The sequence below is a fragment of the Rhodoferax sp. genome (assembly GCF_030653815.1).
GTDB lineage: Bacteria > Pseudomonadota > Gammaproteobacteria > Burkholderiales > Burkholderiaceae_C > Rhodoferax.
In genome coordinates, this window is sequence record NZ_JAURYQ010000036.1 from 56,171 (window position 1) to 112,324 (window position 56,154).

The following is a 56,154-nucleotide window of genomic DNA, read 5'->3' on the forward strand; positions in this document are numbered from 1 at the left end:
GCTGCTGGGCGGTGAGGACAAGGCCCAGCGTCTGGAAGCCGCCGCCCTGCTGGGCTCCAGCAACCAGTCCGGTACCAAGACCATTCTGCTGGCGCACCTGCAAACCGAGGCGGACGGCGCGGTCAAAGCGGCCCTGGGCAAGGCGCTGCGTGAGGTCGAATCCCGGCTGGCCTGGGGCGACAAGCTGGGCGCGGTGTTCAGCGGCATCAGCCTGGGGTCCATCCTGCTGCTTGTGGCGCTGGGTCTGGCCATCACCTACGGCCTCATGGGGGTCATCAACATGGCGCACGGCGAGCTGATGATGATTGGCGCCTACGCCACCTACGTGGTGCAAGGCCTGTTCCAGCGTTACCTGCCCGGCGCCTTTGACTGGTACCTGCTGGCGGCGGTGCCGGTGGCCTTCATGGCTTCTGCACTGATGGGCGTGCTGCTGGAGCGCAGCGTGATCCGCTTTTTGTACGGCCGCCCACTGGAAACGCTGCTGGCCACCTGGGGCATCAGCCTGATGTTGATGCAATTGGTCCGCACGATCTTCGGTGCGCAAAACGTGGGTGTGGAAAACCCGTCCTGGATGAGCGGCGGGGTCCAGGTGCTGGGCAACTTGTCGCTGCCCTACAACCGGCTGGTGATCATTGCGTTTGCCCTCTTTGTGCTGGGTGCCGTGGCCTGGCTGATCGGCAAAACCCGGCTCGGCCTGTTTGTGCGCGGTGTCACGCAAAACCGCCCCATTGCGTCGTGCATGGGCGTCAACACCGCGCGCATCGACACCTATGCCTTTGCGCTGGGTTCGGGCATTGCCGGGCTGGCGGGCTGTGCCCTGAGCCAGGTCGGCAATGTCGGGCCGGACCTGGGCCAGGGCTACATCGTCGATGCCTTCATGGTGGTGGTGCTGGGCGGTGTGGGGCAACTGGCCGGCACGGTCTATGCCGCTTTGGGCCTGGGCGTGCTGAACAAGTTTCTGGAAGGCTGGGCGGGTGCCGTGCTGGCCAAAATTGCGGTGCTGGTGTTCATCATCATCTTCATCCAGAAACGTCCGCAAGGCATCTTTGCCATGAAGGGCCGCAGTGCGGAGGCGTGACATGATGACCCAATCCATTCAACTCCCTGCGCCGACCCCCTTGCTCACCCGCACCGGCTGGAGCGCCTTCATCCTCGCCCTGATCGTGGTCTGCGCGGTGGCCCCAGTGCTCAATTTGCTGGTGCCGGCAGACAGTGTGTTTCATCTGAGCGACTACGCCGTGGGCCTGCTTGGCAAGATCATGTGTTACGCCATTTGTGCATTGGCGATGGACCTGATCTGGGGCTTCAGTGGCATCCTGAGCCTGGGCCACGGCTTGTTTTTTGCGCTCGGCGGCTACGTCATGGGCATGTACCTGATGCGCCAGATTGGGACCGATGGCAATTACAAAAGCAACTTGCCGGACTTCATGGTGTTCCTGGACTGGAAAGAGCTGCCCTGGCACTGGACTTTTTCAGACAGCTTTGTTGCCACCCTGATCCTGATCGTGGCGGTGCCGGGGCTGGTGGCCTTTGTCTTTGGTTACTTTGCTTTCCGTTCGCGCATCAAGGGCGTGTATTTCTCCATCATCACCCAGGCCCTGACCTTTGCCGCCATGCTGCTGTTCTTTCGCAACGAGACCGGGTTTGGCGGCAACAACGGCTTCACCGATTTCAAGCGGATTCTGGGGATTCCGGTGGCCACGCAGGAGATGCGCATGACCCTGTTTGTGCTGACTGGCGTCACGCTGCTGGCTTTCTTTCTGATGGCGCGCTGGCTCATTGGCAGCAAGTTTGGCCGCGTCCTGCAGGCCGTGCGCGACGCTGAAACCCGGGTCATGTTCAGTGGTTACAACCCGCTGGGCTACAAGCTCACCATCTGGACCATTTCGGCCATGATGTGCGGCGTGGCCGGCGCCCTGTATGTGCCGCAGGTGGGCATCATCAACCCGAGCGAAATGAGCCCGGCCAACTCCATCGAGATCGCCATCTGGGCGGCGGTGGGCGGACGCGCCACGCTGATCGGCCCGATTGTGGGCGCCTTCATCGTCAACGGCGCCAAAAGCTGGCTGACGGTGGCCTACCCAGAATTCTGGCTGTACTTTCTGGGCCTGCTGTTCATTGGGGTGACACTCTTTTTGCCCAATGGTGTGGTGGGCTTGGTCAAAAAATTGAAGGGGGGTGCGAAATGACCCCCGAATTGATGGAGCAGGGCGCGAGGCGGCTGGAAGCCTACCAAGCGGCCCAGACGGTCAGGGTCGGGCAGACCGAGTCGGGCGGGCGCCAGGCAGGCTTTTCGCGTCTTGCCACACCGGGCGAGGTGGACATCACCCATGGCCGTATTCTTTACCTTGAAGACGTGAGTGTGAGTTTTGACGGCTTCAAGGCCATCAACAAGCTGAGCCTCGATATTGCGCCAGGCGAGTTGCGCTGCATCATCGGCCCCAACGGCGCCGGCAAGACCACCATGATGGACATCATCACCGGCAAGACGCGCCCCGATGAAGGCCAGGTTTTCTTCGGCAGCACCATCGACCTGCTGCGCTACAAGGAATCCGAGATCGCCCAGATGGGCATTGGCCGCAAGTTTCAGAAACCCACGGTGTTTGAGCAATTGAGTGTGTTCGAGAACCTGGAGCTGGCGCTCAAAACCAACAAGGCGGTCACGTCATCGATGTTTTTCCGCCTCGACTCCGCGCAGAGCGACCGCCTGGCAGAGGTGTTGCACACGATCCACCTGAATGAGAGCGTGCGCGGCTTGGCCGGTAATCTGAGCCATGGCCAAAAGCAGTGGCTGGAAATCGGCATGCTGCTGATGCAGGATCCCAAATTGCTGCTGCTCGACGAACCGGTGGCGGGCATGACCGACGAGGAAACCGAACGCACCGCCGAGCTGTTCTTGAGCCTCAAGGGCAAACACTCGCTGATGGTGGTGGAGCACGACATGAGTTTCATCAACACCATCTCCGATATCGTCACGGTGCTGTGCGACGGCTCGGTGCTGGCCCAGGGCACGCTGGCGCAGGTGCAGGCCGATGAGCGCGTCATTGAAGTCTATCTGGGCCGCTGAGATGGCAACCCCCATGCTGAACGTCAAAAACATCAACCAATACTACGGCGGCTCGCACATCCTGCGCGACGTCAGCCTGCAGGCCACCTTGGGCAAAGTCACCGTGATTCTGGGCCGCAACGGCGTCGGCAAGACCACGCTGCTGAAAAGCCTGATGGGTCTGGTGCCCATCAAAAGCGGCAGCATCGAGTTTGACGGCCAACCGATTCACAACGCCACGCCGTACGAGCGTGCCCGCGCCGGCATCGGTTTTGTGCCGCAGGGGCGTGAAATTTTTGGCCGTCTCACTGTGCAGGAAAACCTGGCCATGGGCCTGGCCTACAAGCCTGCCAGCACACCGATCCCGCCCGAACTGTTCGAGTTGTTCCCGGTCTTGAAGCAGATGCTGCACCGTCGCGGTGGCGACTTGTCGGGTGGGCAGCAGCAGCAGCTGGCCATTGCCCGCGCGCTCGCGGCCGGCCCCAAGCTGCTGATCCTCGACGAGCCCACCGAGGGCATCCAGCCCAGCATCATCAAGGACATCGGCCGTGTCATTCGTATGCTGGCCGACCGCGGCGACATGGCGATTGTTCTGGTGGAGCAGTATTACGACTTTGCCCAGGAGTTGGCCGACAACTACGTGGTGATGGAGCGCGGCGCCGTGCGCGCCCAGGGGCTGGGTGCCAACATGGAGATCGACGGCGTGCGCCAGCTGGTGGCGATTTGAGACCTGAGACTTTGCGGGTCAGACCACTCGCAAAGCGACGTGCTCTGACCCCAATTGATTAGGTCGACCAGATACGCGGCACACTGGCGGTCAATTGCCATAAGTGCTGTCGCCAGACCTGCCACACCAGGCGCAGCAGGTCCGCTGCGGGTTCCACCAGCGGCGCCAGCACGCGCAGCACCATCACCTGTTCGTTCGGACAAGTGACGCCGGCCATCTGACCCAGCGGGTGCGAGTCGATTACCTGGCGGGCCATTTCCAGCCCGGCTTCACGGCGGTCACGGCTCATTTTTCTGCCGCTGACAAAAAACAGCGACGCCATGCAACGCTGCCCGGCCAAGCCCAGCGGGCCGTTCATCAGGCAGTGGTCATGGGCGTGCATCAGGCCACGCTCCAGCCAGACACCGGGCACTTCGATGTGCTGCAAAAACTGACCGGCATCGAACGGCAGGTTCGCGCTGGGCAGGCCGAAGGCAGTCAGGTCCCAGCCCATGAATTCGGCCTCGGGTCCCAGCGACACAGTCAGGTGGTTTTCTGCCAGGCAGGCGTTGTAGGCGATGGCTTCCAGGGGCAACCATTCCAGCCGCGCCTGGTCTTGCAGCGTGATGCGGGTGCGTTGCACTGCGGGTTCCCCCAGGCTGCGGTAAAAGCGGGTGGCACCCGGTGTGGTGATCAGGCCATGGGCTGTGCCGCTGGCCGTGATGGTCATGTCCAGCGTGTCGCCGCCCACCAGACCGCCGGGCGGATGCACCAGCACGTTGTGGCAGATGGCGTCACCCTCAGGGTACAAGCTTTGCAGCACGCGCAGCGGCCCGTCGTGACTGTGGCGCGCCACGCTGCGCTGCTGTTCCAGGCGGTAGGCGATGTCTAGTTGGGCGTGCCAGCTCATGACTCAGCTGGCTTAATGGTCCTGCGAACCGCGGTGCGCCCAGGCGGTGGTGTGTTTTTCAATCGCGCTGAAGAGTTCGTACATCGCCATTGCCATGGCACCCACCACGAGCAAGCCGGCAAAGGCCAGGCCCATTTGCATGCTGGAGCCCGCCGAGATCAGCAGGTAACCAATGCCTTCGTTGGCAGCCGTCATCTCACTCACTGTGGTGCCGACAAACGCCAGCGTGATGGCGACCTTGAGCGAGCCGTAAAAGTAGGGCATCGAACGCGGCAGGCCCACCTTGATCAGCACGTCCCAGCGCTTGGCACCCAGCACCCGCAGCACGTCTTCCAGTTCGGGTTCCAGCGTGGCCAGGCCGGTGGCAATGTTGACCATGATCGGGAAAAAGCTGATCAAGAACGCGGTCAGGATGGCCGGCCCGGCGCCAATGCCAAACCAGACCACCAAGATCGGTACGAAGGCCGCTTTGGGCAGCGCGTTGAACGCCGTCATCAGCGGGTACACGGCGGCATAGGCCAGGCGCGAGCTGCCAATCAAAAAGCCCAGCAGCACGCCCACCACGATCGCCAGGCCAAAGCCCACCATGGTGACCCAGTAAGTGCGCCAGGCGTGGCCGGCAATGGTGTCACGGAACTCCCAGAACTGGGTCCAGATGCGCCACGGGCTGGGAAAGATGAACTCCGACACATCGAAACCCGCACAGATGATTTGCCACAGCACCAGCACCGCCAGCAGCAGCAGCCAGGGTGACCAGATTTCCATTTGTTTTTTGTTCATGCGCTCACCTTGGGTTGGTTGACTGCACCGTTTTGGCGCACGGCACCAATGTGGCCGCGCAGCTCGTGCACGATGTCGGTAAATTCGGTGGTGTAGGTGATCTCCAGGTCGCGCGGGCGCGGTAGCGCAATCTCGCGCTTGACGACAAAACGGCCCGGACTCTTGCTCATTACATACACGGTGTCGGCCAGAAACACCGACTCGCGCAGGTCGTGGGTGACCAGGATCACATTGAACTGCTGCTCGGTCCAGAGGTCACGCAGGATGCACCAAAGCTCCTCGCGGGTGAAGGCGTCGAGCGCGCCAAAGGGCTCGTCAAGCAGCAGCATCTTGGGCTCATGAATCAAGGCGCGGCAAATGCTGGCGCGCTGCTGCATGCCGCCTGACAGCTGCCAGGGGAACTTGTCCTCATAGCCGCCCAGGCCGACTTTTTGCAGCAGCCTGCGCGCGCGTTCTTCGTACTCTTTGCGTTTGGCCTTGAAGTGGCTGCGGTAGGGCTCGACAATTTCCAGCGGCAACAGCACGTTGTCCACGGTGGTGCGCCAGGGCAGCAGCGACGGTGCCTGAAACGCCATGCCGGAAATCTTGAGCGGTCCGGTCACCGGCTGCTGGTCGATGTGAATCTTGCCCATCGATGGCATTTTCAAACCGGTGGCCAACTTCATGAAGGTGGACTTGCCGCACCCTGACGGGCCGACAATGGCGATGAACTCGCCCTGGCGCACCTTCATGTCGATGGCTTCAACGGCAAACTGGTTTTGTTCCAGCAGTTCGTCGTTGTAGGCCAGCCAGACGTCGGAGAAATCGACAAACCAGGGGCTGGGTTCGTGATGCATCATGGCTTATTTCTTCGGCAACACATCCAGCACTGCCTTGGTTGGCAAAAAGCTGCCATTCCAGACCGCATCCGGGTTGACCCGGGTTTTGGTGCCGAAGGCGTCTGATACTTGCGACGCCATCAGCGCCAGACGCGGGCCGTTGACCTGGCCAAAGCCCTCGGCGCGGGCGTTCGGGCTGTTGATGGTGGTGTCAATGGCCAGTTGCAAGCGGCGGGTTTCCAGTGCCACGTTGACAATGCCGTCGCGTGCCTTGACGTCGTTGATGGCTGCGCCCGGGTTGGCGATCACGTCTTTGGCGCCCTTGGCAAAGGCGGCCAGAAAAGATTTAATGGCTTCGGGGTTTTCCTTGATGAGCTTGGGCGACGCGATGATGGCGTTGCCGTACAGCTTGACGCCAAACGCCGGGTAGGGCATGACCACCACGTCAGCGGCCTTGGCGCCGCGTGCCTCCAGGTTCAACAGAGAGGTGAAGGTAAATCCGGTGATGGCATCGACGTCGCCGCGCACCAGCATGGTTTCACGCAGCGGCGGGTCCATGGCGGTCCAGGTCACGCCACTGATGGCGTTGGCCTTGGCAAAAATCGGAAACGCGCGTCGGCCCGCATCAAAGACGGGCGCGCCCATTTTTTTGCCGCTCAGGTCGGCCGGGGTCTTGATGCCGGACTTCTTCAAGGCCATCACAGAGGCTGGGGTGTCGTTGTAGACCATCATCACGGCCACTGGTTTGTTGGGCGCGTCGGGGTTGTTGGCGTGGAACTCCATCACGGCGGCCAGGTCGGCAAAACCCATGTCGTAGGCCCCAGAGGCGACGCGGGTCACGGCGCCACCCGAGCCGTTGCCTGCATCCACCGTCACGTCGAGCTTGGCGTCCTTGAAGTAGCCCTTGGCCGCGGGTGTCAGAAACAGCGCGCTGGGGCCCTCAAAGCGCCAGTCCAACTGGAATTTGATCGGTGTGGTTTGGGCCTGGACCAGGCCCAGAAAGCCCAAAGTGGCCAGGCTGGCCACAGTTTTGAGGAAAATGCGTTTTGACATGAGAACTCCATGGGATTGAGTGAACACATGTCAAACAGCAATAAAGGTGCCAGGCCTTGCGAGCCAGACCATGACAAAAATAAACGCCCTGTGCACTTACATGGTGCACAGGGCGTTGTTCTGGCTGTCCGGCCCGATCCCGTCACTGCCTTAGCAGTGACATTTTTATTTCACGTTAACGTTCAGCGCAGCGCGTTCACGTCGGCCACCGCCAGCGCGGTCATGTTGACGACGCGGCGCACGGTGCTGGACGGGTTGAGCACATGCGCGGTGGCGGCGGAACCGAGCAAGATGGGGCCGACCGTGAGGCCGTTGCTGCCGGTCATCTTGAGCACATTGAACAGGATGTTGGCCGAGTCCAGATTCGGGCAGATCAGGATGTTGGCGGCTCCGCTCAGGGTGTTGCCGATCAGCGTGGCGTTGCGGATCTCTTCCGACAAGGCGGCGTCGCCCTGCATCTCGCCGTCGCACTCGATGTCGGGGCAGGCAGCCTTGAACAGGTCCCGCGCCTGGCGCATTTTGCAGGCCGAGCCACGTTTGGAAGAGCCGTAGTTGGAATGCGACAAAAACGCCACCTTGGGCGCAATGCCGAAGCGGCGCACTTCGTCGGCGGCCATGCGGGCAATGTCGGCCAGTTGCTCAGCACTCGGGCTTTCGTTGACATAGGTGTCGGCCACGAAGATGGAGTATTGCTCCAGCATCAGCGCATTCAGGGTGGCAAAGCCGGAGGCGCCGGGTCTGACGCCCAGGATGTCGCGCACATGGTCCAGGTGCACGTCAAAGCGGCCATGCAGGCCGCACAGCATGGCGTCGGCATCACCGAGCTTGACCATCAGCGCGGCAATGGTGGTGGTGGAGCGGCGCACGGCGGCCTTGGCAGCCTCGGGGCTGACCCCATGGCGGCCCATGACCTGGTGGTAGGTTTCCCAGTACTGACGAAAACGCGGGTCGTCTTCGGGGTTGCAGCAGTCATAGTCACGGCCCAGTTGCAGGCGCAGGCCGGCCTTCAGAATACGCGCTTCGATGACGGCCGGGCGGCCAATCAAAATGGGCCGTGCCAGCCCGCCTTCGACCACGAGTTGCGCTGCACGCAGCACGCGGTCGTCTTCACCTTCGGCGTAAGCCACCCGTTTGGCGCTGTCGGGCGCATTGCGGGCGGCGTTGAACACCGGCTCCATCAGCAGGCCGGTGGAGTAAATGAAGCGTGACAGTTGGCGACGGTAAGCGTCCATGTCCTTGATGGGGCGCTTGGCCACGCCCGACGCCTCGGCTGCTGCGGCCACGGCGGGCGCAATGCGCAGGATCAGGCGCGAGTCAAAGGGCTTGGGAATGATGAAGTCGACGCCAAAGGCCAGGTCCTGGCCGGCGTAGGCATGGGCCACTTCTTCGCTGATATCGGCTTTGGCCAATTCGGCAATCTCGCGCACGCAGGCCAGTTTCATTTCCTCGGTGATCTGAGTGGCACCGCAGTCCAGCGCACCGCGGAAGATATAGGGAAAACACAGCACGTTGTTGACCTGGTTCGGGTAGTCCGAGCGGCCGGTGGCAATGATGCAGTCCGGCCGCACCGCCTTGGCCAGTTCCGGGCGAATTTCAGGTTCGGGGTTGGCCAGTGCCAGGATGATGGGCTGGCTTGCCATGGTCTTGACCATGTCTTGCGTCAACACCCCCGCGGCCGAGCAACCCAGGAACACATCGGCCTCATTGACGGCATCGGCCAGCGTGCGCGCGCTGGTGTCCTGCTCGAAGCGGGCTTTGGACGCGTCATAGCCGCCGGGACGGCCTTTGTACACCACGCCCTTGGAGTCGCAAATGAACACGTTCTTGACCTGCACGCCCAGGCCGATCATCACGTTCAGGCAGGCGATGGCTGCCGCGCCGGCGCCTGAGACCGCCACCTTGACGTCACCGATGTTCTTGCCCACCAATTCCAGGGCGTTGATGAGCGCGGCGCTGCTGATGATGGCGGTGCCGTGCTGGTCGTCGTGGAACACCGGGATGCCCATGCGCGCCTTGAGTTTCTCTTCAATGTAAAAACATTCGGGCGCCTTGATGTCTTCCAGATTGATGCCGCCCAGCGTGGGCTCCAGTGCGGCAATGATCTCGACCAGTTTGTCGGGGTCGCGTTCGGCCAGTTCGATGTCGAACACATCGATGCCGGCAAATTTTTTGAACAGGCAGCCCTTGCCCTCCATCACCGGCTTGCCAGCCAGCGGGCCAATGTCGCCCAGGCCCAGCACCGCCGTGCCGTTGGTGACCACCCCCACCAGATTGCCGCGGCTGGTGTAGTCGTAGGCCAGGTCCGGGTTGGCCTGAATGTCGAGGCAGGGGTAAGCCACACCGGGTGAGTAGGCCAGCGCCAGGTCGCGCTGGTTGACCAGCGGCTTGGTGGCGTTGACCGAGATCTTGCCGCGGGTGGGAAAGCGGTGGTAGTCGCGCGATGCGTCGCCCAGGGCTTGTTCGGCGTCTGACAGTTCATGGCTCATTGATGTCTCCTTATGAAAATGGATGGCACGCACTTTACACCCGCAGCAGGCCAATTTTTTGACTGGATGGGTGCGGCTTGATCCAACTCAACTCAGCAGATCATGCAGGCTGCGGGCAATGACTTTGGTGGCGCGCCGCAGGTCTTCCAGTTCCAGCCGTTCGTCGGCGCGTTTGGCGTGGGACTCAAGTACGGTGCGTGGCCCGGCGCCGTAAATCACGCCCGGAATGCCGGCCTGGGCAAACAGGCGCACGTCGGTGTACAGCGGTGTGCCCAGTGCCGGAATGGCTTCACCAAAAATGGCCTTGCCGTGTTGCTGAATGGCATCGACCAGCGGTTGGTTGCCAGGCATGGGCTGCATGGCATGGGCCAGCAACATGCGCTTGATATCCACCCTGATGCCCGGCAGTGTGGCGGCAGTGTCAAGAATCAGCTGGCGCAGATTGGCTTCAACCTCGGTGGCGTTCTCTTCGGGAATCATGCGCCTGTCCAGCTTGAAGCTGACCGTGCCCGGCACCACGTTGGTGTTGGTGCCGCCGCTGATCAGGCCGACGTTCAGGTAAGGATGGTTGATGCCCTGAACTTTTGAGCTGATGGACTTGTACAGCGTGTTTTGTGCATACAGCACGCTCAAAATCTGCACCGCAGCCTGCAAGGCGTCGACGCCCGATTCGGGAATGGCGGCGTGCGCCATCTGGCCGTGCACGGTGACTTCGAGTTGCAGGCAGCCGTTGTGCGCGGTGATCACCTGATAGCTGAAGCCTGCGGCAATCATCAGGTCGGGTTGGGTAAGCTGGTGTTGCAGCAACCAGGCCGGGCCCACCTCACCGCCAAATTCCTCGTCGTAGGTGAACAGCAGCTCGATGCTGCCCTTGGTCGGTTTGCACACGGCCTCGAGCGCGCGCATGGCAAAGGTGAAGGTGGAAAAGTCGCACTTGCTCACCGCGCTGGCGCGGCCGTACAGTTTGCCGTTCTCGATCTCGCCGCCGTAAGGGGCATGCGTCCAGCCCTCGCCCGGGGGCACCACGTCGCCGTGGGCGTTGAGCGCAATGGTTTTGCCGCCCGCCCCATAACGGTGACGCACGATCAGGTTGGTGATGCTTTGCAGGCCGGCAGCCTGCACTTCGGCAGCGGGCACCGGGTGCCTTTCGGCCTCAATGCCCATGGCCTGCAGCAATTCGGCCGTGCGTTCGGCGTGGGGCGCGTTGTTGCCCGGGGGGGTGTCGGTGGGGACGCGAATGAGTTCCTGCAGAAAGCGCACCTGTTCGTCAAAGTGGTCGTCGATCCAAGCGTCAAGTTGGGAGTAAGGGGTCATGGTCATCGAGGTTTTGTCATTGTTGTTCCAGGGCTTCGCAGGGTCGACTTCAGTCGACCTGGCCGAATGAATTCGACCCCACAGAGCTCACCTGAGCCAGTTGATCCAGCAGGTGCCCGAAAGCCGCCACCGCCAGTTGCATGTCGTCGCTGGTGGTGGATTCGAGCGGGTTGTGGCTGATGCCGGCATTCTGGCCGCGCACAAACAGCATGGCTTGCGGCATGATGTCATGCAGCTTCATGGCGTCATGGCCGGCGCCGCTGGGCATGCGGTGGATGGGCAGACCCAGACTGGCCACCGCGTTTTCCCAGCGGCTTTGCCACTCCGGCGCGCTTGGTGCGGCGCTGGCGCGCATGGATTCGGTGAGGTGATGGCTGACCTTGCGTTGCGCGCAGATGTCGGCCAAGGCGCGCAACAGGTCAACCTGCAGTGCATCACGCTGCGCGTTGCTGGGGGCGCGCAAGTCGAGCGAAAACTGGCAGCGGCCCGGCACCACATTGACCGAGCCGTTGGGCACCAGGAGCTGGCCCACGGTCGCAACCGAGTCACCGTCTTGTCTTGCGCGTTGTTCGCAGGCCAGCATGAATTCGGCCACGGCGCAGGCGGCGTCAGCGCGCTGGTTCATGGGTGTGGTGCCGGCGTGGCAGGCGGTGCCCACCACCTCGCCTTGGTAACGCGCGCTGGCGTTGATGGAGGTGACGATGCCCAGTGGCAGGTTCAGTGCGTTCAGCACCGGGCCCTGCTCGATGTGCACTTCGACAAAGCCCAGGTACTGCGCCGGGTCGCGCTGCAAGCTGGCAATTCGCTTCAGCACGGTGTTGGTCTCGTTCGTCTCGCACAGCCCCGCCTGCTGCATGGCGTTGCGCATCGACACCCCGTCGGCATCGCGCTGGTCGAGCCAGGCCGGGTTGAAGTCGCCGGTGAGCGCGCCCGAGCCCAGAAAGGTGGCCTTGAAGCGCTGGCCTTCTTCTTCGGCAAAGGCCACCACCTCGATGGCAAAGGGCAGGCGCTGGCCTGCCCGGTGCAACGCATGCACGCAGGCCATGGGCACAAAAATGCCAAGGCGGCCGTCGTATTTGCCGCCGTTGCGCACCGTGTCGTAGTGGCTTCCGGTGAGCAAGGTTTGACCTGCCGTCATCCCGTCATAGCGTCCCACCACATTGCCCACGGCGTCAACGGCCACACGGTCAAAGCCGCAAACCTGCATTTGCTCGCGGATGAAAGCGGCGCAGGCACGGTGGGCGTCGGTCAGGTAGGTTACGGTGAGTTGACCGGGCGCCTCTGAGTACTGGCTTAAGTGCTCTTGCCAGTCCCACACCCGGTCACCCAGATCGGGGCTGACACCAAACTTGTCATTGAGGCGAATCTCGGCAATGCGGTGGATGTTGCGCAGGCATTCCTGCAGCTCGAAGTCGGGGTGGCCGCGCAAGCGCCGCTCAAAGGTGGCAATGATTTCGGCCCGGCTCAGGCCCAGGCCGCGCGGGCCGCGCACCGCCAGAACGAAGGGCCAGCCAAACTTGGCCTTGTAGTCGGCATTGAGTTGCTGCAGTTGGGCAAATTCTTCGGCGCTGCAGTTCGTCAGACCCGCCTTGCTTTGCTCATGGGTCGACTCGGCCGTCAGGCTCTGGCTCACCATGGCCTTGCCCGCCAACTCCGGGTGGGCACGGATCAGGCCATGCTGGGCTTCGAGCGGGGCACTGCTGACCACTTGCGCCAGGATGAATTTGAGCTGGGCCAGCGACACAAACGGCCGCTGTGCCAGCGCTGCCTCGGCGATCCACGGCGAGTGTTCGTACAGGCCGTCGAGCAGTGGCAAGGCCGCATCGGCCGGGGCGCTGTTGAGTTGATCAAGGGTCAGGGGCATGGTGTCAAGCCTCAAATTGAATAGGGGTGTGTGGCCCGCCAGTGCCGGGCAATGTCGATGCGCCGGCACACCCACACCTTGTCATGCTGGCCGATGTAGTCCAGGAACCGCTGCAGCGCCACAATGCGCCCGGGGCGCCCCAGCAGGCGGCAGTGCATGCCCACACTCATCATCTTGGGGGCATCCAGGCCAGCCGGGTCGCCCTCGGCATACAGCGCGTCGAACGTGTCCTTGAGATACTGAAAAAACGGGTCGGCGTAAGCGTAGCCTTGCGGCAGCGCAAAACGCATGTCATTGCAGTCCAGCGTGTAGGGCACGATCAGTTGCGGCACCACCTCGCCGTTGGTCTTGCGCACTTCCATCCAGAACGGCAGGTCGTCGCCGTAGTAGTCACTGTCGTAGTCAAAACCGCCAAAGTCGGCCACCAGGCGGCGCGTGTTGGGGCTGTCGCGCCCGGTGTACCAGCCCAAAGGTCGTTCACCCATCAGCCGCGTCAGGATGTCCATGCCACGCGCCATGTGCTCGCGCTCCACGTCTTCGGGCAAATTTTGGTAATGAATCCAGCGCCAGCCATGGCATGCGATCTCGTGGCCCAATTGTTGGCAGGCCTGCACCAGTTCGGGGGTGCGCTCCAGCGCCATGCTGACACCGAACACCGTGAGCGGCAGGCCGCGCTGCTCAAACTCGCGCAGGATGCGCCACACGCCGGCGCGGGCGCCGTATTCGTAAATGCCTTCCATGCTGATGTGCCGGTCCGGGTAGCTGGCCGGGTTGGCCATCTCGGACAAAAATTGCTCGCTGCCCGCGTCGCCGTGCAGCACGCAGTTCTCGCCGCCTTCTTCATAGTTGAGGACAAACTGCACCGCAATGCGGGCCTGGTCGGGCCAGCGGGCATGAGGCGGCGTGGGGCCGTAACCCTGGAGGTCGCGCGGGTAGGGCAGGGTGCTGTTGTAGTGTTGCATGGGGAAGGCGGGAATTCAGTCAACTAAAGGCGCTGGCAATGGCGTCGATGGCGTGAGTGGCAGGCGCGGGGTCGAAGTCGAGGTTGGCCTCGACGTGGTGCAGGTGTTCTTCCATCAGGCGCACCGCCAGGGCTTCGTCTTTGGCGGCCAGCGCCTTGACGATTTGCGCATGTTCGTCGCTGGAATGTTCAGCCGCGCGGCTGGACTGGTACATCAGCGTGATCAGTGAGCAGCGCGAGATCAACTCGCCCAGCAACTCCGCCAGCACCTGGTTGCCCATGAGCTCGGCCATGCGCACATGAAAGTCGCCCAGCAGTTGGTTGCGCTGGCTGCGGCCGTTGTTGTCATCGAGCGCCAGGGCGGCTTGTTCGGCCTTGATGTGGGCTTGCAGCACCTTGATCTGTTTTCCGGTGACCTGGCGCACAAAGGCGCGCGTGGTTTCAAGCTCGAGCATGCGGCGTACCGCAAACACCTGTTTGGCCTCGGCCACCGACGGGCTGGCCACATAGGCGCCGCGGGCCGGCTCCATGCGGATCAGGCGGTGCTGCGACAACTGAAACAGGGCCTGGCGCACCAGTGTGCGCGACACGCCAAACTGGCTCGCAATTTTTTGCTCGGCCAACTTGGTGCCGGGCTTGAGCCGGTGTGACACGATGGCCTGCGTGAGCGCTGCCACGATCTGGTCAGTGCTTGAAGTTGCCGCGCTGACGGGAATAATTTGTTCGGTTGCCATGTCGGGATGATAGCCGTTTGCAGAAAAAGTGTATACACTTTGGTGAAATTTTTAAGGAAAGCACCATGGGACTCAGCACACATGTTCTCGACACCATGCATGGCAGGCCGGCCGCAGGCATGGCCGTGGCTTTGTATGCCACCGGGCCAGACGGCGCGCGTTGCCTGAAACAATTTGTGCTCAACCAGGACGGCCGCAACCCGGACGGGCTGTTGCTCAGTGCTGCCGAATTGCAGCGCGGCAGCTATCGGCTGGTGTTTGATGTGGCGGCGTATTTCAAGACCTGCGGCGTGGCTTTGCCAGAGCCCAATTTTTTGAACCAGGTGAGTCTGGACTTTGGTGTGGCCGCCCCGGAGCAGCATTACCACGTGCCGCTGCTGGTGAGTCCGTGGAGCTATTCAACCTACCGGGGCTCGTGAGGTGGGGCTGTTACAACTGCCCCTCGGTCAGCGTATCGAGCTGGAACAGGCCACTTTTGTGCCACAGCCAGGTGTCGGTGTACGTGACACGGCCCATGCGCACTGGGGCGGGGTAGGGGGCGGCCAGGCGCACGGTACGCTCGATTTCGGCCATGACCTCGGGGGCGTGACTGGGCGCGCGCATCCAGCTGGTGCTGGTGACCAGGCCCATGCCGTCCACCTCGATCTGCAGCACACCCACAGCGTAAAGCAGGGGCGGCATCTTGCCGCGGTACACGCGCTTCACATTGCGTTCGTACAAGTGGCTGGCAGCATCCAGTCGGTAAGCGCGGGGTGTGACGGCGCTCGATACATAAGTGGGCACAGGCACAGGCACGGGTGGGGGGGCCACCACCAAGGGGGCGGGCGGGGGTGCCACGGGGGCGGGCAAGGGCGGGGGCGGCGGCAAGGGTGTCGATGTACAGCCGGCCAAAATCGCAGCCATGCCAGCCATCAGGCGCAGCGAAACCTGCTTGGAGCGTAATGAGGCAAATATGTTCATGTGTTGTCTCGAAAAAATGACTGGTTTGCGCGTTGTAACATTGCCCGCCACTGACAAGCCCGTAATGTGCCTCAAAAAGCCAGGGTTGTCTTTGGGGTTAGCGCTAAAAGGGTAATCAATTGTGACTGTCGAAGCGCATTTTTTGAAGCTTTTGAGCGCACAACCGGCTGTGCTGGTCTCGGTGCAGGCGCATCGTGGCTCGGTGCCGCGTGAGGCGGGCGCCTGGATGGCGGTGTTTGCTGACAGCACTTTTGGCAGTATTGGTGGTGGTCATTTGGAGTGGCAAGCCATGGAGCAGGCTCGGGCACAGCTGGGCGGCCAAGTCGGCTTGCAGGTTCGCCGTGTTTCTCTGGGGCCGTCATTGGGGCAGTGCTGTGGTGGCGAAGTCACGCTGCAATTCGAGCCAGTCAGTGCCTCGGACCTCACCCGCTTGCACCAGCATTTTTCGGATCAGCGGGCACTGTGGCCGCCTGTGGCCTTGTTTGGTGGTGGTCATGTGGCGACTGCGCTGGTGCAGGTGCTGGGCCGCTTGCCGTTCCGGGTGCATTGGCTGGACAGCCGCGACGGCATTTTTCCTGAAGACTTGCCCGCCAATGCCTGTGCAGAGCATTCCGACCCGGTTCAACGCGGCGTGGCCGGACTGGCGCCCGGGACCCGGGTGCTGATCATGAGCTTCAGCCACGCTGAAGACCTGGACGTGGTGGCTGCCTGCTTGCTGCGCCAGCGTTTACACGCGGATTTGCCCTTCATTGGATTGATCGGCAGCCGAAGCAAATGGGCCACCTTTCGCCATCGCCTGGCCGAGCGTGGCTTCAGTGCGCAGGAGCTGGGGCAAGTGACCAGCCCGATCGGTGTGCCGGACATTGCTGGCAAGGTACCCGACGTCATTGCCGTGGCGGTGGCGGCACAACTCTTGCAACTGAGTGGTTCAACCAAGGAAGCATGATGGAAAGTTATATTTTGGATTGGCTCAACCTGCTGCTGCGCTGGGCGCATGTGGTCACCGCCATCGCCTGGATCGGTTCCTCGTTTTACTTTGTCTTTCTGGACAGCAGCCTGACGCCGCCCGAAGACGAAGACCTGAAAAAGCAGGGTGTCAGCGGCGAATTGTGGGCGGTGCATGGCGGTGGCTTTTATCACCCGGTCAAGTTTGCCGTCAAGCCGCCGCAGTTGCCCAAACACCTGCACTGGTTTTACTGGGAAAGCTACAGCACCTGGCTCACCGGCTTTGCGCTGTTCACCGTGTCTTACCTCTGGAGCGCCGGCACTTACCTGATCGACAAATCAAAAATGGACTGGGTGCCCTGGCAGGCGGTGACCGTGGCGATTTTGTTTTTGGTGGTGTTCTGGTTGCTGTATGACCTGATCTGCCGGCTGTATGGGCAGCGCAAAAGCGGTGACGCGATCGTCGGCGCCCTGGTGATGGTGCTGGTTTGCGTGGCGAGCTGGCTGGCCTGCCACTGGTTTGCGGGCCGAGCCGCCTTTTTGCTGGTGGGCGCCATGCTGGCCACCAGCATGAGCGCCAATGTGGCGCATTGGATCATTCCGGGCCAGCGAAAAATGGTGGCCGCCATCCAGGCCGGTGCGCCGGTCGACCCGATCCACGGCATCCGCGGTAAACAGCGCAGCGTGCACAACACCTACTTCACGCTGCCGGTGCTGTTTGCCATGCTCAGCGGCCATTACAGCTTTACCTACACGCACCCGCAAAACTGGCTGGTGCTGATCGCCATGATGTTTGCCGGAGCCGCGGTTCGCCAGTTTTTTGTCATGCGCCACGGCTACAAGCTGGGCCGCAATGGCAACCCCTGGCCCTATGCTGGCGTGGGCGTGGCAGTGATCGGGGTCATCATGCTCTGGCTGGCGCCCGAGCCCGTCGAACCGATGCCGGCGGCTAGCGCTGATGCAGTCAATACCAGTGTGGGCGGCGCCATTGCTTACGCCACGCTGCAACCCATTCTGGCGCAGCGCTGCTATTTGTGCCATGGCGCGCAGGTGCAAATGAAAAACGTTCGGCTCGACTCGGCCGCCAACGTCAAGTTGCATGCGCAAAATATCTACCAACAGGTGGTGGTCAGCAAGCTCATGCCCATGACCAACACCACGGGTATCTCGGAAGCCGAGCGCATGGTGATCAAGCAGTGGTTTGAGACCGGCGCCAAGGTCGATTGAGGCTTTTCACGCCCACCGAGGCAGGCCGAATTCAACCAAAAAAATGGCGGACCGTGTTGCGATCCGCCATTTTTGGCTGGGCCGATGAAGGCCCTGCGTTCAGCGTGTTATCAGCGCGCGCGCTCAGCCAAAAACATCTCGATGCGGCGGTTTTTGGCACGGCCGGCTTCGGTGTAGTTGTCGGCGACGGGCTCGTACGAGCCGCGGCCGTCAATCTGGATGCGCTGACCATTCACACCGCGTGAAATCAGGTAGTTGCGTGCGCTGGAAGCCCGGTTGACCGACAGCGGGTTGTTGATGGCGTCCGAGCCGGTACTGTCAGTGTGACCCACAATGCGGATTTCAGTGTTGGGCTGATTGGCCAGGCCTTGGGCAAACTGGTCCAAGATGGGACGCAGGTTGGGCTTGATGACCGCGCTGTTGACGTCAAACGAGATATCGCTCGGGATGTTGAGCTTGAGCTGGTTGTCAGCGGTTTGCGTCACGTCCACGCCGGTGCCCGCGGTGGCCTGCTCCATGGCCGCTTTTTTCTGTGCCATCTGGGTCGACCAGATGTAGCCACCCAGTGCGCCCACGCCAGCGCCAATGACCGCCGACTTGCTGCTGTCGCCGATGGCCGCCCCTGCCAGCGCACCCACACCTGCGCCAATGGCGGAGCTGCGTTGGGCATCCGACATGTTGGCACAGCCGGTCAGCAGAATCAGGGCAGCGCTCAGAGCGGCAAGTGCCGGGCGACCGCGAAATTTCAGGTTTGTCATGGTGCTTCCTTCAGGTTTATTTACAAAGCCAATTTATACCAGTGACGCTGCGCTTTGGTTTGTGCGTTGGCCCACATTGGGTATCAAAATGTAAGCATGGCTTGAGAATCCACATGGAATCACGCTGTCACCTTGTCCGCCTCCGAGGTAAATGCATCGGCATAGAACTCATCTTCTGGCAAACCGGCGGCCAGGTAGTCGGCACGCGCCGAGTCCACCACAATGGGCGCACCGCAGGCATAAACCTGGTGGCCGCTCAGGTCGGGCAGGTCCTGCAGCACCGCGCGGTGGACAAAACCGGTGCGCCCCTGCCAGTGGTCTTCCGCCAGCGCGTTGGACACCACCGGCACATAGCGCAGATTCGCCATTTCGGCCAATTTGGCTTGTACCCAGTCATCCATGTAGAGGTCGAAGGGACGGCGGCCACCCCAGTACAGCGTGACCGGGCGTCTGATGCCCTTGAACTGCATGTGCTCGATGATGGCCTTGACCGGGGCAAAGCCGGTGCCCGAAGCCAGCAGAATAATCGGCTTGTCGCTGTCATCGCGCAGGTAAAAGCTGCCAAAAGGGCCTTCAATGCGCAAGATGTCGCGCTCCTTCATGCTGCCAAAAACCTGGTCGGTGAACAGGCCGCCCGGCATGTGGCGAATGTGCAGCTCCAGCCCCTGCTCGATCAGCTGCGGTGCGCTGGCCATGGAGTAACTTCGGCGCACGCCGCCCTGCAGTAAAAATTCGATGTACTGGCCGGCATGGTAGGCAAAGCGGTCGTTGGCCGGCATTTGCAGCAGCAGGCGCATCACATCGGGTGATTTTTTCTCCATCAACTTGATGCGCGTGGGCATTTTCTTGATGGCAAAGGCGCCGGCCAGCGTCACCTGACGCGACTCCAGCACCACGTCGCTTAATGGGCTGGCGCAGCAGGTCAGCACAAAACCCTGGGCTTCTTCGGCCTCGCTGAGGGCCTTGCTCTGGTGCGTGCCGTGGCGCACGCTGCCGCTGAGCTTTTTGCATTTGCACGAGCCGCAAGCGCCGTCCTTGCAACCGTAGGGCAGGTTGACGCCCTGCGCAATACCGGCTGCCAGGATGGTTTCGTCCGCCGGCGTGGTGAACGTGCGGCCGCTGGGTTCGATGGTGATCTGAAAAGCACTAGGGCTGGCGTTGCCGGTCATATTGTGGTTATCCTCAAACATTCAGTTTTTAAAAGGAGTCAATTTTGCCTGCACTGCGAAGCCCCCATACGCTCATGTACGCCACTCGCCCCGGAACTTTGCCGGCGCGTTTCCGGCGCGAGCGCCTGTTGCTGGTCGGGTGTGGTGACGTCGGTCTGCGTGTGGCGCGCCAACTGGGCCCGCGGGTGCGCTTGCTGGCGCTCACCTCGCAGACCGCGCGTGTGGCGGAGCTGCGGGCCTTGGGCATCACGCCGCTGCTGGGTAATCTGGACAAGCCCGCCAGCCTCAAGCGCCTGAGCGGCCTGGCCACGCGTGTAGTGCACCTGGCGCCACCGCCCGGTAGCGGGCCGCAAGACCCGCGCACCCAGACGCTGCTGCAGGTGCTGCGCCGGCGCTCGTCCTTGCAAAGCCTGGTCTACGGCTCCACCAGCGGTGTTTATGGCGACTGCCAGGGGGACGTGGTCACCGAGGGGCGCGCCCTCAATGCGGCCACCGCGCGGGCGCAACGGCGCATTGATGCCGAACGGCGCATCCGGCACTTTGGCCGCGCTGCAAAGGTACCGGTCAACATTTTGCGCATTCCGGGCATCTACGCGCCCGACCGCGAGGGCGGCACGCCGCGCGAGCGACTGCTCAAGGGCACGCCGGTGCTGCAAGCCAGTGACGATGTTTATACCAACCACATCCACGCTGACGACCTGGCGCGCGCCTGCATTGCGGCCCTGTGGCGAGGTCGGCCCGGACGGGTCTATAACGTCAATGACGACACCTGCCTGAAGATGGGCGACTACTTTGACCTGGCCGCCGACCTGTACGGCCTGCCAAGGCCGCCCCGGGTGCCGCGCGACACGGCCACAGCGCAGTTGCCATTGCTGCTGCTGAGCTTCATGAGCGAGTCACGCCGCATGGACAACACCCGGCTCAAGGCCGAGCTGCGCGTGGCGCTGCGCTATGCCACGGTGGCGCAGGGTTTGAGCGAGGCAAAAGTCGTGTAACACTGGGTTTGCCGGAACGGTGGCTTGCTGCTCAGGGCAGAATAGGGCCACTTACATACTCTCATACCTGCGTCATGATAAATACGATTACGCCAGTTCCTGGCAATGCCGAAGCCGCCGCTGTCCCTCTTGAGTCCGCCGATTTTGACGAACTCGACACCCTTCTGGACGACCTGCGTACGCGCTTTGACGAAACCCCGCAATGGGAGTTTTGCGAAGGTTTCATGGCCGCGCTGGTGTGCTGCCGCCGCGTGATCAGTCCGACCGAGTATTTTTCGGTGCTGCTGGATCTGGAAGATGACAGCGAAACGCCGCTGTTTGCCGACGAAGCCCAGTTCAAACGCTTTTTTGACCTCTGGATGCGGCGCTGGAACGAAGTCGCTGCAGCCCTCAACGTCGACGTGGAGTCGCTCGATGACGAGCGCGCCTACCAGCCCGAGGTGATGGACTTGCGCGGCGCCATTGCCGCCCTGCCCGAGGAGCAGCGCGCTGAAATGGGTGATGCGCCGATTCCCTCCTTTGGCCAGATCTGGGCCATTGGCTTTATGTACGCGGTCGAAAGCTGGCCCGAGGAATGGGCGCCGCCGCGCGACAAGGACGCCGCCAAGGTGCTCGATGCCGCGCTGGAATGCATCGTGGCGGTGACCGAGGACGACACCGACACCCCGACGGTGGCGGCTTTCGAGGACGATGGTGTTCCGACCATCAGCGAGCAGCGTCTCAATGACTTTGCCGATGCCATGTGGGCGGTGTACGACTTGCGCGAGCTGTGGCGCAACATCGGCCCGCGCGTGGAAACCGTGCACGCCGAGGTCAAACCCGGCCGCAACGACCCCTGTTCCTGCGGCAGCGGCAAAAAATACAAAAAATGTTGTGGCGCCTGAGGCTTGTTTTTTTTGTGGGGTCGACTTCAGTCGACCAGGGCGGGCGCAAAAAACTGCCGCAACAGCGCCGCCGTCTCCCGGGGTAATTCCTCGGGGATGAAATGCCCGGCCTCCATGGCCTGCCCCGTGACTTGGCCAGCGCACTGCGCCTGCCATAGGGCCAGCGGCTGGAACAGGCGCTGCACCACGCCGCGCGCACCCCATAGCACCAGCGTGTCGCAAGCTATTTTTTGACCCTGCGCCCGGCTGGCGCGGTCATGGTCCAGGTCAATGCTGGCGCTGGCGCGGTAGTCTTCGCACATGGCGTGGAGGGTGTCAGCCTGGATAAAGCAGCGCTCATATTCCGCCAAGACTGCAGGCTCGATGTGGTCCAAGCTGGTGGCGCCCCAGCCGCCCAGCTTGGCGTGTAAATAGGCCAGCGGATTGCCGCCGATCATGGCCTCGGGCAAGGGCGCGGGCTGGATCAGGTGAAACCAGTGGTAATAGGCCTTGGCGAACTCGAAGTCTGTGGCCGCGTACATGTCCAGCGTCGGTGCAATGTCGATCACGCACAGTTTTTGCACCCGTGCGGGGTGGTCCAGCGCCAGCCGGTGAGCGACACGGCCGCCACGGTCATGCCCGCATAAAAAGAAGCTTGCCACGTCCAATGCGTCCACCACTTCCAGCATGTCCTGTGCCAGCGTGCGTTTGCTGTAATTGCTGTGGTCAGGCAGACCCGGTGCCTTGCTGGAGTCACCATAACCCCGCAGATCGGGCAGCACCAGGTAAAAATCCTGCTGCAGGTGTTTGGCCACCCGGTGCCACATGACGTGGCTTTGCGGAAAGCCGTGCAAGAGCAGCAAGGCCGGACGCCCGCCCTGCGCGCCGCGCGAGACGCGGGCAAAAATGCGCGCACCATTGACGTCGAAGTGACGCGTTTCAAAGTCTTCAAACCAGTTCATGAGGGCACTCCTTGCAAAGCGTGGATCATGTCAAATCAGGGGCGGCCGGCACCGTTTTGCCAGCTTACCCCTGCAACAGCAGGGTTGCCAGCACCCACATGGTCACGGCAATCAGCGCGTCAAGCACCTGCCAGGCGCGCGCGGTGGCAAACAGCGGGGCCAGAAACCGCGCACCAAAACCCAAGGCGGCAAACCAGCACAGACTGGCGCTGACGGCACCGGCACCAAAGATCCAGCGGCCAGGGTCGGGGCGCTGGTTGGCCAGGGCACCGAGCAGCACCACGGTATCCAGGTACACGTGCGGGTTCAAAAAGGTGAAGGCAAAGCAGGCGGCCAGCGCTGCCGTCAGGGTGGCCCCGCCATTTTTGCTCACTTGCATGGGTTCGCCCTGCCAGGCGCGCCGCGCGGCCAGCACGCCATAGGTCAGCAGAAACAAGGCGCCGCCGTAGCGCGTGAGCGTCATCAGCAAAGGGTTGTCGCGCACCAGCAGGCCGGCGCCGCCAATGCCGGCCAGAATCAGCAGCGCGTCAGACAGCCCGCAAAACAGCACCAGGGGCAGCACATGCTGGCGCAAAATGCCCTGGCGCAGCACATAGGCGTTTTGTGAACCGATCGCCACGATCAGCGCCAGCCCGGTGGCAAAGCCACTGAAGAAGTCCAGGCTCAAGGGGTCAGGTGCAGGCGCACGCAGAGTCCGCGGCCAGCCAGGCCGTCCGCGAGTGTCAGGCTGGCATGGTGCAGGTCGGCCACGCGTTTGCAGATCGCCAAGCCCAGGCCCGTGCCAGGCTGGCTTTGCTCGGCGATGCGGTAAAAACGCTCAAAAACCTGGTGACGCTGGCCGGGCGCGATGCCGGGGCCGTCGTCGCAGACCGACAGCTGGACGCCCGAGCCATCGGCTTGAAGGTCGATGAGGATGTTGCCACCGCGGGGCGTGTAGTGAATGGCGTTGTCCACCAGGTTGGAGAGCAGCATGGCCAGCATGTCGGCATTGCCGCTGACTGGCGGCAAGTCGGGCTCGGCAACCAGTTCCAGACTTTGCTCGCGCTGCAAGGCCAGGGGCGCCAGTTCGGCGCAAATGGTCTCGGCAATTTTTTCAAGACGGAGGCTTTGAAATTCTGGCCGGGCCTGCTTGGGGTCGAGCCGCGCCAGCGTCAGCAGCTGATTGACCAGGCGAATGCCGCGTTCCACGCTGTGCTGCATCTGTTCAAGCGCTAGCTGGCGCGGCGCCTCGGCCTGGGTGTGGCGTGCGACGTACAGCTGCGCCTGAATGGCCGCCAATGGCGTGCGCAGCTGGTGGGCGGCATCGTCGGTGAAACGGCGCTCATGGTCCAGGGTCTGCCCCATGCGGGTGAGCAGGTCGTTCAGGGCGGTGACGATGGGTTGCACCTCATCTGGCACCGACCGGGCGTCAATCAGCGTCAGGTTGTTGGGTTGTCTTTTGCTGATTTCCTGGCTCAGGGTGGCCAGCGGGTGCAGTCCCTTGCGAATGGAAAACCACAGCAACAGGAAGAGCACCGGCAGCCCGAGCGCCAGCGGCGTGGCGGCGGCAATGACCATGTTGCGCACCAACTTGGCCCGGAAATCGTGGGGCTCCGAGACGATGATTTTCACGCCGTGGCTGGTGTCGTGAACATGGTAGTTGCGCCAACCCTTGCCTTGTTCATCTGCGTTGTCCGAATAGCCCATGGTTTTGGTCATTCTGTCCAGTGGCGCGTTGTCCGAGCGAAACAGCAAATGGCCGTCATCACGCCACAATTGGTAACGCAGACTGCTGCCGTATTGTGTTTTCCTGGAGCCCGGTGGCCTGATGTCGGGCTGCACCTTGGGGCCGGGTGGCGCGCTGCTGACGTTCTCTGGCGGAGCTGCTGGGTTCTTGAAAATGCTTGCGCGGTTGGGCAGTTCAGGCCAGCTGTTGAAGAGCCGATCAATCGCCGCAGATGACATGGTGGTGGGAAAAAACTCTTCGTTGTGATCCGGGTCCATCATTTGCAGAAAGGCCTTGGCGGTATGCGCCAGATGCACGTCGTAAAGCTCGTTGACCTGGGTGATGTTGTCCCGCGTCGACAGCGTGGTCATGACCGCCCAGAACAGAAAGCTGACCACCCCCAGCGCCACCAGCAGACGGTGGCTGAGGGTGATGTGGGAGCGACCAGCCATGGTCATGGCTTGAGCAGTGAGTAGCCTACCCCGCGCACCGTCTTCAGGCTGCTGTCGCCAATTTTTTGCCGCAGGTTGTGAATGTGAACTTCAAGCACGTTGCTGTCACTGGTGCGGTTGGCGCCGAACACGGACTCTTCCAGGCGGCTGCGCGAAATGACTTGCCCGGCCCCCTCCATCAGCACCCGCAGCAGTTCGAACTCGCGGTTAGAGAGACTCAGTAACTTGCCCTCTTTCGTGACCACGAGGGTGTCCGAATCCAGCGTCAGCTTGCCGACGCAAAGGCGCCCCACGTAGCCGGCCCGGCGCACCAGGGCGCGCAGGCGCGCAATCAGCTCTTCCATGTCGGTGGTTTTGACCAGGAAGTCGTCGGCACCGGCCTCAAAGCACATCACCTTGTCGCGCGTGGTGTCGCGGGCCGTCAGCATCAGCACCGGCATGGAACTGCCGCTGGCCCGGAGTTTTTTCAGCAAGGCCATCCCGTCCAGGCCAGGCAGGCTGATGTCGAGCACCGCAACGCGAAAAAAAGATTGGGTCAACAACTCGAATGCCGCCTGCCCATCCGTGACCCAGTGCGCATCAAATCCGGCGTTTTTGAGGGCGGCCTGCAGACCCGCGCCCATCATCAGGTCATCTTCAACAATCAGCAGCTTCATGATGGGTTTTCCGTCTGGAGGAGTTCGATGAGCCGGTTCAGGGCCAGCTGCACCGTGGCTTGTCGCACCGCCGAGCGGCCGCCGTCGAAGTGCTTCAGTTCGCTGATCACGCCCGAAGGGGTCGCCCAGGCCAGCCACACGGTGCCCACCGGTTTGTCCGCGCTGCCGCCCGAGGGACCCGCCACGCCGGTCACGGCGATGGCCGCCTGCGCGTGTGAATGGACCAGCGCACCCACCGCCATGGCCCGCGCAACGGCTTCGCTGACCGCCCCATGGCGCTCGATCAGCGCCGCATCGACGCCGAGCAATTCACATTTGGCGGCGTTGGAATAGGTGACAAAGCCGCGCTCAAACCAGTGGCTTGATCCCGCCAGCTCAGTGCAAGTGGCGGCGATCAGGCCGCCGGTGCAACTCTCGGCAGTCGTTAAAAACCAGCCCTTGCGCAACAGCAGAGGTGCCAGCAGTGCGCAACTTTCCAACATGGGGTGCCTATTTCTTGAGGGGGGCCAGGGTGGCTTCTTCAATCAGCACCTTGTAGCTGTAGCCCGCACCGAAGTCCTTGTCGTTGCGCACCACACCCGACGCGGTCACAAGGTCGCCCACTTTGGCAGATGCCGCGGTGGTCACCAGGATGTCGTTGTCATTTTTGGCGGAGGTGCCGGAACCGTCGCGCAGATGAACCCAGTTTTTGCCCATGATGCCGGCGTTGTATTTCACCACCTGGCCATTGACCTTGACCGGCTTGTCCTTGAGCTGGACTGATTTGCTCACGACATCAGCCACCGTGTAGGCGTTGGCGCCAGTGGCCTTGTCCACCTTGATGGGGGCCGCATCTGGCGCCGTGAGCATGGCCATCTTTGAGCCGAGGGCGCTCGGGCTGGCAGCACCAGCGGCGCCGCCCAGGCTGCCGAAGATGATGGTCGGGAAGGTTTTCTTGAGTGTTTTGCTTTCGAAATTGTTCATGACCATGGTGTTTTCAATCGTGACCGTGGCGCCTTTTTTGACTGCGGCGGTGCTGACGGCCACCCAGGTCTCGCCGTCTTTGGTCTTCAGCCGCAGGTAGGTGTAGCTGTCGACGTTCTTGACCTCCATGACTTCGCCACTGACCACCCCCTTGGCTTGTGCCTTGCTGGCCAGGGGGTCCGCTGCCCAAGCGGTGAACGATGCGGCGACGATGAGACTGGTGGCAATAAAGTGTTTCATGGGGTCTGGACGGTTTTGTGAAAGGAACAAAGCATAGCAGCCTGGGACGCAAGGGTGCTACCAGGCGCGCCAAAGCGCCAGCACCAACAAGGTGCAAAAGGCCGCGACCAGATCGTCGAGCATGATGCCCCAGCCCGCCTTGCGCCAGGCGCCGGGGTCGGTGTGGGGGTCGACCTGGTGGTAGAGCTGATCGGCCCAGGCCACTGGCCCGGGTTTGACGGCATCAAAGAAGCGGAACAAGACAAAGGCTGCCAACTGCTCCCAAAAGCTGGTCGGGCTCACCAGCCACAGCACCAGCCAGAAAGCGGCAATTTCGTCCCACACGATGCTGCTGGGATCCAGCGTGCGCAGGTGTCTGGCGGTGACCGTGCAGACCCACCAGCCAGCCAGAATGCTGACGACAATCAGCCAGCCCCATTGCGACTCGGTCAGGCGGTCTTGTAGCAGCACGAACAGCGCCCAGGCCCAGAGCGTGCCCATGGTGCCGGGGGCCTTGGGACTGAGCCCGGAGCCAAAGCCCAGCGCCATCACATGGGCCGGGTGCGCCATCATGAAACGGCCGGTCGGCACCACCGGGCCCAGCGGACGGGCCGTGACAGGCGGTATTTCAAGCACAGACTCGGGATCAAGCATGGTTGGATTATCGAGGCTGCGCTTGATCCGCTTCAGGCAAAGTGATCAAAGGAAGCGTAATGATTGGGTAGCCGCTGGCCCTGTGCGTCGAGCAGCCGCAAGCCCGGGCTGGCGTCAATTTGGCCGACCCGGTGCACCGGGGTCTGGCTGGCCTGGGCTGCGTGGGCCACGGCATCACGCTGATGGGGTGCGGCGGTAAACAGCAACTCGTAGTCGTCGCCGCCAGCCAGTGCCAGGGTGCGCCACTGTTCGACCGAGAGAGCGATGTGACCGCCCGCGTCGCCAGCAATCGGTCCGGGGTAACAAGCGATGCATTGCACCAGCGTGTCGACCTGCAAAGTCGCGCCCACTTGCGAGCATTCCAGAACATGCCCAAGGTCGCCGATCAGGCCATCGCTGAGGTCAATGGCCGCGCTGGCAATGCCGCGCAGCGCCATGCCCAGCGCCACACGCGGCGTGGGTCGCTCCAGTCGCGCGCGCGCCGCCAGCAGCCAGGGTTCCGGGAGGGGTAATTTGCCTTGTTGCACGTTCAGCGCCAGCCGCGCATCGCCCAGTGTGCCGCTGACATAGAGGTCGTCACCAGCACGGGCACCCGTGCGCAGCAGGGCCTGGGAGCGCCCATTGATCACCGGCACTTCGCCAAACACCGTGATGCAGATGTTGAGCGGCCCGGCGGTGGTGTCGCCGCCAATGAGCTCGCAGTCGTGGGCATCGGCCAGTTCAAACAGGCCCTGGGCAAAGGCGGCCAACCAGGACGCATTGGCCTCGGGCAGCGCCAGTGCCAGGGTGAACGCCAGTGGTTTGGCACCGCAGGCGGCCAGGTCGCTCAGGTTGACCGCGAGTGCCTTGTGGCCCAGGCTGTGGGGATTCACATCGGCAAAAAAATGGCGGCCCTGCACCAGCATGTCGCACGAAATCGCCAACTGGGTGCCGGGCGCGGGCTGCAACAGCGCACAGTCGTCGCCAATACCCAGCGCTGCGTGGTGCACCGGGCGCTTGAAGTAGCGTGAGATCAGATCGAACTCACCCATGCTTGTTGTCCTGGGCTTGACTGGCCGCGCTGGCGGGCCAAAAAAAACTGGGCCAGCGGGTGTTAATGCGGTGTCGGATGGCCTGGTAGATGCGGCTGCGGTCCACCCCACTGACGTTGTGCGCCTTGAGCGCCAGCAGGAACGCCAAATAAAAGCTCACGCCCACGTTGAGCGCAGCGGTGATGGCAATGCCGGCCACACACCACCAGAACGCCCCTTGCTGCAGCAGGTCCGGCCCCAGGCTGGCGGCGGCGGCGGCCAGTTGGCCGGTGGACAGCGTGACGTGGCGCACCTCCAGACCGAGACCAAAAAATGCCGCAAAGGCTGGCACCAGGCCCAGCATCAGCCCGAGCGACACATTGGCCGCCAATCCCGAAATATTGTGGCGCATGAAGCTGGCCCAGCGCTCGGCCCTGGCTGGACCCAGTGCCGTGGTGACCTTGGGGTTGTAACGAATGACCGAATCCAGCCGGTGCAGCACAAACCAGTTTTCGGTCCAGCCCGCAATGATGCTTGACGCAAACAGCAGCACGCCGGTCAGGGCCGCAAACAAGGCCGTGGGCCCAAGCACGGTCAGGTCTTGCAGGACGTGTTTGGCCACGCTGGCATCTATCATGGGCGCGCCAAAAGCAAACCACAAGGCGCTGCTGATCAGCAGCACCGCCGGCGCCACCAGTGCCAGGTTGCCCACGATCGCCGCCACTTGCGAGCGCACCAGATGCGTCACTTCATCGACAAAACCCTCGATGGCACCCGGTGCTCCCAGCTCCTTGAGCTTGGCCGCCATGGCGGGGGCAGTCATGGCGGGTTGTTTGGTGGCCACGGTCCAGTGCAACATCTGGATCAGCACAAAACTCAGGGCGTAGTTGAGGCCGGCGTAAAAGCCGCTCCAAAAAGCCGACAAGCTCATGGACACCACGACAAACTTCATCAGCGTGGTGATGGACATGACGGCGCCACCGCCAGCCGCGTCACGCAGCATCCGCATGTATTCGGCCCGGTTGCGGGTGATGTAGTGTTCGCCGGTCTCGGAGCTGCGCTCGGCGACCTTGGCTGCCAGCATGGAGGAGTTGGCGGCAAGGAGGGCGCGCAGACTGCGTCGCTCCAGGCCCATCTTGACCAGGTCCGCCAGCAATTGCACGGTCAATCGTTGTGGCCGCTCTGACAGCAGGCAGTCAAGCAGGGCGCGAATGCGCAGCACGCGGCTTCGCATCTGGCGCAATTGAAACACCAGGTTGACCGAAATGCCGTGTGCTTCCAGATGGGTATAGACCGAAGCCGCTGCGTGACGGCAGGCATCCAGACGCGCCAGGAACTGATGTAATGCCGCCTGGCGCTCTACGTTGTGCTGTAGCGGGCTGGCCAGAAAGGCTGCTTGCAGGGCATCAAAGTCGGTTGTCAAGGCGTGAAACGGCGCAGTTTCACGGGCTGGCATGCTCATGCGCAAGCGCAATTCCGGCGAGAAGCCGGTGGTCCGAATCTGGCTGGTGCAAAACGTCAGCGCTTCCAGCAGCGTGGCCTGCCATGGTGAGATCTCGCGCTGCTGGCTGTTGGTCAGCCAGACACAGTGACCCAGTTCAAGGTTCACGCAGCGGCTTTTCAGCAAGTCGGCCAGCCTGGCCAAGGTGGCATCGTCCAGCGCCGTGAGCCAACGGGCATCAAAGGCATCGTGAAAGGCGAGTGTAAAAAGCGCCGATGCGTCCGCTGTTTCGGGCGTTCCGGGCAGGAACTTGAGCCGCAGTCGCTCCAGTAGTTCACTGGCAAAGGCGCTGCGCGACGAAAACCCGTAGTCGGCCAGCAAGGCCGTGGCATCGACCGTGCCCAGCAGTTTTTGCCACCAGGCTTGCAGTCTGGCGGCCGCCTCCGGGCGTTGTTGCAGGGCATCGAGCAGCAGGTTGACGCGCGCCACGGCACGCGGCACCGAGTCACGGCTGCCGCGAATCCAGCCCAGCAGTTCGATCAGCCAGAGGTGGCGGTGTGCGAGATCGGCGTGCGGGTCGAGGGCGTCCAGCAGTTCGGAAAGATCAGTCCTGGCCACCATGAATCTAGTGCAGCGTGCGCGTGCCGCCGTTTTCACTCAGGGCGTCGAGCACAAACATGGGCACATCCACGTCGAATTTTTCACCGTCCTCGGCAACGCAAAAGAAACTGCCGTGCATGGTGCCGGTGGGCGTGCGCAGCCGGGTGCCGCTGGTGTACTCGAAGGACTCACCAGGTTGCAGCAGCGGCTGGTGCCCCACCACGCCCAGGCCCTTGACCTTTTCGTGGTGGCCCACGGCGTCGTTGACGTTCCAGGTGCGGGAAATCAATTGCGCCGCAATGCTGCCGGTGTTGCGAATGGTGATGGTGTAGGCGAAAAAATACTGCCCTTGCCCCGGTGCCGATTGATCAGCGAGGTAGCGCGGTTGGACCTGAACCTGCAATTGGTAAATGGGAGAAGTTGCCATGGTCTGAGAGCTAGGGTTTGATGCCGGCAAGGGACGCGACTTCAAGCCTTGTCATAGTGTGAAGTGGCTGGATTGATGAAGCTGCCAGACTTGCCCCCATGCTTTTCCAGCAGTTTGATGTCGGTCATGGTCATGCCGCGGTCCACCGCCTTGCACATGTCGTAAATGGTCAACAGGGCGGCCGAGACGGCGGTGAGGGCTTCCATCTCGACGCCGGTGGGTCCCACCGTTTCCACGGTGGCTTTGCAGAGTACGCTGCTTGATTCGGCCGGGCCGCCGTGCAGCACCTTGAATTCAATGGCCACGCGGGTCAGCGCCAGCGGGTGGCACAGGGGAATCAGATCACTGGTTTTCTTGGCGGCCATGATGCCGGCGATGCGGGCAATGCCCAGAACATCGCCTTTTTTGGCGGTGCCCGACTCGATAATGGCCAGCGTGGCTGGCAGCATGTCAATGCGCCCGCCGGCAACGCCAATGCGGTGGCTGGCGACTTTGGCCGCCACGTCGACCATGTGGGCTTGGCCTTGGTCGTCAAAATGGGTGAGGGTGCTCATGACAAAAATGGGGAGAAGTTGAACCAAAGTAAAGGCCACGGCGCGACCGAACCTTTACACGCAGCTGGCATCATACGGTGATCGTCTGACCTATTCATTTGCAGGTGTACAAAATTTATCGCCCATGTTGATTCATCAATTCAAACCAAAAGCACTGTTTGTCCCTGTATTAAAAAAGAAGACCGCTCTCTTTTTTGTAGCGGTTTGCCTGGTTTTTCCGATTTCCCTGAATGCACAGGGCCCCGTGGCCAATGCGCTACCGTTGCTGGGGGACGGCAGCGACATAAGTGCCAGCGCCGAGCGCCGGCTGGGCGACCGTATCGTGCGCGAGTTGTACCGCGACCCCGATTTTATTGATGATCCGGTGCTCACCGACTACGTGCAGGGCATCTGGCAACCGTTGCTGACCAGCGCCCGGGTGCGCGGCGATCTGACGCCTGAACTCGAAGAACGCTTTGCCTGGCGTATCATTTTGGGGCGCGACCGCAGTGTCAACGCGTTTGCCTTGCCAGGTGGTTATTTTGGCGTGCATCTGGGCTTGCTGGCAGTGGTGAGCAGTCGTGATGAGTTGGCTTCGGTGCTGGGCCACGAGTTGAGCCATGTCACCCAGCGCCATATCTCGCGCCTGATTTCCAAAAGCAACCAGCAAACACCCTGGATGATTGGCGCCATGATTCTGGGCGCCCTGGCGGCCAGCAAAAACCCTGATGCGGGCAATGCCCTGATTGTTGGGGGGCAAGCCTTGTCAGCGCAAGGCCAGCTGAATTTTTCCCGCGACATGGAACGCGAAGCCGACCGCATTGGTTTTGGCGTGATGACCCAGGCCGGCTTTGAGGCGCAGGGTTTTGTCGGCATGTTCGACAAACTGCAGCAGGCCTCCCGGCTCAATGACAGCGGCGCCTACCCTTACCTGCGCAGCCATCCGCTGACCACCGAGCGCATCGCCGACATGCAGTCGCGACTGCCGCTGGGCGCACCGCATGCGGTCGAGGTCACGCCCGGCATGACCCACGCCATGCTGACGGCGCGCGCGCGGGTGCTGTCCAACCCCGGTTCCGACGCACTGCGCGGCTGGCTGGCGCAGGCCGATGACGCGGGGCTGGCGCGGCAGGCGCCAGCGCAGCAGGCGGGTGTCTTCTACGGTGCCGCCATGGCCGCCATGCGCATGCGTGACGCGGTGCAGGCGCGCAAGCAGTTGGCGCGGCTGCAAAAAGTGGTCCTTGATGACGTCGAGGCGATGCGCCAGGCGCGCTGGCTGGGGCTGGAAATTGAACTGGCAGCAAGCGATCGGTCACTTCCCAGGCTGCTGGCCCTGGGGGCTGAGGCGGGGCCCGAACCTGGCCTACCGGTGATGGCCGCTACATCGCGCCGCCCGGAGCTGCTGCTGCAGGCCCAGCTGGCCGTTCAGGGTGGACAGGCGCAGGGGATGGATCAGGCGGCGCAAGCCCTGCAAAGCTGGCTGGTCAGGCAACCGCAGGATGCCTTGGCATGGCAGTGGCTGGCCAGCCTTTACGCCCAGCAAAACCAGGGTCTGCGCGCGCTGCGGGCCGAGGCTGAAGTGCGGGTCGCGCAGCTCGACTATGCGGGGGCGTTGGACCGCCTGAAAGCCGCGCAGGATCGGCCGCGGGCGCCGGGCGCCGTGAACGCATCAGCCGACCACATCGATGCGTCGATCATCGACACCCGTCGCCGGCAGATCGAGCTCTTGCTGAAAGAGCAGGCGCAGGAACCCTGAGGACTTATTTGCGGCCGAACGCGGCGTCAATGAGCAGACCCAGGGCCGAGTAGATCAGCGATCCCCACAGCGCGGCGTAGAAGTCGCGCACATGAAAGCCTTCCAGGATGCCCGCGGCTGACCAGAACATCAGGGCGTTGATGACAAACAAGAACAGTCCCAGCGTGACCACGGTCACCGGCAGCGTCAGCACCACCAGCACCGGGCGCAGCACCATGTTGAAGAGCCCGATGACCAAGGCGGCAATGAGCGCGGCACCCAGGCTGCTGACCACAACACCGCTGTAAAGATAGGCCACACAGAGCAGGGCGGCGGCACTGAGCAGCCATTTGAGTAGAAGTTTCATGGGCACAAGCTTAGCACTTTGCCGGATTTGTTGAACCGGGGCGCTATGATCCGCTCCCCATGACAGGTATCCACATCACCGACATTGAAGCGGCCATCAACTTCTGGCGCACCAGATCGCCCAGCGTGGAAGGTGCCACACTGGCGCCACCGACACGTGCTTTGGCTGAGGTCTATGCCGTGATGGCGGTTGAGCGCCGCCACGAGGTGGATGAAGCGGCCCTGCCTGAGGCGGCCTGGCAAGCCTGGCTGAGTTGGTACAGGAGCACGCCCGACACCCCCTGCATCGCGATTTGCTCGACCAGTCAGGGCGATGAAATTTGCAAGGGCTGTGGCCGCACCTTTGCCGAGGTGCAGTACTGGACCGAGATGCAGCCGGTGCAAAAACGCGCCATCTGGCGGCGCATCACGCAGGAAGGCACGTCATGGCGATTCAATAAATACGCCGAGCGGGCCGCTGAAAAAAAAGCGTTTTAGAGAGAAATACCACCCGAGACTTCGATCACTTCGCCATTGATGTAGCTGGCCTCGTCGCTGGCCAAAAATGCGTAGACGTTGGCGATTTCCTCGGGTTTGCCCAGGCGGCGCAAGGCCACTTTGGCACCGAGGTCCTGCAGCACTTTTTCAGGCATGGCGGCCACCATCGGGGTGGTGATGAAGCCGGGGGCGACGGCGTTGGTGCGCACACCCTTGGGGCCGAGCTCGCGGCTCCAGGTCTTGGTGAAGCCGATCACACCGAACTTGGTGGCGGCGTAATTGGTCTGACCAAAGTTGCCATACAGGCCAACCACCGAACTCGCGTTCAGAATCACGCCACTGCCCTGGGCCACCATGCCGTCGGCCACCGCTTGCGAGCAGTGGAACACGCCACGCAGGTTGACGTCGATGACCTTGTCAAATTGCTCTGCCGTCATTTTTTGCAGGCGCGCATCCTGGGTGATGCCGGCGTTGTTGACCAGCACGTCGATGCGGCCGAATTTGGCCTTGACCTGGGCCACCACGTCATCAACCACAGCGCGCTGGGTCACGTCCATGACAAAACCCTCTGCGGTGGCGCCCAGGGCGCGGCACTGGGCCACGGCCTCGTCAACGCCGGCCTGTTTGACGTCACAAACGATGACGATCGCGCCTTCCTGGGCGAATTTGAGCGCGGTGGCCAAACCAATGCCTTGAGCGGCGCCGGTGATGATGGAAACTTTGTTGGAAAGACGTGCAGACATGTTGATTTGATAAGTAGTGAAAGAAACAGAAGAATGGTATTCCCCTGAAATTTCACTAACTTGACACCAATCAACTACTTCCAGATTAGCGGCTCAATTTCGACATTGTGGGTGCCGTCGCCCAGTGTCAGCATGCCTTCCTGGACGGTGGCCTGCAGCGCCATGCTGCGCTTGGCCATCGGAATCAGCGCCTGCGCTGCGGCCGTGGGAATACGCCAGACGCGCAGGTTTTTTGGGCGCGTCAGTTTGCTTTGCATGCCGCGCCACCAAATGTCGGCGGCCTGGCTGAAGCAATACAGCACGACGGCATCGGCCTTGCCGCAGGCTTTCAACAGCGGCTTGTCCTCGGGCTGCCCAACCTCGATCCACAGGCGCGTCTGGCCGGTGAAGTCACGCAGCCAGACATCGGGCTCGTCAGGGTCGCTCAAGCCGGCGCCAAAAGCCAGTGTGCCGTCGCCAGCACAGACATCCTGCAGCTGGTGCGCCTGCAGGGCCAGCGCGCACAGCCGCACCATCATGCGTTCGTCGGTTTCGCTGGGGTGGCGCGCCAGCGTCAGCGCGTGGTCGGCGTAATAGCCGTGGTCGATGTCTGCAATTTGCAGGTTGGCCTTGAAGATGGTGGACTTGATCGCCATCAGACTTGCCGCCGGGCCGCCCCAAGGCAAGTCAGCCCCCTTGGGGGGCAGCGAGGACACGAAGTGCCGAGCGTGGGGGCCATATCAGACGCGTTTGGCCAGTTCGGCGGCCTTGCCCACGTAGCTGGCCGGGGTCATGGCCAGCAGGCGCTCTTTTTCGGCTTCGGGCAGGTCCAGGCCGGCAATGAAGCCCTGCATCAGTTCGCGGGTCATGGCCTCGCCCCGGGTGAACTTCTTGAGCTGCTCGTAAGGTTGCGGCAGGCCAAAGCGGCGCATCACGGTTTGAATCGGTTCCGCCATGACTTCCCAGGAGCTGTCGAGGTCAGCGGCTATGGCCGCTTCATTGATCTCGAGTTTGCCCAGGCCGGTGGCCAGTGACTGGTAGGCCAGCACGGCGTAGCCCAGTGCCACGCCCATGTTGCGCAGCACCGTGCTGTCGGTCAGGTCGCGTTGCCAACGGCTGATGGGCAGCTTGTCGCTCATGTGGCGCAACAGCGCATTGGCCAGGCCCAGATTGCCCTCGGCGTTCTCGAAATCAATCGGATTGACCTTGTGCGGCATGGTACTGGAGCCCACCTCGCCATCGCGCAATTTTTGTTTGAAGTAGCCCAGGGAGACATATCCCCAGACATCGCGTGACCAGTCAATCAGGATGGTGTTGGCGCGCGCCACCGCGTCAAACAGCTCGGCCATGTAGTCGTGCGGCTCGATCTGGATGCTGTAGGGCTGAAACGTGAGGCCCAGGCCCAGCGGTTCGGGGCTCTCAATCACCTTGCGGCTGAAGGCCTCCCAGTCAAAGTCGGGCCAGGCCGACAGGTGGGCGTTGAAGTTGCCCACGGCGCCGTTCATTTTGCCCATCAGTTTGACGCTGGCAATTTTGTCGCGTGCCGCCACCAGGCGCACCACCACGTTGGCGATTTCCTTGCCCACGGTGGTCGGGCTGGCGGTCTGGCCGTGGGTGCGGCTGAGCATGGACACTTCGGCAAAGGCATGCGCCATCTCGCGCAGTTTGGCAATGATGTCATCGAGCTTGGGCAGCAGCACTTGCGCGCGGCCGCTTTTCAGCTGGAGCGCGTGGCTGGTGTTGTTGATGTCCTCGCTGGTGCAGGCAAAGTGCACGAACTCCTGCGCGGCCACCAACTCGGGCCGGCCCTCGAATTTGGATTTGATCCAGTATTCAACCGCCTTGACGTCGTGGTTGGTGGTCTTTTCGATGGTCTTGATGGCGGTGCCATCGATTTCCGAGAAGTTTTTCACGAGACCCAGCAGGTAGGTGCGGGCACCGGGTGACAAAGGCTTGAATTCCTTGAAGCCGCAGTCGCTCAAGGCAATGAACCAGGCCACCTCCACCTGCACCCGTCGGTGCATGTAGCCCTGTTCGCTCATGGCGGGGCGTAATTTGGCAAGTTTGGCGGCGTAGCGGCCGTCCAGGGGCGAGAGGGCGGAGATGGCAGAAGTAGTCATGGGCAGGATTGTAGGAGCATCAAAAGCCGCTCTTGTGCACAGCGACAAACGCATGGCGCTGTATAGAATGCAGCCACAATCACAACGCTTACCACTGTCACATGCCCATGAAACTGATCGGATCCAACACCAGCCCCTACGTGCGCAAGGTACGCATCGTCATGGCCGAAAAAAAGCTTGACTACGAGTATGTGCTGGAAGACGTGTGGTCCGCCAATACCAACATTGCTGTTTCCAGCCCTCTGGGCAAGGTGCCTTGTCTGGTGATGGAAGGGGGCGATGTGATTTATGACTCGCGGGTCATTGTGGAATACCTCGACACCCTGTCCCCGGTGGGTAAGCTCATTCCGGCGGTGGGCCGCGAGCGTGCCGAGGTCAAGACCTGGGAGGCCCTGGCCGACGGTATCCTGGATGCGGCCATTCTGGCGCGGTTGGAGGCCACCTGGGCCGGCCGCCTGGATGGCCAGCGCAGTCAGGCCTGGATCGATCGGCAACTGGCCAAGGTGGCATGCGCCTTGGTCGCCGCCAGCAAGGATCTGGACGACAAGCCTTATTGCGTGGGCGTTCACATGAGTCTGGCCGACGTGGCGCTCGGTGTGGCCCTGGGCTATCTGGATTTCCGTTTCCCCCAACTGCCGTGGCGCGAACAGTATCCGAACCTGGTCAAACTGCAGGACAAGCTGATGCTGCGCGCCAGCTTCCACGACACCCGGCCGATTTAACGCACTGTGCCTGACACCCCAAGTCCTGCCGGCCTGACGGCCAGGCTCGTTCATCCGAGCGACCTGGTGGCGCGCGTCGCCGCCTTGCCGCGCCCGCTGGTCTTTACCAATGGCGTGTTTGACGTCTTGCATCGCGGTCATGTGATGTACCTGGAGCAGGCACGTGCGCTGGGTGCCAGCCTGTTGGTGGCGCTGAACACCGATGCCTCGGCGCGACGCCTGGGCAAGGGGCCGGACCGGCCGCTCAACAATGAAATGGACCGTGCCTGTGTCATGGCGGCGCTGGCCAGCAGCAGCCTGGTGACTTGGTTTGACGAGGACACGCCGCTTGAACTGATCAGTCTGGTACGACCCGATGTCCTGGTCAAGGGCGGCGACTACGACATGGCCAAACTCCCCGAGTCCGCGCTGGTGCAGAGCTGGGGTGGCCGTGCACTGGCCTTGCCGTTTGTGGCCGGTTATTCGACCACGGCCCTGGTGCAAAAAATCAGACACCCGTCTTCGTAGCGCGGATGCAATCCGGGGGGGCGTAGGTGCGAGAGCGGCCGGGATCAACCGCCCGGAATATCGGTTCGGAATTGGTCGTGGCAGCTTTTGCAGCTTTTTTGCACAGCCTCAACGCTGGCGCGAATGGCAGGCAGGTCAGCACTGCCGGCACGCTGCACCAGGGTGTCGATCGCTGCCAGGTAGGTGTCCTGCGCCTTTTTGAATTCACCGGCCTGGCTCCAGACCTCGGGCTTGGCACGGGTCGGCGGGTAATTGCCATCGGCCCTGAAATAAACCCAGGGCTGGCTTGAGAGTTCCTGCAGCGCCACGGCGCTGGCCAGAAAGTCGGCCTTGACATAGTCCTGCCGCTCGCGCGCCACCAGGCCCATGGGCTCAAGGGTCTTGGTAAATTGCTTGAACAGGGCCTGGCGCTTGCTGACCAGTTGTTCCGGGTGAGTGTCTTTGACGCGCTCACTGCAGGCGCTCAACAGAATGGCGCTGGCGAGGAGCGGGAGCACGATAAATTTATGCATGGTGTCGGGTTGCGATCAAGGGTGTGAGGGGGAGGGCGCAAAGACCTGGTGCCAGAGGGCCAAAATGGCGTCCTGCTCGGCTTGCATGGTGTGCGCGGCCAGTTGGGTGCTGGTTTCGTCGAGGCGCGCCTTGTGCTGCACCTGGCGCATGGCGCGGTAGGCGGTGGCGGCGTTGTGACCCAGGCCGGCAGGCAGCAAGCCCAGCGCTTCGGCGCGTTCCAGCAAGGCAATATTGCCCGCGTTGGCCATCAGTTCCGGGTGCGCGCCCGATTGCGACAGCACCAGGAACTGCATGACAAATTCGGCGTCAATCATGCCGCCGGCGCTGAACTTGATGTCGAATTTGTCGGCCTTGACCGGGTGTGCGCTGGCCATGCGGTCGCGCATGGCGGCAATTTCGCCACGCAAGCTGTTCGCATCGCGTGGCGCGCTGATCACCGCCTTGCGCACCGCATCAAAGCGTTCGTGCAGCGCCACATCGCCGAGCACACAGCGCGCCCGCGTCATGGCCTGGTGTTCCCAGGTCCAGGCGGTGTTGGAGCCGCGTTGCTGCTGGTAGTTGGCATAGGCGGCAAAGCTGGTGATCAGCAGGCCGGCGTTGCCGTTGGGGCGCAGCGCCGTGTCAATTTCGTACAGGTCGCCTTCGCCGGTCTTGACGGTCAACCAGTTGATGAGTTTGCGCACCAGCGCGGCATAAATTTCCGGGGCGTTTTCGTCGTCGTCGTCAAAGACAAACACGATGTCCAGGTCGCTGCCGTAACCCAGTTCCTTGCCGCCCAGTTTGCCGTAGGCAATGATGCCGAACCGGGGCTGCGCGCGGTGCGCCTTTTTCAGGTGGCTCCAGCACCAGCGGGTGGTGGTGCGCAGGATGGCATCGGCCAGCGCGCTCAGGTCGTCGGCCACCTGCTCCACCGTGAGCTTGCCTTCGATGTCGCGCGCCAGCGTGCGAAAGACCTCGGCGTGGTGGGCGCGGCGCAGCAGGTTGAGCAGGGTTTCTTCGTCGTCCTCGCCGGTGCCGGCCAGTGACGAGCGGCGGTGCTCCAGCTCGGTCTCGAACTCCTGGGTGTTAAAGCGCTCCTCCATCATGGCGGGGCTGGCCAGCTCATCGATGACGCCAGGGTGGCGCAGCAAATAGCGCGCCGGCCAGCGCGCCGCCCCCAACAAGCGCAGCAAGCGTTCGTGCACCTGTGGGCGCTCCAGCAGCAAGGCCAGGTAACTTTCACGGCGCAGCAGCGGCTCCATCCAGTCCACCAGGCGCACTGCTGCCTCTTCGGTGACGCGGTCTTCGCGCACCCATTGCGCAGTGCGCCCCAGCAGTCGCTGCAGGCGTTCGCGGGCTTCGTCGCGCAAGGCCAGCACACGCGGGTGCTGACACCATGATTCAAGCCGCTGACGGAGGGCTTCGCCCAACTGCGGCAACAGGTCGTCAATCGACTGGTTGTTGGCCTTGCCGTTGTTGCAGCCCTTGCATTCGGGCTCCGGGCCGCCCAGCAGTTTGTCGAATTCCTGCGCCACCAGCTCGCGGTGGGTGTCCAGCTGGCTCAACAGCGCCTGCGAGCTGGCAAACCCCATGGTCGCGGCGATCCAGTTCAGGTCGTGGTCTTGCGTCGGTAGCACATGGGTTTGCTGGTCGTCGAGGTATTGGATGCGGTGTTCGATCTGGCGCAAAAAGATGTAGGCCTGGGCCAGCGCCTGGGCGGTCTGCTCTGACATCAAATTGGCGCGCACCAGGCGCACCAGCGCGCTCAGGGTCGGGCGGGTGCGCAGCTCGGGGAAATGGCCGGCGCGCACCACCTGCAGCAGTTGCACGGTGAACTCGATCTCGCGGATGCCGCCGCGCGAGAGCTTGACGTCATTGGCGCGCTCGGGGTGGCCGGCGCTGCGTTTGGCCGCGTGCTCGCGAATTTGCCGGTGCAACACGCGCAAAGCGTCAAACACGCTGTAGTCCAGGTAACGCCGAAAGACAAAGGGCATCACCACCTTGCGCAGCGCCTGGGTGGCGCCGCTGGTGACGCTCTCGAACGGCGCCACGACCCGGCTCTTGAGCCAGGCAAAACGCTCCCACTCGCGACCCTGCACATGCAGGTACTCCTCGAGGGCATCAAGCGACACCGCCGCCGGACCCGAGTTGCCATTGGGGCGCAGCGCCAGGTCGACACGGAACACAAAGCCGTGTTCGGTGGTGTCGCCCACCAGCGCATACACCGCGCGCACCACCTTGCCAAAATACTCGTGGTTGGTGATGTGGTTGCGCCCCTGTTCGTTGCCTGCGGTTTCGCCATCTTCGTCATAGACGTAAATCAGGTCGATGTCACTGGACACGTTGAGCTCACGGGCGCCGAGCTTGCCCATGCCCACCACCCAGACCTGGGCGCGCTCACCCGTCGGTGTGAGCGGGGCACCGTGGCTGACGTCGAGCGCCGCCTGCGCTTGCGTCAGGGCGCGGTTGAGCGCAAATTCGGCCAGGTCGGTCATCGCCTGCGTCACTTGGGCCAGCGGAAGTTGTTGCTCGCAGTCCAGGCACAGCAGGCGCTCGATCATCAGTTGGCGCGTGATGCGCAGCGCACTGGCCAGGCTGTGGCCCTGGGCCTGGAGCGCCTCAAAGGTGGCCAGCAGTTGCGCCGGGTCGGGTACGCCGGGGGCAAGTAGCGGCAATTCGGCCTCATAGCGGCGGCGGACGCGCTGGGCAAAGCGGGAGTGGGTGGCCAGGGAGGGTCGGGTCATAATTCTGGTTGAGCAACTTTTAACGAATCAATGTGTCGCCCCTTCCCTCCAAACTACTGAGAACCTGGTCGAGCCTGACGCGCTGGCTATTGGCTGCAGTGGTTTCTGCCTGGCTGCTGCTGGGTCTGACATGGGGGGCGCTGCACTGGGTGATTGTGCCGCGAATCGACGAATTTCGCCCGCAGCTGGAGGCCTGGGCCACCCAGTCCCTGGGGGTAAGGGTGCGCGTGGGCGCCGTTGCAGCCCAGTCCAAGGGCATGGTGCCGTCGTTTGAGCTGAAAGATGTGACCCTGCTCGACGCCCAGGACCGGGTGGCGCTGCGGCTGCCGCAGGTGCTGATTGCGCTGTCGCCGCGTTCGCTCTGGCGCTTTGGCTTTGAGCAAATTTACATTGATCGGCCGGTGCTCGACGTTCGGCGTGACGTGAACGGAAAAATCACCATGGCCGGGCTGGATTTTGCCAACGGTCGTGATGGTGACACGGCTGCCCTGGACTGGTTTTTTTCGCAGTTCGAGTTTGCCATTCACGAGGGCACCTTGCGCTGGACAGATGAGCTGCGCAACGCCGAGCCGGTGCAGCTGACCCAGGTGGCCGTGGTGGTGCGCAACCGTGGCCGGCACCACGATGTGCGCCTGGACGCCACACCGCCTGACTCCCTGGGCAGCCGTTTCAGCGTGCGCGGCCGGTTTTTGCAGCCCCTGCTGTCGCGTCAGAACGGCCGCTGGCAGGACTGGGAGGGCCAGCTCTATGCCGAATTTGAGCGCGCTGACCTGGCTGAATTACGCCATTACATGCCCTTGGGCGTGGACTTGACCCAGGGCCGCGGCGCCTTGCGGACCTGGCTGGAAGTAGACCGGGGGCGCGTGTCCCAGGTCGCGGCCGACGTGGCGTTGGCCGAGGTTCGGGTTGTTCTGGGTGCAGACCTTCAGGCCCTGGCGGTGCAGCGGGTGCTGGGTCGTCTGGGCGGGCAGCGGCTGCCTTTTGGCTTCGAGTTTTTCACCCAGGGCTTGCGTTTTGACACCCAGGATGACTTGCGTTGGCTCGGTGGTGACGTCTTTTTGAGGCTGGAGCAGGCGCACAAAGGACAAGTCGAGCGCGGTGAGTTCCAGGCCGAGCAACTGGACCTGGCCGCGTTGGCCCAAATTGCCAGCCGGCTGCCGCTGGATGCCAGCCTGCGTGAGCGGCTGCAGGTGTTCGCCCCCAAGGGTCGGGTCGACAAGCTGCAAGCCAGTTGGCAAGGGCCTTTGAGCGCGCCACAGGCCTATGCCGCCCACGGCCGGGTCAGCCAATTGGAAATTGCCGCAGTGGCTGCCGCGCCGGGCGTCAAGGGGCTCGATGTGGATTTCGACTTTGACCAGCAGGCCGGTCAGGCCCGCCTCGCCGTGGTGAACGGCAGTGTCGATTTGCCGGGTATTTTTCAGGAGCCGATCATTCCGGTGACTTCCCTGGCTGCCAACGCCCGTTGGCAACGCCGGGGTGAGCACATGGCGCTTCAATTGGACAAGCTCAAGTTTGCCAATGCCGATGCCGAGGGTGAGGCCCAGATCACATGGGAAACTTCCGACCCGGCCAAGTCGCCGTCACGCGCGCTGTACCCGGGTGTGCTCGATTTGCAGGCCAACCTGAGCCGGGCTGACGGCAAGCGCGTCTACCGTTACCTGCCGCTGGTGATCGACCAGGCAGCGCGCGACTACGTGCGCGATGCGGTGCTGGAGGGGCAGGCCAGCGCGGTGCGCTTCCAGGTCAAGGGTGAGATTGACCAGCTGCCTTTGATTGACCCGAAAAAAGGCGCCTTCAGAATCAGCGCGCAAGTCACGGGTGCCAAGCTGGCGTATGTGCCGCCCAGCCTGCAGGACGCGACCGATTTGCCCTGGCCGGTGTTGACGGACCTGAGTGGCGAGCTGGTCATTGACCGCATGCAATTGCAGGTCAACAAGGCGAGCGCCACCTTGGGGCAAGGCACGGCCTTGCAGGTGACCCAGGTGGATGCCCGCATTGACGATTTGGACCATTCGATGGTCCAGGTCAACGCCGACATCAAGGGTCCGTTGCCCGAGATGATGCGCCTGGTCAATGCCTCGCCGCTGCGTGCCATGACCGACCAGGCGCTGGCCGCCAGCGTGGTCAGCGGTAGCGCGGCTTACCAGCTCAAGTTGCTGCTGCCGATTTCCGACATTGACCAGTCCAGCGTGCGCGGCAGCGTGACCCTGGCCGGTAACGATGTCCAGATCACGCCCGACAGCCCCAAGCTGACGCGCGCGCGCGGCCGGGTCAACTTCACCGAGGCTGGCGTGTCCCTGAGCGGCGTGCAGGCACAGATGCTGGGCGGCGAGGTGCGCCTGGAGGGCGGCTTGCTGCTGGTGCCGGAGTCGCCCGCTTGGCGGGGCGCACCGACGCTGATCCGGGCCACTGGCGTTGCATCGGCTGAGGGATTGCGCCAGGCCACGGAACTTGGCTTCGTGGCGCGACTGGCGCGGCACGCCACAGGGACGGCGGCCTACACCGCGAGTCTGGGCTTGCGCAAAGGGGTGCCTGAGTTGCTGGTCAATAGCACTTTGAAGGGTGTCGCTTTGAGTTTGCCCGAACCGCTGGGCAAAAGCGCCGACGAGGTGCTGCCCTTGCGGCTGCAAACGGCCTTGCTGACAGACCGTGCGCCACTGCTGCAAGATCGGCTGAGCTTGTCGGTGGCCAATCAACTGCAGCTGGTGTACGAGCGTGACGTGTCGCAGGCAGAGCCGCGCGTGCTGCGTGGCGCCCTGGAGGTCGGCTTGGATGCACAGGAATCGGCACCGCTGCCGACAGCGGGGGTGGCTGCCAATATCAGGCTGAAAAGTTTGAGCGTGGACGCCTGGCAAGAGGTACTGACGCAGGCCACGGGTGCTGGCGCCGGCGCCACGCCCGCGGAAGTTGGTCCGCTGGCCTCCTCGTATTTGCCGGACCAGTTGGCTGTGCGCTCGGACTTGTTGACGTTTGGCGGCCGACATTTCAACCAGGTGGTGATTGGTGGTAGCCGCGAGGGCGGGGTGTGGCGGGCCAATCTGGCTGCCAGTGAACTCAATGGCTATCTGGAATACCGCCCGCCCAATGCCTTGCAGACCGGGGGTGCTGAAGGGCGGGTTTTTGCCCGGCTGGCGCGCCTGACCATTGCCCCCAGCGTGGCCAGCGACGTCGAGGCGTTGCTGGAGGCGCAGCCGGCCAGCATTCCGGCGCTCGATATTGTGGTCGATGATTTCGAGCTGCGCGGCAAGCACCTGGGCCGGCTGGAGGTGCAGGCGGTGAACCGCAGGACGCCCAGCACGGCGCGCGAGGCCGGGGTGCGCGAGTGGCGCCTGAATCAATTCAACCTGTCGGCGCCTGAGGCCAGTTTTGTCGCCAGCGGCAATTGGGTCGCGCTGACTGCACCGGCTGCCGCCGCAGGCAGGTCTTCAGGGTCCCGGCGTACGGCCATGAACTTCAAGCTGGATGTGGCTGACAGTGGCGCCTTGCTGAGCCGCTTTGGCATGAAGGACGTGGTGCGCGGCGGGCGTGGCAAGCTTGAAGGCCAGGTGGCCTGGATGGGCTCGCCCCTGAGCCTGGATTACCCGTCCATGAGCGGCGCCTTCACGGTCAATGTCGAGTCGGGTCAGTTCCTCAAGGCCGACCCGGGTATTGCCAAGCTGCTCGGGGTGCTGAGTCTGCAGGCCTTGCCGCGGCGCCTGACACTGGATTTCAGGGATGTCTTCAGCGAGGGCTTCGCTTTTGATTTTTTGCGCGGCGACGTCAAGATTGACCAGGGCATGGCCTTCACCAACAACCTGCAAATGAAGGGCGTCAACGCGGCCGTGCTGATGGAAGGCAGCGCTGACATTGCCCGCGAGACCCAGGACATCAAGGCGGTGGTGATCCCTGAAATCAACGCGGGCACCGCGGCCTTGCTGGCCACGGTGATCAATCCGGCGGTGGGCCTGGGCACCTTTTTGGCCCAGATGTTTTTGCGCCGACCGCTGATCGAGTCGGCCACCCAGGAGTTTCATATTGACGGCTCCTGGGCCGACCCTCAGATTACCAAGGTGTCGCGCACGCGCGCGGCCGTTACGGAGAAAAAACCATGAAAGTTGCCACCATTCAAATGGTCTCGGGCTCAGACCTGTCCGCCAACCTGGCCGAAGCCAGGATACTCTTGCAGTCAGCGGCCCAGGCGGGCGCCGAGCTCGCCGTGTTGCCTGAGTATTTCTGTTTGATGGGCCAGCGCGATGCCGACAAACTGGCGATCCAGGAGCCGTTTGGCAACGGTCCGATGCAGCAGTTTCTGAGCGACTGTGCCCGCGAGCTGAGGCTGTGGCTGGTGGCGGGCACGCTGCCCATCAGCGCCCCGTCAGATCCGTTGGCCAATGCGCCGGCGGGCTCGCGGGTATTCAACAGCTCGCTGGTCTATGACCCCACTGGCGCGTGTGTGGCGCGCTACGACAAAATGCATTTGTTTCGTTTTGACAACGGCGTCGAGCGCTACGACGAATCGCTGGTGCTGGCGGCAGGCCGGCAACCCAGCACCTTCGACCTTCCTTCGGTGGACGGTCACAGCTGGCGCATCGGCCTGAGCGTGTGCTACGACCTGCGCTTTCCCGAGTTGTACCGGCATTACGCCCAGGCTGGGGCGCATCTGATGCTGGTGCCCGCCGCCTTCACCCACACCACCGGCCACGACCACTGGGAACTGTTGCTGCGCGCCCGCGCCGTTGAGAACTTGTCTTTCGTGGTGGCTGCGGCCCAGGGCGGACTGCATGACAACCAGCGTCGCACCTGGGGTCATGCCATGCTGGTGGACCCCTGGGGCAAGGTGCTGGCCGAGCGCGCCCGGGAGGGGGCGGGCGTGGTCGTGGCTGAGCTGTCCTGGGAGCTGATGCAGCAGTGCCGCAGCCGTTTGCCAGCACTTGAGCACCGGCTGCTGTAATGGTCTTCCCCCAGTTTTTTCAGCGCACCCTCACCGGCCTGGTGGCTGCCTTGTTGCTGGCTTGTGGCACCACGCCGCTGCCCGCGCCAGACAGCGCCAGCGCCGTGCCCGGTGTGCCGCAGCCGCCGGTCGCGCCCTGGGTGCTGCCCGACAGCATGGCATCCGTCCCGGCTCTGGTGCGCGGTATCAGCCGCTGGCAGCCGGTGGCCTGGTCCGAACTGCCGGGCTTCGAAAGTGATGCCCTGTTTGAAGCCTGGAACGCCTGGCTCAAAAGTTGCGAACGCCCGGGGCCGGTGTTTGCCCCGCTCTGCCCGGAGGTGCGCCGTCTCAGCATTGGCAGCGCCTCCGAGCAGCGCCAGTGGTTGCTGGCGCGGCTGCAGCCCTACCGCGTCGAACCCTTGCAGGGTGCGGTGGCGGGTTTGTTGACCGCCTACTACGAGCCAGAGCTGCAGGGCCGGCGTGTGCCTGGTGCAGGATTTTCCGTCCCCCTGTACCAGCCACCGCTCAATCTCAAGGCACGCCAACCCTGGTTCAGCCGGCAGGAAATCGACACCCAGGCCGCGGCGCAAGAGGCCTTGCGTGGTCGGGAAATTGTTTACCTGAGCGACCCGGTGCAAGCCTTGGTGTTGCAGATCCAGGGCTCCGGGCGCATCAAGGTGACCGAGCCCGATGGCCGCATCCGTGACATCCGCTTGGCCTATGCCGGCCACAACGGGCACCCTTATCAGAGCATCGGCCGCTGGCTGCTCGACCAGGGCGCGTTGCGCGACGCCACCTGGCCCGGCATTCAGGCCTGGCTGCAGCAAAATCCGCAGCGGGTCAATGAGCTCTTGTGGCGCAACCCGCGCGTGGTGTTTTTCAAGGAAGAGGCGCTGGGCGAGTTTGATGCCGCCTTTGGACCCAAGGGCGCGCAGGGCGTGCCGCTGACGCCGGGGCGCTCGATTGCGGTGGATCCCCAAAGCATTCCCTATGGCACGCCGGTCTGGCTGGCATCAACCGGGCCTCAGGTCACCCTGCAGCGCCTGGTGCTGGCGCAGGACACCGGTAGCGCCATTCGCGGCGCGGTGCGGGCCGATTATTTTGCCGGCTGGGGCGAGGCGGCCGGTGAACTGGCCGGACGGCTCAAGCAACCGCTACGCCTGTGGGTGTTGTGGCCCAAGCCATCGGTAATGGCGTTACCATAGAAGTTCGAACCTGACATTCCAGCTTTCACAGGAACCCTTTCATGAACAAGACAAACAGCAAATCCACCATGCGTGACATTGATGAACGCACCAATCTGGCTGGTAACAGTATGTTTGAATTGCTGTTGTTTCGTTTGGGTGGGGCGCCAGGCACCGACAAGCGCGAGTTGTTCGGCATCAATGTGTTCAAGGTGCGCGAAATTCTGGTTATGCCGGAGGTCACTGCCATGGTCAATTCGCCGCCCTCGGTCATGGGGGTGGCCAACATTCGCGGGCAGATGATCACTGTGATTAATTTGCCACAGTTGGTGGGAACCAATCCGACCAAAGGTTTGGGCATCTTGCTGGTGACCGAGTTTGCCCGCACCACGCAGGCCTTTGCCGTTGAAGAAGTCAATGAAATTGTGCGCCTGGAATGGAAACAGGTGCTCTCTGCAGAGGGTAGCGGCGGTGGTTTGGTGACCAGCATAGCGCGCCTTGACGGCGATACAGAAAGCACCCGCCTGGCACAGGTCCTGGATCTGGAGCAGGTTTTACGCGACGTGTTCCCCGAGCAGCATCAGGTCGAAATTGAGTCCACCCATAAATTGGACATCCCTCCCGGCACCGTGGTGTTGGCCGCTGACGACTCCGCAGTGGCGCGCATGATGATCGAGCAAGGTCTCAAGGCCATGGGCGTGCCATTCATCATGACCAAATCAGGTCAGGAAGCCTGGGATCGTTTGAAAGTCATGGCGGCAGAAGCTGAGTCGCAAGGCCTCACCATCCAGGACAAGGTGGCGCTGGTGCTCACCGACTTGGAAATGCCCGTGATGGATGGCTTCACCCTGACGCGCAACATCAAGCAGGATGCCCGCTACAGAGGCATCCCGGTGGTGATTCATTCCTCCTTGACTGGCTCCACCAACGAGGAGCATGTGAAGAAAGTCGGGGCCGACGCGTATGTGGCCAAGTTTGTGGCTGAAGAGTTGGCAGAGACCCTTCGCAAGGTGCTGACACCCCGGGTATGAAGGCCTTCGGCCCAAGGCGGCTCGGGAGGTTTTGCAAAAAGTTGATCTTGGCAAGAGCGGCCCCCGGACGCAGGGGCGGATCTTCATGAGCGGGGTGCAGACTCTGGTACCCCGCACGCCATGATTTGGCGCGCCACCAAACTGATTCGGCATGGGCGCAAATTCCGCAAGGTGTTCGGGGCTTTGGCCACGGCAAAGCGCGGCGTTCGACGCTGGCAGTGGAAGAATGACAGCCTGTTTTGGCACGCTTTCGTGCCCATTGAAGCCATTCATAAGCACCATTAGCGCCCGCATACAATGCCAAGTTGCCTCACAGCCGAGCGTGCGTGCGCCTGCTCAGCTGGTCTTTTTTTTTGTTGATTTATTTATTTGGAGTTCGCTGTGTTTATTTCTTCTGCCATTGCCCAAACCGCTCCTGCCGCCGCCGCCGGTGGCGACATGCAGTCATCGCTCATGGGCATGCTGCCTTTGGTGCTGATGTTTGTGGTGCTGTATTTCGTGATGATTCGCCCACAAATGAAAAAGGCCAAGGAGCACAAAGCCATGATCGAGGCCTTGGCCAAGGGTGACGAAGTCGCCACGGCGGGTGGTATTTTGGGCAAGGTGACCAAGCTCGGTGACAGCTTCATCGACATTGAAGTGGCTGACGGCGTGGAAGTTCATTTGCAGCGCAGCGCCGTGGTGCAGGTCTTGCCCAAGGGCAGCATCAAGTAAGTTCACCCGCCTCGAGCGCTGGCCTGAGCCAGCTTTTTGCAGTTTGATGTCATAAGGGCGGTCATGAATCGTTACCCGGTCTGGAAGTACGTGATCATTGTGATTGCGCTGGTGGTGGGGGGCTTGTACGCCTTGCCCAACTTTTTTGGCGAGTCGCCCGCCGTGCAGGTGTCTTCCGTCAAGCCGTTGATCAAGATTGACACAGGGACCCTGTCCCAGGTCGAGTCGGCGCTCAAGGCTGCCGGTATCACGCCCGACCTGGTGACCCTCGAGGGCACTTCCGTCAGGGTGCGACTGCTTGACACCGACACCCAACTTAAAGCCAAAGACGCGATCCAGAGGGCTCTGGTGCCTGACGCCACCAATCCCGGCTACGTGGTGGCCCTCAACCTGCTGTCGAGTTCACCAGCCTGGTTGACGAGTCTGCATGCTTCGCCGATGTACCTGGGACTGGACTTGCGCGGTGGCGTGCACTTCATGCTGCAGGTGGACATGCAGGCCGCGCTGACCAAGCGCGCTGAATCCCTGTCGGGTGACCTGCGCACCAGCCTGCGCGAGAAAAACATCCGCCACAGCGGCATCAACCGCAATGCCCAAACCATCGAGGTGCGCTTTCGGGATGCCGCCACGCTGGAGGCGGCCAAGCTGGTGTTCCAGGACCAGTTTGCCGACCTGCAAACCGTCGATGCGCCTGAGGGCGCCGAATTCAAGCTGACGGCTACCATCAAGCCTGATGCCGCCCGGCGCATCCAGGACCAGGCGCTCAAGCAGAACATCACCACCCTGCACAACCGGATCAACGAGCTCGGCGTGGCCGAACCGGTGATTCAACAACAGGGGCTGGACCGCATCGTGGTGCAGTTGCCGGGTGTGCAGGACACGGCCAAGGCCAAGGACATCTTGGGCCGCACCGCCACGCTCGAAGTGCGCATGGTCGATGAAAGCACCGAGGCCCGTGCCGCCGAGTTGGGCAACGCGATGGTGCCGTTTGGCTCCGAGCGCTATCTGGAGCCCAATGGCCAGGCGGTCATTGTCAAAAAGCAGGTTATTTTGACCGGTGAGAATCTGACCGACGCGCAGCCCGGTTTTGACAGCCAGACGCAGGAGCCCACCGTCAACCTGAACCTGGACGCCAAGGGCACGCGCATTTTTCGCGATGTGACACGTGAGAACGTGGGCAAACGCATGGCGATTTTGTTGTTTGAAAAAGGCCGCGGCGAAGTGGTGACGGCACCGGTGATCCGCTCTGAAATCGGCGGTGGCCGGGTACAGATCTCGGGCCGCATGACCACCATGGAAGCCAACGACACGGCCTTGCTGCTGCGCGCCGGCTCGCTGGCGGCACCGATGGAGATCATCGAGGAAACCACCATCGGCCCGAGCCTGGGCGCCGAGAACATTGCCAAGGGCTTCAACAGCGTGACCTGGGGTTTTGTCGCCGTGGCCATTTTCATGTGCCTGTACTACATGCTGTTTGGTGTCTTCTCGAGCATTGCGCTGGCCTTCAATTTGCTGCTCTTGGTGGCGGTGCTGTCGATGTTGCAGGCCACCCTGACGCTGCCCGGCATGGCCGCCATGGCACTGGTGCTGGGTATGGCCATTGATGCCAATGTGCTGATCAACGAGCGCATTCGCGAGGAATTGCGTGCGGGCGCGTCGGCGCAAGCCGCCATTCATACCGGCTACGAGCGGGCCTGGGCGACCATTTTTGACTCCAACATCACCACCCTGATCGCGGGTCTGGCGCTGCTGGCCTTTGGCTCGGGCCCGGTGCGCGGCTTTGCCGTGGTGCACGTGCTGGGTATCCTGACCAGCATGTTCTCCGGCGTGTTTTTCTCGCGTGGTTTGGTCAATTTCTGGTACGGACGTAAAAATCGCCTGAAGACGGTGTCGATAGGCACCATTTGGCGCCCCGATGGCGGCACGGCTCTCAAGACCAGCGAATAAACGAACAAACCTTGTGGGACAGACCGCAGCTACACACCGTGAGCCAGCTCTGTCCCCAACTGATTAGGATAGACCATGGAATTTTTTAGAATCAAGCGTGACATTCCGTTCATGCGTCATGCGCTGGTGTTCAACCTGATTTCCGGCCTGACGTTTCTGGCGGCGGTCTTCTTCCTGTTTTCGCGCGGCCTGCATTTGTCGGTGGAGTTCACGGGCGGCACCTTGCTGGAAGTCTCCTACTCGCAACCGGCCGACCTGGGCGTGGTGCGCGACACCGTGGCCAAGCTCGGGTTCACTGATGTCCAGGTGCAAAACTTTGGCACTGCGCGCGATGTGCTGATTCGCCTGCCGGCCCAAAAAGGCGTGAGTACAGCCCAGCAAAGCACCCAGGTGATGGCCGCCTTGAAAGAACGCGATGCCTCCGCCACCATGCGCCGCACCGAATTTGTCGGCCCACAGGTGGGTGATGAACTGGCGGCCGACGGCCTGAAGGCGCTGGCCTTTGTGGTGGTGGGCATCATGATTTACCTGGCGGTGCGCTTCGAGTGGAAGTTTGCCGTGGCCGCCATCATTGCCAACATGCATGACGTGATCATCATCCTGGGCTTCTTTGCCTTCTTCCAGTGGGAGTTCTCGCTGCCGGTGCTGGCGGCCGTGCTGGCGGTGTTGGGCTATTCGGTGAACGAGTCGGTGGTTATTTTTGACCGGATTCGCGAGAACTTTCGCCGTTACCGCAAGATGAACACGGAGGAAATTATCAACAACGCCATCACCTCCACCATCAGCCGAACCATCATCACGCACGGCTCGACGCAAATGATGGTCTTGTCGATGCTGCTGTTCGGCGGCGCGACACTGCATTATTTTGCGTTGGCATTGACCATTGGCATCTTGTTTGGTATTTATTCCTCGGTGTTTGTGGCGGCGGCGATTGCCATGTGGCTGGGCATTCAGCGTGAGGATCTGGTCAAGGGCGGGGCGACCAAAAAGGACATCGACCCCAATGACCCCAACGCGGGTGCCACCGTTTAGAATTTCTCGCCATGGCTAACCCCTCGTCTGCCCCACAAAACGCTGCCCAGGCGGCGCGCATTCGGCAACGCTTGGTGGATGACGTGGCGCAGGCCTTGACGGTCTTGCAAGCGTCGATTCGCGAACATCTGATCTCGCTGTTGAATGAAGTAGCGCCGACGCGTGAGCAACAGCAGTTACGACGCGATGCCTGGACGCTGTACGAACAGCAAAAAGAGCACTGGTTGGCCTCCGTTTTGAAGGCCTGGCAGGCGGGCTTGAGTCCGGTGGTGGAGCGCTCCACTAACGTGTCGCTGCCGAATCAGCTGGAGTTGGTCAGCACTGAAACTGTTGAAAACCGGATGCTGGCGTCCCGCATGGCCCTGTCCCTGATGGAGGTGGCGGCCAGCGAAGTCAATGATTTGCGCAAGCGGCTCAAGTACCTGGAAGGCGTTGAGGAACTGCCTGCCAAGGACACGGTTCACCCGGAGGTCCTGATTCAGGTGATCGTCGAGCAATGGGTTGCTTGTGGCTTGCCGCTGGAATCCTGGACTTTGGTCAATGAGATGGTCCAGCACCACGTCAACACCTATTGGCGGCCGATTTATGCGAAATGCAACGCCGAACTGGTGTCCCAGGGCGTGTTGCCGGTGATCGCTTTCGAGCCGCGTGCCAAACCCAGGCCAGCGCCCGCCACCCCGTACCCGGTGGCGCCGGAGTCTGCGCCTGAGCCCTATGCGCCGGGCGCTGCGCCAGGCTGGTCGGCCCCAGGAGGCGCCGCGCGCTGGCCTGCCCAGCCTGCCGTACCCGGCTGGCCTTCGTTTGCCGGTGGTTCGGCCGCGGGCTGGCCCGCGCAGGCTGGCCCGGGTGCAGCCTCGCAAGACGATCCGGGCTGGCCCGCGCCGGCAGGGGCGTCTGCCGCACCCCCCTGGCTGGATGCGCGAGAGGTCGGCGTGCTCGACCGGGTCGGTCGCATGATGACCGGTGTGCAACCGGTCCAGAATGTCACTGCCGCATTTGCGCATGTCCCGTCGCAAAGACTGATGACAGCGCTGGCGCATCGACCGGTGCTGGGTCACGCCCTGGCCGGTGCCGGCGGTGGTTTTGGCGTTGGCGTGGAGGCTGGTTCGCCTATGCTGGGGATGGTGCTGGTGGAGCGCCTGGCCGGTGAGCTGCAACAACAATCGGCTGAGCTCAAGAACCTGACGCAAAACGACAATGAAAAGGCCATCATTGAGTTGATCGCCCTCATGTTTCAGTCGATTTTGCAGGAAGATCGTATTCCGCCCGGCATCCGGGTCTGGTTCGCGCGCCTGCAAATGCCGGTGTTGAGCGTGGCGCTGGCCGATCCGGATTTTTTCAATCGACTGGACCATCCGGCCCGCCTGTTGATTGATCACATGGGTTCCTGCGCGCTGGGGTTCGACGCCAGCGGCATCAGCACTGAAGCCCTGGAGACCGAAATCAAGCGGGTGGTTCAGGTGGTCGAGCAATACCCCGAAACCGGTGAGCGCGTTTACCAGCGGGTTTACGAAGAATTCAAGGAGTTCCTCAAGCGCAACCTGACCCAGAAAGCGTCAACCCAGAAGGTGGTGGGCGTGGCCCAGCAGGTGGAGCAAAAGGAAACGCTGGCGATCCAGTGCACCATTGAGCTGCGCAACCAGATCAAGGACATGCCGGTGCGTGACGAGATTCGCGATTTTTTATACAAGGTATGGGCCGAAGTCATTGCCGTGGCCAGCATGCGTCAGGGCGGGCAACACGCGCAGACGCTGCAGCTTAAAAAAACCGCGGTGGACCTGATCTGGGCAGCCAGTGCCAAACCCAATCGGGCGGATCGGGCCCGGGTGATTGCAGATCTGCCCGAGTTGTTGAAGTCCTTGCGCACGGGCATGAGCCTGCTGGGTTTGAGTGAGCAAAATCAGGACGAGCACCTCAAGCTGATCAGCGACACCCTGGCCGACGCTTTCATGTCCAAGACCCAAGCCATCGACATGGGTCAAATCCAGGCTCTCTCTGAAAGACTGGCCAACCTGGAAGACTACTTCACCGACGATAGCGCCGAGGAGTTGCCGCTCGATGCCCAGAGCATTGAAGACTTGCTGGGCATTGATGCCTCGGACCTCGACGTGGTGACCGAAGGCGGTGTGGAGCCCGGCCCGGTCATGATGGCCTGGGCCCAGAACCTGAGTCTGGGGGCCTGGTTTACCCTGGAATACCTCGAGCAGAGGGTGCAGGTGCAGTACGTTTGGCGCAGTCCGATTGGCCATTTGCACCTGTTTGCCTCGGTGGTCGGGCGCAGTTACCTGATCCAGTCGGTGCGACTGGCCGCCTACCTGGAGGCAGGCTTGCTGGTGCCACAGGAAGAAGCTTCGCTCACCGTGCGCGCCACCCGCTCGGCGATGGCCAAGCTGGAAGCCAACCCCGAGCGCTTGCTGGCCTGAACGCCTGTCAGGCGCCAGACTGGCGTTGATACAAACCGCCAGGCAGCCGTGCCACCAGGCCATCGAGTTCCAGTGCCATCAATTGGGCCTGCAGGTCGGCAGTTTCCAACAGCGTTCGCCCTTGCAGTGCGTCCAGTCCGACCGGATCAAAACCGAGCGCATCAAGCAGCGCGCCAGGGTCGCCAAGGGCGCTTTCGTCGTCCGGTCTTTCTTTGTGCCTGACTGCAAATTCTGTCGTTGCAGGGCTGGCGCTGAAACCTTGCAGTTCTTCCAGTATGTCCTGTGCCGACTCGACCAGTTTGGCGCCCTGCTTGATGAGCGCATGACAGCCACGGGATTGCGCTGCATGAATCGAGCCGGGGATGGCAAACACATCCTTGCCTTGCTCGGAGGTCAGCCGGGCCGTGATGAGCGATCCTGACTTCAGCGCGGCCTCCACCACCAGTGTGCCACGCGCCAGCCCGGCAATGAGGCGGTTGCGTTTGGGAAAGTTGGCATTGATGGGTGGTGTTCCCAGCGGGTATTCGCTGAGCAGCAAACCGTGATGTGCAATCCGGTGTGCCAGGCCATGGTGGGCCTTGGGGTAGACGCGGTCCAGACCGGTACCGATCACCGCGATGGTGGCGGGCAGGTCGGTGGCGCCCTCGGTCAAACCTTCCAGGGCGCCTTCATGGGCAGCACCGTCAACGCCCAAAGCCAGGCCACTCACCACGGTCAGCCCAGCCTGGACCAGGCTTTTGGCAAACAGCCGGGCGTTGCCTGCACCTTGCGGCGTTGGGTTGCGGCTGCCGACCACGGCCAGGCAGCGTTGCGCCGTGATGGACCAGGGCGCGGTGAGGGTAGCCGCCGGCCTGCTTTCCTGGAAGCTGGCTACACCAAACAGGTACAGCAACAAAGGCGGGTCGTCGATGTCGAGCAGTGCCTGCGGGTAGCCCGGGTCGCCCAAGCTGAGGACTTGGCGCCGGCAGCCATTGACCTCGCTCTGGTTGACCCAGGCCCAGGTGGTTTCGAGCAGGTCGGCCAAGGCCGGTGGCTCGGCGCACAAGGCCTGGGTTTGCAAGGGCGTTGCCACCTGCCGCAAGGCTGCGCTGGGTTGCTCAAAAATGGCCTGGGGCAAACCAAAGCAAGCCAACAGCTTGCGCGCCGTGATGTTGCCGATACCGGGACTCAAGCTCAGCCGCAGCCAGGCCTTGAGTTCATCGCGGTCCATGGCGGCTGGACGCGTTGGCGGTCAGCGCGGGTTGATCAGCCGATCACCCACCTTGACTCCCTGGGTGATGTCGAGCACCAAGCCGTAGGACACTTTCTCAAAAGTGCGAAACACCATCAGCAAGCCGTTGCGCTCATCGGGCAGCTTGATCGGGGTCAGCTTGGCATCGGTCTTGTCCACCAGCCGTGCACCGTCGGTCATGATGGCCAACACATGGCCTGACTCGATGCCGTCACGGCTACCCCGGTTCAGGCTGACCACCTGGTTTTGCGCGGCATTCACCACGGCACTGCCGTAAATTGAGACGATGCGCGCCTCGATGGGGCTGCTGGGCGCGCGCGGCACGTAGCTTTGGAGTTGCGGCGGTGGTTCGGGCAACAGGCGGTCGCCAACGCGCATTTCTTCCTTGGCATCGACGATGTCGATGGTGGCAGGGACGACGTCGGTGCGGCTCTTGCCGTCGGCGTCAACCTGGCTCTGGCTGCTTTCGCTGCGGGCCAGCAAGGCCTTGCCCACGTATTGGGCTTCATAGCCAAGCACTTCCCCGCTGACGGGGTCTTTCAGGGGGGTGGCGTTGCGAAACACCCGGAACATTTGCTGTTTTTGGG

Annotated in this window: 52 protein-coding genes (2 of these 52 only partly in view); 21 read left to right on the forward strand and 31 right to left on the reverse strand. The window is 62.5% G+C overall.

Features of this window, described 5'->3' with window-relative positions; all coding sequences use genetic code 11:
• The 4 genes in view from urtB to urtE are tightly spaced (at most 13 nt apart) and all read left to right on the forward strand, a layout consistent with a single transcriptional unit that may run on beyond the window.
• Positions 1-1,078, forward strand: the 3' portion of a protein-coding gene (urtB, locus tag Q7U49_RS11895; RefSeq protein ID WP_304764480.1) for an urea ABC transporter permease subunit UrtB. Its footprint begins 497 nt before the window's first position; the window shows 1,078 of its 1,575 coding nt (coding positions 498-1,575); its start codon lies beyond the left edge, outside the window; its stop codon occupies positions 1,076-1,078.
• A 1-nt stretch (position 1,079) separates the two neighbouring features.
• On the forward strand, positions 1,080-2,189 hold the full coding sequence (gene urtC, locus Q7U49_RS11900; protein WP_304764481.1) for an urea ABC transporter permease subunit UrtC: 1,110 nt from the start codon (positions 1,080-1,082) through the stop codon (positions 2,187-2,189).
• Positions 2,186-3,067, forward strand: a complete 882-nt coding sequence (urtD, locus tag Q7U49_RS11905) for an urea ABC transporter ATP-binding protein UrtD (RefSeq protein WP_304764482.1) — start codon at positions 2,186-2,188, stop codon at positions 3,065-3,067. The genes urtC and urtD overlap by 4 nt, the downstream gene beginning before the upstream one ends.
• 13 nt (positions 3,068-3,080) lie before the next feature.
• Positions 3,081-3,773, forward strand: a complete 693-nt coding sequence (gene urtE, locus Q7U49_RS11910; protein ID WP_304764483.1) for an urea ABC transporter ATP-binding subunit UrtE — start codon at positions 3,081-3,083, stop codon at positions 3,771-3,773.
• A 58-nt stretch (positions 3,774-3,831) separates the two neighbouring features.
• Here urtE and Q7U49_RS11915 read toward each other — a convergent pair whose 3' ends face one another.
• From Q7U49_RS11915 to Q7U49_RS11955, 9 genes are all read right to left on the reverse strand, one after another.
• Positions 3,832-4,662: an urease accessory protein UreD gene (locus tag Q7U49_RS11915; RefSeq protein ID WP_304764484.1), complete on the reverse strand. Its 831-nt coding sequence runs from the start codon at positions 4,660-4,662 to the stop codon at positions 3,832-3,834.
• A 12-nt stretch (positions 4,663-4,674) separates the two neighbouring features.
• Positions 4,675-5,442, reverse strand: a complete 768-nt coding sequence (locus Q7U49_RS11920) for an ABC transporter permease (protein WP_304764485.1) — start codon at positions 5,440-5,442, stop codon at positions 4,675-4,677.
• Complete coding sequence (locus tag Q7U49_RS11925; RefSeq protein WP_304764486.1) at positions 5,439-6,281, reverse strand: ABC transporter ATP-binding protein; 843 nt, start codon at positions 6,279-6,281, stop codon at positions 5,439-5,441. The genes Q7U49_RS11920 and Q7U49_RS11925 overlap by 4 nt, the downstream gene beginning before the upstream one ends.
• 3 nt (positions 6,282-6,284) lie before the next feature.
• On the reverse strand, positions 6,285-7,313 hold the full coding sequence (locus Q7U49_RS11930; RefSeq protein ID WP_304764487.1) for an ABC transporter substrate-binding protein: 1,029 nt from the start codon (positions 7,311-7,313) through the stop codon (positions 6,285-6,287).
• A 182-nt stretch (positions 7,314-7,495) separates the two neighbouring features.
• Complete coding sequence (locus Q7U49_RS11935; RefSeq protein ID WP_304764488.1) at positions 7,496-9,799, reverse strand: NADP-dependent malic enzyme; 2,304 nt, start codon at positions 9,797-9,799, stop codon at positions 7,496-7,498.
• Between the two features lie 87 nt (positions 9,800-9,886).
• Positions 9,887-11,113, reverse strand: a complete 1,227-nt coding sequence (locus tag Q7U49_RS11940) for a M20/M25/M40 family metallo-hydrolase (RefSeq protein WP_304764489.1) — start codon at positions 11,111-11,113, stop codon at positions 9,887-9,889.
• 49 nt (positions 11,114-11,162) lie between these two features.
• Positions 11,163-12,977, reverse strand: a complete 1,815-nt coding sequence (gene uraD / locus Q7U49_RS11945; protein WP_304764490.1) for a 2-oxo-4-hydroxy-4-carboxy-5-ureidoimidazoline decarboxylase — start codon at positions 12,975-12,977, stop codon at positions 11,163-11,165.
• An 11-nt stretch (positions 12,978-12,988) separates the two neighbouring features.
• Positions 12,989-13,939, reverse strand: a complete 951-nt coding sequence (puuE, locus tag Q7U49_RS11950) for an allantoinase PuuE (RefSeq protein ID WP_304764491.1) — start codon at positions 13,937-13,939, stop codon at positions 12,989-12,991.
• Between the two features lie 19 nt (positions 13,940-13,958).
• Complete coding sequence (locus Q7U49_RS11955) at positions 13,959-14,672, reverse strand: GntR family transcriptional regulator (protein WP_304764492.1); 714 nt, start codon at positions 14,670-14,672, stop codon at positions 13,959-13,961.
• Positions 14,673-14,737: 65 nt separating this feature from the next.
• On the opposite strand from Q7U49_RS11955, the gene uraH reads away from it, so the two are divergent.
• Positions 14,738-15,091: a hydroxyisourate hydrolase gene (gene uraH / locus Q7U49_RS11960; protein ID WP_304764493.1), complete on the forward strand. Its 354-nt coding sequence runs from the start codon at positions 14,738-14,740 to the stop codon at positions 15,089-15,091.
• Between the two features lie 10 nt (positions 15,092-15,101).
• Here uraH and Q7U49_RS11965 read toward each other — a convergent pair whose 3' ends face one another.
• Positions 15,102-15,632, reverse strand: coding sequence for a hypothetical protein (locus tag Q7U49_RS11965; protein ID WP_304764494.1), 531 nt, complete (start codon positions 15,630-15,632; stop codon positions 15,102-15,104).
• A 142-nt stretch (positions 15,633-15,774) separates the two neighbouring features.
• Between Q7U49_RS11965 and xdhC the strand changes: the two genes are divergently transcribed.
• Together xdhC and Q7U49_RS11975 are read left to right on the forward strand one after the other, a co-directional pair.
• On the forward strand, positions 15,775-16,578 hold the full coding sequence (gene xdhC / locus Q7U49_RS11970; RefSeq protein ID WP_304764495.1) for a xanthine dehydrogenase accessory protein XdhC: 804 nt from the start codon (positions 15,775-15,777) through the stop codon (positions 16,576-16,578).
• Positions 16,578-17,804 carry a urate hydroxylase PuuD gene (locus tag Q7U49_RS11975; protein ID WP_304764496.1) on the forward strand — a complete coding sequence of 409 codons (1,227 nt, stop codon included), beginning with the start codon at positions 16,578-16,580 and terminating at the stop codon, positions 17,802-17,804. Before xdhC ends, Q7U49_RS11975 begins: the two co-directional genes overlap by 1 nt.
• A gap of 110 nt (positions 17,805-17,914) precedes the next feature.
• On the opposite strand, the gene Q7U49_RS11980 is transcribed toward Q7U49_RS11975, so the two are convergent.
• Entirely contained in the window at positions 17,915-18,562 is a 648-nt protein-coding gene (locus tag Q7U49_RS11980) for an OmpA family protein (protein ID WP_304764497.1), read from the reverse strand.
• A gap of 119 nt (positions 18,563-18,681) precedes the next feature.
• Positions 18,682-19,731: a CDP-6-deoxy-delta-3,4-glucoseen reductase gene (locus Q7U49_RS11985; RefSeq protein ID WP_304764498.1), complete on the reverse strand. Its 1,050-nt coding sequence runs from the start codon at positions 19,729-19,731 to the stop codon at positions 18,682-18,684.
• Between the two features lie 74 nt (positions 19,732-19,805).
• Here Q7U49_RS11985 and Q7U49_RS11990 point away from each other — a divergent pair, with 74 nt between their 5' ends.
• Both Q7U49_RS11990 and Q7U49_RS11995 read left to right on the forward strand, forming a co-directional pair.
• Positions 19,806-20,726, forward strand: coding sequence for an SDR family oxidoreductase (locus Q7U49_RS11990; protein ID WP_304764499.1), 921 nt, complete (start codon positions 19,806-19,808; stop codon positions 20,724-20,726).
• Between the two features lie 74 nt (positions 20,727-20,800).
• The gene (locus tag Q7U49_RS11995; RefSeq protein ID WP_304764500.1) at positions 20,801-21,610 is read left to right on the forward strand and encodes a UPF0149 family protein; all 810 of its coding nucleotides are present in this window, start codon (positions 20,801-20,803) and stop codon (positions 21,608-21,610) included.
• 26 nt (positions 21,611-21,636) lie between these two features.
• Here the strand turns inward: Q7U49_RS11995 and Q7U49_RS12000 are convergent, their stop codons facing one another.
• From Q7U49_RS12000 to moaC, 11 genes are all read right to left on the reverse strand, one after another.
• Positions 21,637-22,551: an alpha/beta fold hydrolase gene (locus tag Q7U49_RS12000; protein ID WP_304764501.1), complete on the reverse strand. Its 915-nt coding sequence runs from the start codon at positions 22,549-22,551 to the stop codon at positions 21,637-21,639.
• 64 nt (positions 22,552-22,615) lie between these two features.
• Entirely contained in the window at positions 22,616-23,218 is a 603-nt protein-coding gene (locus tag Q7U49_RS12005) for a LysE/ArgO family amino acid transporter (protein WP_304764502.1), read from the reverse strand.
• Positions 23,215-24,708, reverse strand: a complete 1,494-nt coding sequence (locus Q7U49_RS12010; protein ID WP_304764503.1) for a HAMP domain-containing sensor histidine kinase — start codon at positions 24,706-24,708, stop codon at positions 23,215-23,217. The genes Q7U49_RS12005 and Q7U49_RS12010 overlap by 4 nt, the downstream gene beginning before the upstream one ends.
• Before the next feature lie 2 nt (positions 24,709-24,710).
• Complete coding sequence (locus Q7U49_RS12015; RefSeq protein WP_304764504.1) at positions 24,711-25,364, reverse strand: response regulator transcription factor; 654 nt, start codon at positions 25,362-25,364, stop codon at positions 24,711-24,713.
• Positions 25,361-25,846 (reverse strand): CinA family protein, encoded by a 486-nt coding sequence (locus Q7U49_RS12020; protein WP_304764505.1) that lies wholly within the window; start codon positions 25,844-25,846, stop codon positions 25,361-25,363. Before Q7U49_RS12020 ends, Q7U49_RS12015 begins: the two co-directional genes overlap by 4 nt.
• A 7-nt stretch (positions 25,847-25,853) precedes the next feature.
• Positions 25,854-26,567, reverse strand: a complete 714-nt coding sequence (locus tag Q7U49_RS12025; protein WP_304764506.1) for a nucleotide-binding protein — start codon at positions 26,565-26,567, stop codon at positions 25,854-25,856.
• 57 nt (positions 26,568-26,624) lie between these two features.
• Positions 26,625-27,200: a phosphatidylglycerophosphatase A gene (locus tag Q7U49_RS12030; protein WP_370653998.1), complete on the reverse strand. Its 576-nt coding sequence runs from the start codon at positions 27,198-27,200 to the stop codon at positions 26,625-26,627.
• A 32-nt stretch (positions 27,201-27,232) separates the two neighbouring features.
• On the reverse strand, positions 27,233-28,231 hold the full coding sequence (thiL, locus tag Q7U49_RS12035; RefSeq protein WP_304764507.1) for a thiamine-phosphate kinase: 999 nt from the start codon (positions 28,229-28,231) through the stop codon (positions 27,233-27,235).
• Positions 28,224-30,272: a site-specific recombinase gene (locus Q7U49_RS12040; protein WP_304764508.1), complete on the reverse strand. Its 2,049-nt coding sequence runs from the start codon at positions 30,270-30,272 to the stop codon at positions 28,224-28,226. Before Q7U49_RS12040 ends, thiL begins: the two co-directional genes overlap by 8 nt.
• Positions 30,273-30,276: 4 nt before the next feature.
• A complete protein-coding gene (gene apaG, locus Q7U49_RS12045; protein ID WP_304764509.1) occupies positions 30,277-30,678 on the reverse strand; it encodes a Co2+/Mg2+ efflux protein ApaG in 402 nt (133 codons plus the stop codon).
• Between the two features lie 41 nt (positions 30,679-30,719).
• The gene (gene moaC / locus Q7U49_RS12050) at positions 30,720-31,232 is read right to left on the reverse strand and encodes a cyclic pyranopterin monophosphate synthase MoaC (protein ID WP_304764510.1); all 513 of its coding nucleotides are present in this window, start codon (positions 31,230-31,232) and stop codon (positions 30,720-30,722) included.
• A 124-nt stretch (positions 31,233-31,356) separates the two neighbouring features.
• Here moaC and Q7U49_RS12055 point away from each other — a divergent pair, with 124 nt between their 5' ends.
• Positions 31,357-32,967 carry a M48 family metalloprotease gene (locus Q7U49_RS12055; protein WP_370653999.1) on the forward strand — a complete coding sequence of 537 codons (1,611 nt, stop codon included), beginning with the start codon at positions 31,357-31,359 and terminating at the stop codon, positions 32,965-32,967.
• A 4-nt stretch (positions 32,968-32,971) separates the two neighbouring features.
• Here Q7U49_RS12055 and Q7U49_RS12060 read toward each other — a convergent pair whose 3' ends face one another.
• Complete coding sequence (locus Q7U49_RS12060; protein WP_304764511.1) at positions 32,972-33,313, reverse strand: phage holin family protein; 342 nt, start codon at positions 33,311-33,313, stop codon at positions 32,972-32,974.
• A gap of 59 nt (positions 33,314-33,372) precedes the next feature.
• On the opposite strand from Q7U49_RS12060, the gene Q7U49_RS12065 reads away from it, so the two are divergent.
• A complete protein-coding gene (locus Q7U49_RS12065; RefSeq protein ID WP_304764512.1) occupies positions 33,373-33,789 on the forward strand; it encodes a DUF3717 domain-containing protein in 417 nt (138 codons plus the stop codon).
• Here Q7U49_RS12065 and fabG read toward each other — a convergent pair.
• The 3 genes from fabG to purB form a co-directional block, all read right to left on the reverse strand.
• Positions 33,786-34,532 (reverse strand): 3-oxoacyl-ACP reductase FabG, encoded by a 747-nt coding sequence (gene fabG / locus Q7U49_RS12070; protein WP_304764513.1) that lies wholly within the window; start codon positions 34,530-34,532, stop codon positions 33,786-33,788. The genes Q7U49_RS12065 and fabG overlap by 4 nt on opposite strands.
• A gap of 74 nt (positions 34,533-34,606) precedes the next feature.
• Positions 34,607-35,167 carry a YaeQ family protein gene (locus Q7U49_RS12075; protein ID WP_304764748.1) on the reverse strand — a complete coding sequence of 187 codons (561 nt, stop codon included), beginning with the start codon at positions 35,165-35,167 and terminating at the stop codon, positions 34,607-34,609.
• A gap of 84 nt (positions 35,168-35,251) precedes the next feature.
• On the reverse strand, positions 35,252-36,631 hold the full coding sequence (gene purB, locus Q7U49_RS12080; protein WP_304764514.1) for an adenylosuccinate lyase: 1,380 nt from the start codon (positions 36,629-36,631) through the stop codon (positions 35,252-35,254).
• 107 nt (positions 36,632-36,738) lie between these two features.
• Here purB and Q7U49_RS12085 point away from each other — a divergent pair, with 107 nt between their 5' ends.
• Entirely contained in the window at positions 36,739-37,353 is a 615-nt protein-coding gene (locus Q7U49_RS12085; RefSeq protein ID WP_304764515.1) for a glutathione S-transferase N-terminal domain-containing protein, read from the forward strand.
• 6 nt (positions 37,354-37,359) lie between these two features.
• Positions 37,360-37,860, forward strand: a complete 501-nt coding sequence (locus Q7U49_RS12090; RefSeq protein WP_370654000.1) for an adenylyltransferase/cytidyltransferase family protein — start codon at positions 37,360-37,362, stop codon at positions 37,858-37,860.
• 44 nt (positions 37,861-37,904) lie between these two features.
• Here Q7U49_RS12090 and Q7U49_RS12095 read toward each other — a convergent pair whose 3' ends face one another.
• Together Q7U49_RS12095 and glnE are read right to left on the reverse strand one after the other, a co-directional pair.
• Positions 37,905-38,372: a cytochrome c gene (locus tag Q7U49_RS12095; RefSeq protein WP_304764516.1), complete on the reverse strand. Its 468-nt coding sequence runs from the start codon at positions 38,370-38,372 to the stop codon at positions 37,905-37,907.
• A 15-nt stretch (positions 38,373-38,387) separates the two neighbouring features.
• Entirely contained in the window at positions 38,388-41,096 is a 2,709-nt protein-coding gene (gene glnE / locus Q7U49_RS12100) for a bifunctional [glutamate--ammonia ligase]-adenylyl-L-tyrosine phosphorylase/[glutamate--ammonia-ligase] adenylyltransferase (protein ID WP_304764517.1), read from the reverse strand.
• 32 nt (positions 41,097-41,128) lie between these two features.
• Between glnE and Q7U49_RS12105 the strand changes: the two genes are divergently transcribed.
• The 8 genes from Q7U49_RS12105 (at position 41,129) to Q7U49_RS12140 (ending at position 54,336) form a co-directional block, all read left to right on the forward strand.
• A complete protein-coding gene (locus Q7U49_RS12105) occupies positions 41,129-45,187 on the forward strand; it encodes a YhdP family protein (RefSeq protein WP_304764518.1) in 4,059 nt (1,352 codons plus the stop codon).
• Positions 45,184-46,026, forward strand: coding sequence for a carbon-nitrogen hydrolase family protein (locus tag Q7U49_RS12110; RefSeq protein WP_304764519.1), 843 nt, complete (start codon positions 45,184-45,186; stop codon positions 46,024-46,026). Before Q7U49_RS12105 ends, Q7U49_RS12110 begins: the two co-directional genes overlap by 4 nt.
• The gene (locus Q7U49_RS12115) at positions 46,026-47,210 is read left to right on the forward strand and encodes a murein transglycosylase A (RefSeq protein WP_304764520.1); all 1,185 of its coding nucleotides are present in this window, start codon (positions 46,026-46,028) and stop codon (positions 47,208-47,210) included. The genes Q7U49_RS12110 and Q7U49_RS12115 overlap by 1 nt, the downstream gene beginning before the upstream one ends.
• Before the next feature lie 41 nt (positions 47,211-47,251).
• Positions 47,252-48,220: a chemotaxis protein CheV gene (locus tag Q7U49_RS12120; protein ID WP_304764521.1), complete on the forward strand. Its 969-nt coding sequence runs from the start codon at positions 47,252-47,254 to the stop codon at positions 48,218-48,220.
• A gap of 381 nt (positions 48,221-48,601) precedes the next feature.
• Positions 48,602-48,934: a preprotein translocase subunit YajC gene (gene yajC, locus Q7U49_RS12125; protein WP_304764522.1), complete on the forward strand. Its 333-nt coding sequence runs from the start codon at positions 48,602-48,604 to the stop codon at positions 48,932-48,934.
• Between the two features lie 63 nt (positions 48,935-48,997).
• A complete protein-coding gene (gene secD, locus Q7U49_RS12130; protein ID WP_304764523.1) occupies positions 48,998-50,881 on the forward strand; it encodes a protein translocase subunit SecD in 1,884 nt (627 codons plus the stop codon).
• A 75-nt stretch (positions 50,882-50,956) separates the two neighbouring features.
• Positions 50,957-51,913 carry a protein translocase subunit SecF gene (gene secF, locus Q7U49_RS12135; protein ID WP_304764524.1) on the forward strand — a complete coding sequence of 319 codons (957 nt, stop codon included), beginning with the start codon at positions 50,957-50,959 and terminating at the stop codon, positions 51,911-51,913.
• An 11-nt stretch (positions 51,914-51,924) separates the two neighbouring features.
• On the forward strand, positions 51,925-54,336 hold the full coding sequence (locus tag Q7U49_RS12140) for a DUF1631 family protein (RefSeq protein ID WP_304764525.1): 2,412 nt from the start codon (positions 51,925-51,927) through the stop codon (positions 54,334-54,336).
• A gap of 7 nt (positions 54,337-54,343) precedes the next feature.
• Here Q7U49_RS12140 and dprA read toward each other — a convergent pair whose 3' ends face one another.
• On the reverse strand, positions 54,344-55,546 hold the full coding sequence (gene dprA, locus Q7U49_RS12145; RefSeq protein WP_304764526.1) for a DNA-processing protein DprA: 1,203 nt from the start codon (positions 55,544-55,546) through the stop codon (positions 54,344-54,346).
• A 21-nt stretch (positions 55,547-55,567) separates the two neighbouring features.
• A protein-coding gene (locus Q7U49_RS12150; RefSeq protein ID WP_304764527.1) for a LysM peptidoglycan-binding domain-containing protein crosses the window boundary here: on the reverse strand, positions 55,568-56,154 show its 3' end. The gene runs 631 nt beyond the window's last position; only the last 587 of its 1,218 coding nucleotides appear in the window; its start codon lies beyond the right edge, outside the window — the gene reads right to left on this strand; it ends in the stop codon at positions 55,568-55,570.

Excerpts from the sequence above, each read along its gene's own strand:
- apaG (WP_304764509.1), bottom strand. The coding sequence starts at position 30,678 with ATGGCAACTTCTCCCATTTACCAATTGCAGGTTCAGGTCCAACCGCGC.
- Q7U49_RS12085 (WP_304764515.1), top strand. The coding sequence starts at position 36,739 with ATGAAACTGATCGGATCCAACACCAGCCCCTACGTGCGCAAGGTACGC.
- Q7U49_RS11995 (WP_304764500.1), top strand. The coding sequence starts at position 20,801 with ATGATAAATACGATTACGCCAGTTCCTGGCAATGCCGAAGCCGCCGCT.
- Q7U49_RS11915 (WP_304764484.1), bottom strand. The coding sequence starts at position 4,662 with ATGAGCTGGCACGCCCAACTAGACATCGCCTACCGCCTGGAACAGCAG.
- Q7U49_RS12015 (WP_304764504.1), bottom strand. The coding sequence starts at position 25,364 with ATGAAGCTGCTGATTGTTGAAGATGACCTGATGATGGGCGCGGGTCTG.
- uraD (WP_304764490.1), bottom strand. The coding sequence starts at position 12,977 with ATGCCCCTGACCCTTGATCAACTCAACAGCGCCCCGGCCGATGCGGCC.
- Q7U49_RS12055 (WP_370653999.1), top strand. The coding sequence starts at position 31,357 with ATGTTGATTCATCAATTCAAACCAAAAGCACTGTTTGTCCCTGTATTA.
- urtE (WP_304764483.1), top strand. The coding sequence starts at position 3,081 with ATGCTGAACGTCAAAAACATCAACCAATACTACGGCGGCTCGCACATC.
- Q7U49_RS11975 (WP_304764496.1), top strand. The coding sequence starts at position 16,578 with ATGGAAAGTTATATTTTGGATTGGCTCAACCTGCTGCTGCGCTGGGCG.
- uraH (WP_304764493.1), top strand. The coding sequence starts at position 14,738 with ATGGGACTCAGCACACATGTTCTCGACACCATGCATGGCAGGCCGGCC.
- Q7U49_RS12010 (WP_304764503.1), bottom strand. The coding sequence starts at position 24,708 with ATGGCTGGTCGCTCCCACATCACCCTCAGCCACCGTCTGCTGGTGGCG.
- Q7U49_RS12120 (WP_304764521.1), top strand. The coding sequence starts at position 47,252 with ATGAACAAGACAAACAGCAAATCCACCATGCGTGACATTGATGAACGC.
- urtD (WP_304764482.1), top strand. The coding sequence starts at position 2,186 with ATGACCCCCGAATTGATGGAGCAGGGCGCGAGGCGGCTGGAAGCCTAC.
- Q7U49_RS12075 (WP_304764748.1), bottom strand. The coding sequence starts at position 35,167 with ATGGCGATCAAGTCCACCATCTTCAAGGCCAACCTGCAAATTGCAGAC.
- Q7U49_RS12020 (WP_304764505.1), bottom strand. The coding sequence starts at position 25,846 with ATGTTGGAAAGTTGCGCACTGCTGGCACCTCTGCTGTTGCGCAAGGGC.
- Q7U49_RS11940 (WP_304764489.1), bottom strand. The coding sequence starts at position 11,113 with ATGACCCCTTACTCCCAACTTGACGCTTGGATCGACGACCACTTTGAC.
- Q7U49_RS12110 (WP_304764519.1), top strand. The coding sequence starts at position 45,184 with ATGAAAGTTGCCACCATTCAAATGGTCTCGGGCTCAGACCTGTCCGCC.
- Q7U49_RS12030 (WP_370653998.1), bottom strand. The coding sequence starts at position 27,200 with ATGCTTGATCCCGAGTCTGTGCTTGAAATACCGCCTGTCACGGCCCGT.
- Q7U49_RS12060 (WP_304764511.1), bottom strand. The coding sequence starts at position 33,313 with ATGAAACTTCTACTCAAATGGCTGCTCAGTGCCGCCGCCCTGCTCTGT.
- Q7U49_RS11985 (WP_304764498.1), bottom strand. The coding sequence starts at position 19,731 with ATGACCGGCAACGCCAGCCCTAGTGCTTTTCAGATCACCATCGAACCC.
- Q7U49_RS12000 (WP_304764501.1), bottom strand. The coding sequence starts at position 22,551 with ATGAACTGGTTTGAAGACTTTGAAACGCGTCACTTCGACGTCAATGGT.
- dprA (WP_304764526.1), bottom strand. The coding sequence starts at position 55,546 with ATGGACCGCGATGAACTCAAGGCCTGGCTGCGGCTGAGCTTGAGTCCC.
- purB (WP_304764514.1), bottom strand. The coding sequence starts at position 36,631 with ATGACTACTTCTGCCATCTCCGCCCTCTCGCCCCTGGACGGCCGCTAC.
- Q7U49_RS11935 (WP_304764488.1), bottom strand. The coding sequence starts at position 9,799 with ATGAGCCATGAACTGTCAGACGCCGAACAAGCCCTGGGCGACGCATCG.
- Q7U49_RS11965 (WP_304764494.1), bottom strand. The coding sequence starts at position 15,632 with ATGAACATATTTGCCTCATTACGCTCCAAGCAGGTTTCGCTGCGCCTG.
- secF (WP_304764524.1), top strand. The coding sequence starts at position 50,957 with ATGGAATTTTTTAGAATCAAGCGTGACATTCCGTTCATGCGTCATGCG.
- Q7U49_RS11930 (WP_304764487.1), bottom strand. The coding sequence starts at position 7,313 with ATGTCAAAACGCATTTTCCTCAAAACTGTGGCCAGCCTGGCCACTTTG.
- Q7U49_RS12040 (WP_304764508.1), bottom strand. The coding sequence starts at position 30,272 with ATGGTGGCCAGGACTGATCTTTCCGAACTGCTGGACGCCCTCGACCCG.
- thiL (WP_304764507.1), bottom strand. The coding sequence starts at position 28,231 with ATGGGTGAGTTCGATCTGATCTCACGCTACTTCAAGCGCCCGGTGCAC.
- Q7U49_RS11980 (WP_304764497.1), bottom strand. The coding sequence starts at position 18,562 with ATGACAAACCTGAAATTTCGCGGTCGCCCGGCACTTGCCGCTCTGAGC.
- Q7U49_RS11925 (WP_304764486.1), bottom strand. The coding sequence starts at position 6,281 with ATGATGCATCACGAACCCAGCCCCTGGTTTGTCGATTTCTCCGACGTC.
- urtC (WP_304764481.1), top strand. The coding sequence starts at position 1,080 with ATGATGACCCAATCCATTCAACTCCCTGCGCCGACCCCCTTGCTCACC.
- Q7U49_RS11955 (WP_304764492.1), bottom strand. The coding sequence starts at position 14,672 with ATGGCAACCGAACAAATTATTCCCGTCAGCGCGGCAACTTCAAGCACT.
- Q7U49_RS11920 (WP_304764485.1), bottom strand. The coding sequence starts at position 5,442 with ATGAACAAAAAACAAATGGAAATCTGGTCACCCTGGCTGCTGCTGCTG.
- Q7U49_RS11990 (WP_304764499.1), top strand. The coding sequence starts at position 19,806 with ATGTACGCCACTCGCCCCGGAACTTTGCCGGCGCGTTTCCGGCGCGAG.
- glnE (WP_304764517.1), bottom strand. The coding sequence starts at position 41,096 with ATGACCCGACCCTCCCTGGCCACCCACTCCCGCTTTGCCCAGCGCGTC.
- fabG (WP_304764513.1), bottom strand. The coding sequence starts at position 34,532 with ATGTCTGCACGTCTTTCCAACAAAGTTTCCATCATCACCGGCGCCGCT.
- Q7U49_RS12065 (WP_304764512.1), top strand. The coding sequence starts at position 33,373 with ATGACAGGTATCCACATCACCGACATTGAAGCGGCCATCAACTTCTGG.
- Q7U49_RS12140 (WP_304764525.1), top strand. The coding sequence starts at position 51,925 with ATGGCTAACCCCTCGTCTGCCCCACAAAACGCTGCCCAGGCGGCGCGC.
- Q7U49_RS12115 (WP_304764520.1), top strand. The coding sequence starts at position 46,026 with ATGGTCTTCCCCCAGTTTTTTCAGCGCACCCTCACCGGCCTGGTGGCT.
- moaC (WP_304764510.1), bottom strand. The coding sequence starts at position 31,232 with ATGAGCACCCTCACCCATTTTGACGACCAAGGCCAAGCCCACATGGTC.
- Q7U49_RS12025 (WP_304764506.1), bottom strand. The coding sequence starts at position 26,567 with ATGAAACACTTTATTGCCACCAGTCTCATCGTCGCCGCATCGTTCACC.
- puuE (WP_304764491.1), bottom strand. The coding sequence starts at position 13,939 with ATGCAACACTACAACAGCACCCTGCCCTACCCGCGCGACCTCCAGGGT.
- Q7U49_RS12095 (WP_304764516.1), bottom strand. The coding sequence starts at position 38,372 with ATGCATAAATTTATCGTGCTCCCGCTCCTCGCCAGCGCCATTCTGTTG.
- secD (WP_304764523.1), top strand. The coding sequence starts at position 48,998 with ATGAATCGTTACCCGGTCTGGAAGTACGTGATCATTGTGATTGCGCTG.